Raw genomic sequence first — 55,205 nt, forward strand, 5'->3', positions numbered from 1 at the left:
ACGCAGGTTTCTTTTTGGTTGGCATACATGCACCTCTTACTCATGTTATGCCCGAACACAAAATTTCTGACACCCCCGGATATGTACACGAAACCCCCACCCCCAAAACAACGGATATGCCCACGATCACTCCTTATCCCCCCCATAATTCATAATCGACAACAACCGAATCGGCACCCGCACCAACTCCTCCGGCCCATGAGGAATTTCCCCCTCAAACGTCAAGCTGTCCCCAGCCTCCATCCGATACAGCTGATTGCCATGCCGATAAATCAACTCCCCCTCCAGCAAATGCAAAAACTCCGTCCCCGGATGAGCAAAGGTCGGAAACTCCTCACTGGCGTCATCCATGCTCACCATGTACGCCTCGAAACTCTTCTTCGGCCCGCGCGTATGGTTGAGCAGGTGATAGGTATGCCCCTTCTCGGTCCCCCGGCGCACCACTTCCATGCCCTGGTCAGCCTTGACCAGCAAGGCGCTGCCATCCTGCTGGTCGTATTCGCTGAACAACTTCGATAACGGCAGCCCGAGCACATCGCACAGGCGGCTCAAGGTATCGAGGCTGGTGGACACCTGGGCGTTCTCAATCTTGCTCAACATGCCCTGGCTGATATCGGCAATCTTCGCCACGTCGGACAGCTTCAGGTCCTGGGCCTGGCGCTGGCGTTTGATCTGCAGCCCCAGGTATTGCTCGAGCTTGAGGCGCGGGGCGGTTTCGGTGGACATGATCATCGGCTCCTGCACGGTTTCCGTTCAGTAATATTATTTTCGCACTGGGAAAGTGCAAGGTCTGGCGCTTGAAGGCCACCCCGCTGTACGTATTCCTGCGGGGAAAAGAATTTTCCCATATATACAGCACAAAAGCGCTTTCACCGGCACATCAATCCGCCGCTCGCGAATCTGGCAAGGGTATTGCATTCCTGTTGGGAAACTAACTTTCTTTTTAGGAATAAAAAGACAGCCTAGGCCCACCCACACGGTTTTGCCTTTCGCGAGGAGTGACACGCAATGTTGCCAGCAGAAACCCAGCGCATCATCGACAAGCACGGGATCAAGTACGTGCTTGCGCAGTTTGTGGATATTCACGGGGCGGCCAAGACCAAGTCGGTGCCGATCTGTGGGCTCAAGACCGTGGCCGAAGAGGGCGCGGGGTTCGCCGGGTTTGCCATCAGCGGCATGGGCATGGAGCCTCATGGCCCGGACTTCATGGCGCGCGGCGATCTCTCGACATTGACCCCGGTGCCCTGGCAGCCAGGTTATGGGCGCGTGGTGTGCGTCGGTCATGTCGACGGCCAGCCCCATCCCTACGACAGCCGCTACGTGTTGCAACAGCAGGTGCAGCGCCTGCAGGACAAGGGCTGGACGCTGAACACCGGCCTGGAACCCGAATTCAACCTGATGCGCCGCGACGAGCAGGGCAAGTTGCAACTGGTGGACCCCAGCGACAACCTCGACAAGCCTTGCTACGACTACAAGGGCCTGTCCCGTTCGCGGGTGTTCCTCGAGCGCCTGACCGAAGCCTTGCAGGCGGTGGATTTCGAGGTCTATCAAATCGACCACGAAGACGCCAACGGCCAGTTCGAGATCAACTACACCTACAGCGACGCCCTGACCTCGGCCGACCGTTTCACCTTCTTCCGCATGGCCGCCGGCGAGATCGCCAATGACCTGGGCATGATCTGTTCCTTCATGCCCAAGCCCGACCCGAAACGCGCCGGCAACGGCATGCATTTTCACCTGTCGATCAGCAGCGCCGAGAACAAAAACCTGTTCCATGACGCCAGCGATCCGAGCGGCATGGGCCTGTCGAAGCTCGCCTATCACTTCGCCGCCGGTTTGCTCGCCCATGGCCCGGCGCTGTGTGCGTTCGCCGCGCCCACGGTCAACTCGTACAAGCGCCTGGTGGTCGGCAACTCGTTGTCCGGCGCCACCTGGGCCCCGGCCTTTATTGCGTTTGGCGCCAACAACCGCTCGGCCATGGTGCGCGTGCCGTATGGCCGCCTGGAGTTCCGCCTGCCGGATGCCGGTTGCAACCCTTACCTGGTCAGCGCCGCGATCATCGCCGCGGGCCTGGACGGTATCGATCGCCAGTTGGAAATCGACCACGTCTGCAACGAAAACCTCTACAGCCTGAGCCTTGAGCAGATCGCTGAACGCGGCATCAAGACCCTGCCGCAATCCCTCAAGGAAGCCTGTGACGCGCTGGAAGCCGACGCGCTGTTCGCCGAAGTGCTTGGCCCGCAGATCGTGGGCGAGTTCATCAAGCTCAAGCGCATGGAGTGGGTGGAGTACAGCCGCCATGTGAGCGACTGGGAAATCCAGCGCTATACCGAATTTTTCTGACACCGTGTGACGGAGACTTGTTATGTGTGGAATCGTAGGCCTGTACCTGAAGAATCCGCGGCTGGAACCCCAGCTCGGCCAGCTGTTTGAACCCATGCTGCAAGCCATGACCGACCGTGGCCCGGACAGCGCCGGTTTTGCCATCTACGGCGATGAAGTCGCCGATGGCTGGGTCAAGCTGACCCTGCAAGCCACCACCGAAGCCTTCGATTGGAAAGGCTTGATGGGCGAGCTGGAAGGGCGCCTCGGCTGTTCCCTGGACTGGTTCCAGAACGCCAGCGCCGCCGTGTTGAAGATCCACGCCGACGAAGCCCCGGTGCGCCAGGCCCTGGCCGAACTGGCGCCGAGCGTACGCATCATGAGCGCCGGGCAGAGCATCGAGATCCTCAAGGGCATGGGCCTGCCCGAGGAGATTTCCCAGCGCTTCGGCCTGGCGAGCATGCAGGGCAGCCACATCATCGGCCACACGCGCATGGCCACCGAAAGTGCGGTGACCATGGAAGGCAGCCACCCGTTTTCCACCGGCGCCGACCTGTGCCTGGTGCACAACGGCTCGCTGTCCAACCACTTCCGCCTGCGCCAGGAACTCAAGCGCGAAGGTATCCATTTTGAAACCGACAACGACACCGAAGTCGCCGCCGGCTACCTGACCTGGCGCCTGCAACAGGGCGATTCGCTCAAAGAGGCGCTGGACCATTCCCTGGAAGACCTCGACGGTTTCTTCACCTTCGCCATCGGCACGCGCAACGGTTTTGCGGTGATCCGCGACCCGATTGCGTGCAAGCCGGCGATCCTCGCCGAGACCGACGACTACGTCGCCATGGCCTCCGAGTACCAGGCGCTGTCGAGCCTGCCGGGCATCGAGAACGCGCGGATCTGGGAGCCGGCACCGGCCACGTTGTACATCTGGGAACGCCAGTCGGCTTAAGGAGCGCACACATGAAAACCATCGATCTTTCCACCGCCACCGTGCGTGACCTCAACCAGGCGCTGCACGCCCAGGCCATCGACAACGAATGGCGCGTGATCCATTCCAACGGCAAGCACAACCTCGCGGTGGGCGTGAACCAAGCCGTGTCCATCGATATCGAGGGCCACGCCGGCTACTACTGCGCGGGTATGAACCAGCAGGCTTCGATCACCGTGCACGGCAATGTCGGCGTGGGCTGCGCCGAGAACATGATGTCCGGCTCGGTACGGGTCAAGGGCAGCGCCTCTCAGGCGGCCGGGGCCACGGCCCATGGCGGTTTGCTGGTGATCGAGGGCGATGCGGGCGCGCGTTGCGGGATTTCCATGAAGGGTATCGACATCGTTGTCGGCGGCAGCATCGGCCACATGAGCTGCTTCATGGGCCAGGCCGGGCGTTTGGTGGTGTGTGGCGATGCCGGCGATGCGCTGGGCGATTCGCTGTACGAAACTCACATCTACGTCAAAGGCACGGTGGAGTCCCTGGGCTCGGACTGCGTCGAAAAAGAGATGCGCAGCGAGCACCTCAAAGAGCTGCAAGAGCTGCTCGACCGTGCGGGTTTCGCCCACCAGGCGGCGGACTTCAAGCGCTACGGCTCGGCCCGTCAACTCTACAACTTCAAAGTCGATAACGCCTCCGCGTACTGATCAGGAGCTCCACCATGACTGAACAAACCCCTCCGGTCCTGCGCGAGTCGGCCACCTTCGACCGCCTGACCATCCAGGAAATCCAGCGCGCCGCCGAAACCGGCATCTACGACATTCGCGGCGGCGGCACCAAGCGCAAGCTGCCGCACTTCGATGACTTGCTGCTGCTTGGCGCCAGCGTGTCGCGCTACCCGCTGGAAGGCTATCGCGAGAAGTGTGGCACCGACGTGATCCTCGGCAACCGCTTCGCCAAGAAGCCGATCCATCTGAAGATCCCGGTGACCATCGCCGGCATGAGTTTCGGCGCGCTGTCGGCCAATGCCAAGGAAGCCCTGGGCCGTGGCGCGACCATCGCGGGCACCAGCACCACCACCGGTGACGGTGGCATGACCCCGGAAGAGCGTGGCCAGTCGCAGCATTTGGTCTATCAATATTTGCCGTCGCGCTACGGCATGAACCCGGATGATTTGCGCAAGGCCGACGCCATCGAGATCGTCCTCGGCCAGGGCGCCAAGCCCGGCGGTGGCGGCATGTTACTGGGCATGAAGGTCACCGAACGCGTGGCCGGCATGCGCACCTTGCCCATCGGTGTGGATCAGCGCAGCGCCTGCCGCCACCCGGACTGGACCGGGCCGGATGACCTGGCGATCAAGATTGCCGAGCTGCGCGAAATCACCGATTGGGAAAAACCGATCTACGTGAAGATCGGCGCGAGCCGGCCGTATTACGACGTGAAGCTGGCGGTCAAGGCCGGTGCCGATGTGATCGTGCTCGACGGCATGCAAGGCGGCACCGCCGCGACCCAGGAAGTGTTTATCGAGCATGTGGGCATCCCGATTTTGTCGGCCATCCCGCAAGCGGTACAGGCTTTGCAAGAGATGGGCATGCATCGCAAGGTCCAGTTGATCGTGTCGGGCGGGATTCGCAACGGTGCCGACGTGGCCAAGGCCATGGCGATGGGCGCGGATGCGGTCGCCATTGGTACGGCGGCGCTGATTGCCCTGGGCGATAACCACCCGAGGCTGGACGCGGAACTGAAAAAAATCGGCTCGGCCGCCGGCTTCTACGACGACTGGCAGAACGGCCGCGACCCGGCCGGTATCACCACTCAGGACCCGGAGCTGTCCAAGCGCCTCGACCCGGTGGAAGGTGGGCGGCGGTTGGCCAACTACCTGCGGGTGATGGTGCTGGAGGCGCAGACCATGGCGCGTGCGTGCGGCAAGTCGCACCTGCACAACCTCGACCCCGAGGACCTGGTGGCGCTGACCGTGGAATCGGCCGCCATGGCCCGCGTGCCGCTGGCCGGGACCAGCTGGGTGCCGGGCTCGAGTTACTGAATTACCCCCCCCTGTGGGAGCGAGCTTGCTCGCGAAGATCGTCAACGATAACGCTGGCACCCTGGATGAACGCGTTGCCTGGACGTTTTTCGCGAGCAAGCTCGCTCCTACACACTTCTGTTGCAGGAGCTTTGAACATGGTCAATCGTCTTCTCGGCAAATCCCTCTTCGGTTTATTCGCGGCCGGTGCCTTTGCACCCTTGGCGTACGCTGCTGATGCACCCACCTTGAACACCGGCAGTACCGCCTGGATGGTCACCGCCGCCGTGCTGGTGCTGTTCATGTGCTTGCCGGGGCTCGCGTTGTTCTATGGCGGCCTGGTCCGCGCGAAAAACATGCTCTCGCTGTTCACCCAATGCTTTGGCATCGCCGGGTTGGTGGGCGTGCTGTGGGTGATCTACGGCTACAGCATGGTGGTCGACACCACCGGCATGGTCGAAGGGCAGGTGACCTTCAACAGTTTTGTCGGCGGCCTGAGCCGTGCCTTCCTGGCCGGCATGACCCCGGAGAGCCTGGTGGGGGATATTCCGGAAGGTGTGTTCGTGACCTTCCAGATGACCTTCGCGATCATCACCCCGGCCCTGATCGCGGGGGCCTTTGCCGAACGCATGAAATTCTCGGCGGCCCTGCTGTTCATGGCCATCTGGTTCACCCTGGTCTATGCCCCGGTGGCGCATATGGTCTGGGGCGGTTCGGGGGCCTTGATGCATAACTGGGGCGTGCTCGATTTTGCCGGCGGCACCGCCGTGCACATCAATGCCGGTGTGGCGGCACTCGCCGCGTGCCTGATCCTCGGCAAGCGCAAGGGCTACCAGAACACGCCGATGCCTGCGCATAACCTGAGCCTGACCATGGCCGGCGCGGCGATGCTCTGGGTCGGCTGGTTCGGCTTCAATATCGGTTCCGGCGGTGGCCTCAGCGGCACCTCGGGCATCGTCATGCTCAATACCCAACTGGGCGCGTGCGCCGGGATTCTCGGCTGGATGTTCACCGAGTGGTTCAAGGTCGGCAAACCCAGTGCCCTCGGCCTGGCCAGCGGCGCGTTGGCCGGCCTGGTGGGGATTACCCCGGCGTGCGCTTATGTGGGGGTGGGGGGGGCGTTGGCCATCGGTCTGCTGTGCGGGGTGTTCTGCTACTTGAGCGTGACGGTGTTGAAGCGCCGTTTCGGCTACGACGACAGCCTTGATGTGTTCGGCCTGCATGGCATCGGCGGCATGATCGGCGCGGTGTTGACTGGCGTGTTCTGTGTACCGTCCATGGGGGGCCTGGTGGAAGGTGTGACCATGGGAGGGCAGGTGGTTGCCCAGCTCAAGGGGGTGTTGTTGACCACGGTGTATTGCTTTGTGGTCAGTTGGATCATCCTCAAAGTGGTCAATGCCCTGGTCGGCTTGCGGGCCCATGAGTCGGTGGAAGAGATGGGCCTGGACCTGGCCGAGCACAACGAGCGCGCCTACAACCACTGAGAACCCTGTAGGAGCGAGCTTGCTCGCGAAGATCGTTAACGATAACGCGGGCATCCTGGATGACCGCGTTGCCTGGACGTTTTTCGCGAGCAAGCTCGCTCCTACAGGTGCAGCGCCGGCGCTCGGGGCAGGGCTTTGCGCTGCAACTGGCTCGCCACCAGGGTGTTCTTCAGCCTGCGTGCCCATGAGTCGGTGGAAGAAATGGACCTGGCCGCCTAAAACCACTGAGAACCCTGTAGGAGCGAGCTTGCTCGCGAAGATCGTTAACGATAACGCGGGCACCCTGGATGACCGCGTTGCCTGGACGTTTTTCGCGAGCAAGCTCGCTCCTACAGGTACAGCGCCAGCGCTCGGGGCAGGGCTTTGCGCTGCAACTGGCTCGCCACCAGGGTGTTTTTCAGCAGGTAGGCAATCGTCATCGGTCCCACACCGCCCGGTACTGGGGTGATCGCGCTGGCCACGGTGCGGGCGCTGGCATAGTCCACATCCCCCACCAGCCTCGTGCCGGTCTCGGTGGTGATGCGGTTGATCCCGACATCAATGACCACTGCGCCAGGCTTGAGCCAGCTGGCATCGATCAATTGTGGCCGGCCGACGGCGGCGACGACGATGTCGGCCAAACGGCACAACGCTGGGGCATCGACGCTGCGTGAGTGCACCACGCTGACCGAGCAGTGGGCCTGCAATAGCAGGGTCGCCATGGGTTTGCCGACGATGTTCGAGCGGCCGATGACCACCGCGTGCAAGCCGCTCAAGTCGCCGCAGGTTTCGTGCAGCAGGCGCATGCAGCCGCTGGGTGTGCAGGGTGTGAGTACCTCGATGCCTTGCACCAGGCCGCCGACGTTTTCGCGGTGGAAGCCATCCACGTCCTTGATCGGGTCAATCGCGTGGATCACCGCTGCCTCGTCGATATGCGCCGGCAGTGGCAATTGCACCAGGATGCCGTTGACCGACGCATCGGTATTCAACTGGGCAAGCAGGTCCAGCACCTGCGCCTGGCTGGCATCTTCCGGCAGCCGGTATTCCAGGGAGCGAATCCCGGCTTCCTTGGCCCGCAGCAGTTTATTGCGCACGTAGACGTGGCTGGCCGGGTCATCGCCCACCAGCAATACCGCCAGGGCCGGGTAGATCTGCTGCGAGGCAAGCAGCAGGACCTCTTCGCGAACCTCGTCGAGCACCTGGGCGGCGATGGCTTTGCCGTCGATATCGCGGGCAAGCGTGGGGAGAGAGCTGGTCAAAAGCGTCACCATTGTCTGGGGAAATAAGGAGCTGAGGGATAACAATCCCTCAGCCATAGGCAGGCCAGAAGGCTCAGGCTACCAGTTGATGGCAGGCATACACCACCAGCACACCGGCCACCAGCGTGGCATAGGGCAGCCAGCCGGCGCGGCGTTGGCCGTCATCGGCCTGGATATACAGGTCGGTGAGCATGGCGGCGGGGAAGTGGCCCTTGTCCTGCACATAGTGGCGGTAGCAGAACACCGGCAGGATCAGCAGCGCCAACAGCAAGCCGGTGACCAGCGTGCCCGCGCCCCAGATATCCGCGCCCAGGCCCATGCAGGCCAGGTTGACGAAACTCAGCACGCCGCCGGCCGCCAGCAGCACGGTGGGGGCTTTGTACGGGCGTACCCAGTCGGGGCGGTCCAGGCGGTGGATCCAGCCGGCATTGAGGTTGAGGAAGTTGAAGATGATGTAGCTGACGTTGGATGCCGCCAGCACGAACACGTAGTCCGACATCAGCAACAGCAGCAGGTTGAATGACAGGTCGGTCCACATTGCCGCCGTCGGCGCGCCATGCTCGTTGGTGCGCCCCAGGTACTTGGGCAACCAGCCATCCACCGAGGCCTGATACAGGGTGCGCGACGAACCGGACATCGAGGTCATGATCGCCAGCAACGTCGCCAGCACCAGCATGATCAACACGATATTGGCGACCACCTTGCCGCCACCGATGCTGTCGGCCATCACCTGGCCAACCCCCATGCCGCTGTAGATCGCGGGCGAGAGCAGGCCGCTGTACACCGCCGGCGTCACGACTGCGCCACTGGCGTCGAGCACCGCCGGGGTCACGAGTTGGCCCAGCCCCAGGCTGCCCTGGAACGCCAGCGGTACCAGGGTGAACACCAGGATGCACAGCAGGCCGGCGTAGAAGATCGCCTTGAACGTGTCGCGCTTGGGGTCCTTGAATTCGCGGGTGTAGCACACCGCCGTTTCAAAACCGTAGGTGGACCACGCCGCCATGAACAGCCCACCGGCCATCAGCGACCAGCCGGAAATATCCCAGGGCCCATCGATGACTTGCCCGGCCGCGTCATGGGCCAGGGGGTACAGCGGCAGGAAGTTGGCCTGGGCCGCATCCCCGGTGAACAAGGGCACCACGCCCACCAGCAGCAGCGGAATCAACGAGGTGACGCCGAGCACCAGGGTCAGGCGCGCCGAACGCAGGATGCCGCCGTGCTGCACGGCAAACACCGTGAGCAAAATCAACAAACCAATGGCGAACGTCGCGTTGATGCGCAGCGACAGACCGCTCTTGACCCAGCCCAGGTCCAGCAGGGTCAGTTGCCAGGTGTTGATCAACGCATCGGCGGGAAACAGCGCCGTGAGGATATACCCCGCCGCCAGCCCCGAGCCGATGGACAGCACCGGTGACCAGGCCAGCCAGTTGCACCACACCGACACCGGCGCGATCAGCTTGCTGTAGCGCACCCAGGCCACCGCGCCGTACACCGAGGCGCCGCCGGATTTGTGCGGGAACAACCCGGCGATCTCGGCGTAGGTGAAGGCCTGGATAAACCCGAACAGGATCGACACGATCCACACGATCCACGCCGGCTTGCCCACCGTGGCGGCAATCGCACCGATGGAGAACAGCACCAGCGCGGGCACGCCACTGGCGACCCAGAAGGCCCCGCGCCAATCGATCTTGCGGTGCAGGCTGCCCACCGAGCCGGCAGCCTGCGGTACAGCCTCGAACGTCGTCGCTTCCATCTTCGTATTCCCATGTCTGAATAGCGGTTAGGTTGGGGCAGTCAAAATGGGGTGGCACACACGTTTCGGGACGATCAGCTACGCACCCGGCTTTTGTCCGGGTCGTAGAAAATCGCTGCGCTGACCGTGGCGCTGATGCGCTTCTGCAGGCCATCGACTTTGCCAATCTCCAGTTCAGTGCCGGGCTCGGCGCAGCTCACGTCGACCCGGCACAGCGCGATATTGCTGGCCAGCAGCGGTGAGCGGCAGGCACTGGTGATTACCCCGACCTGGGCCCGGCCCTGGTACACCGGGTCGCCATGCCGGGCCGTCTCGTTGCCGCTCAGGTGCAGGCCGACCAGCTTGTGGCTGGGGTGGGCGCTGCGCCGCAACAGGGCATCGCGGCCGATGAAGTCATCGGTCTTGCTCTTGAGCGGTACGCTGAAACCGATGCCCGCCTCGAACGGGTCGGTCTGGTCGCTGAACTCGTAGCCGGCAAAGATCAGCCCGGCTTCGATGCGCAGCAGGTCCAGGGCCTCCAGGCCCAGCGGGACCAGGCCCAAGGGTTGGCCGAGTTGCCAGATGCGGTCCCACACCCGTTCGGCGTCTTCGGGCTGGCACCACACCTCAAAGCCCAGCTCGCCGGTGTAGCCGGTGCGCGAAATCATCAACGGGCAGCCGTCGAAACCGTCCAGCCGGCCGACCAGGAAGCGGAACCAGCCGAGGGTTTCCAGGCTCGGCTGGGTGGGCGGGGTCCAGACCATCTGCTTGAGCAGTTCGCGACTCAGGGGCCCTTGCACCGCCAGGTTGTGGATCTGCTCGCTGGCGGACTTGACCCACACCTTCATGCCCAGTTTCTGTGCCTGCTCGCGCAACCAGACGCCGGCGTAGTCTTCGCCGCAGATCCAACGGAAGTTGTCCGGGCCCAGGCGCAGCAGGGTGCCGTCGTCGAGCATGCCGCCGTGGGCGTGGCACATCGCCGAATACACCACTTGGCCCACCGCCAGGCGCCGCACATCGCGGGTCAGGCAGTACTGCAACAGGGCTTCGGCGTCGGGGCCGATGATTTCGAATTTGCGCAGGGCGGTCAGGTCCATCACCGCCACCCGTTCGCGGCACCCGAGGTATTCCTCGGTGGCGCCGTAACCGTCGTAGCGCAGCGGCAGCCACCAGTTGCGGTAGTCGGTGAAGCTGCCGGTGAGGGCGCTGGTGCGTGAGTGAAACGCGGACTCACGGGTGAGAATCGGGTCGGCATCCGCCGTGGTTCGAGTGCTCATGGCGATGGAAAAACGCTCCTTCTCGCTGTAGATGCGGACATGGATATCGGTCGGGTTCCAGCCATTGGCCGGGTCGATGTCATCCGGGCACGAGGTACTGCCACACAGCAGGTCGGTCATGGCCCGCAGCAGCACGTAGTCACCGGGCCGCGACCAGGGCTCATCCAGGGTCATCTGCTGGTGCGCATCAATCCCCGTATTGAAGAAAAAGTTGATCGCCGGCCAACCGTTGCGGGCCTGCACGCCATAGGGCGCAAGGACCTGGCTGAGGTTGTCGCTGCAGTTGTCGTGCCCGAAATACCCATGGGTTTCGTAGTAGCGCGCCGCGCAGGCCAGGGCGAATGAATCGTGGCGCCCGACGGTGTCTTGCACCACCTCCAGCATCGGTTGCATGTGGCGGTCGAAAAACTTCGAGAACAGCCCCGGTGCCGGGTAGGCGCTGCCGTTCAGGGTGCGCGTGACGGTCTGGTCCAGATCCAGCTCCACGCCGCGATCCAGGGCACGCCGGTCGAGGGCGACGAAGTCCGAACACTGGCGGCCGGCCACATCCAGCACCTGCACGTACTGGCCCTTGGCAACGGTGTAGCTGCGGGCCGTGCCCGCGCGCAGGGTGAATTCGTCCAGCACGTCGCCCAACGGCTCGGGCAGGTGCGGTACCAGCAGCGGCGACGGGTTGGCCCGCGTCACCCGCAGGCGCAGCTCGCTGGGCCGGTATTGCCGGTCGACGGCGGTGGCCTCGGCGGGCGCGGCGACGATCACCAGCAGCGCGTCCTGGGCGACAAACTGCCGGCTGTGGCCGGGCGGACTGTCGGTGTCCCACAGCGAGGCGGCCAGCGGCAATGCCTGGGCGTCGATGCCGCGCCGCTGGAGCGCCAGGCCGATACGCCCTGGCACACTGCACGCCGTTGACCCGCTCAGGCCCCAGCTCGCCAGGGCGCTGCGACCGCCGGCGTCGAGGGCCAGCAGTGCGCAGGGTTGCCGGCCTTCGACGTCGATCACGTGCAGACCGTCGCCAGGCTGCAAGTCCACCAGGGTCACACCGCCGGCGGCCACGCGGTAGCGCTCCAGGTTCGGCGCGCGGGCAAACAGCCCGGGCTCTCGGGGATGGGAAATACGCGGTGCATTCATCATCAGCCGACCGACTTGATGGGCGTCGCGGGCGCGCCCAGGTACGCTGCCATCGAATCATCCAGGGCCTGCAACCACGGCGTGTGGTGGGGCGGCGACTGGGTGCCGGTCATCAGCGAGCGGTAGGACTTGTCGCGATAACCCATGATGTTTTCCGCCTTGTCGTGCTTCCAGTGCAGAAAGGTTTCGTTGACTCCGGCGATGTCGAAATCCGGGTAGTCGGTGGCGTCCACCAGGTGCTGGATATAGGCGCCCTGGTATTCGAACATCTGCTGGTTGGTTTCCAGGGTCTGTTCCCGCGCGTGCCATTGCTGGCTGTCGGCGACCATCTCGGCCTGGCTGGGCAGTGGGATGCGCCCGAGGATCACATCGCGGGCATACCAGGCCTGGGCATCGAACATGTTGAAGGAGTACCACTGGTCCTGCATGCCGAGGTAGATCAGACGGGGGTTGGGTTCCCAGAACACGCCCTTGTAGAGGTTCATCGGCCACAGGCGGTTGTCGGTCTTGAGGCTCAGTTCATCCGGCAGGAATGGGAAGTGGTGCTTGTAGCCGGTGCACAGGATCACCGCATCGATGTGCTTGCTGCTGCCGTCGGCAAAGTACGCGCGGTTGTTTTCCAGGCGCTGGAGCAGTGGTTTTTCTTCCCAGTTGTCCGGCCAGGCATAGCCCATGGGGGCGGTGCGGTAGCAACTGGTGATGCTGCGCGCGCCGTATTTGTAGCATTGCGAGCCGATATCCTCGGCCGAATAGCTGCTGCCGACAATCAGCAGGTCCTTGTCCTTGAACTCCAGGGCCTCGCGAAAATCATGGGCATGCAGGATGCGCCCGGCGAATTGCTCAAAGCCTTCGAAGTACGGCACCTTGGGCGTGGAGAAGTGGCCGCAGGCGTTGATCACGTAGTCGAATGCTTCGCAGGTCAAGGTGTCGGTGTTGTAGTCGTGGGCATACAGGCTGAAGCGCTGGGTCTGTTCGTCGAAGGTGACTTGGCGCACCACGTGGTTGAAGCGGATGTAGTCGCGTACCCCGGCTTTCTCCACCCGGCCCTTGATGTAGTCCCACAGCACCTCGCGCGGCGGGTAGGACGCGATGGGCCGGCCGAAATGTTCTTCAAAGGTGTAGTCGGCAAATTCCAGGCATTCCTTGGGGCCGTTGGACCACAGGTAGCGGTACATGCTGCCGTGCACCGGCTCGCCGTTCTCGTCGAGGCCGGTGCGCCAGGTGTAGTTCCACATGCCGCCCCAGTCCTGCTGTTTCTCGAAGCACACCAATTCGGGGATGGCGGCACCTTTGTCGCGGGCCGACTGGAACGCGCGAAGTTGCGCCAGGCCACACGGGCCGGCGCCGATGATTGCAACACGTAGGGTCATGAGCGTGCCTCCTGAAGGTTTCAGCGAAAGATCACTGTCTTGTCCTGGTTGATGAACACCCGGTGTTCCAGGTGGTATTTCAGGGCCTTGGAAAGGGCCACGGTTTCGGTGTCGCGGCCGATGGCGACCAGCGAGTCGGGCAAGTGGGTATGGTCGACGCGCTGGATTTCCTGCTCGATGATCGGGCCCTCATCCAGGTCGCTGGTGACGTAGTGGGCGGTGGCGCCGATCAGCTTGACGCCACGGTCATAGGCCTGGTGGTAGGGCTTGGCGCCCTTGAACCCTGGGAGGAACGAGTGATGGATATTGATCGCCCGCCCCGACAGGTGCTGGCACAGGCCGTCAGACAGGATCTGCATGTAGCGCGCGAGCACCACCAGGTCGGTCTGGGTGTCTTCGATGATGCGCATCAGCTCGGCTTCCTGGCTGGCCTTGGTGTCCTGGGTGATCGGCAGGTAGATGAAGCGGATGCCTTCGCGCTCGGCCATCGCCCGCAGGTCCAGGTGGTTGGAGACCACGGCGGTGATGTGCATGTCCATCTCGCCCTTGCGGTGGCGGTAGAGCAGGTCGGTGAGGCAGTGGTCGAATTTGCTGACCATCAGCAGTACGCGGGTCGGTTGGCGTGAGCTGAACAACTGCCAGTGCATATCGAACCCGCCGGCCAGGTCGCCCAGGCCTTCGCGCAGGGCGCCGATATCGCTGCTGACGCCGGTGTTGAAGCGGAACACCGCGCGCATGAAGAACTGCCCGGTGAACTCGTCGTCGAACTGCGCCAGCTCGCTGATGTAGCACTGCTGCCGGGCCAGGCAGGCGCTGATCGCAGCGACGATCCCGGACGCCGCCGGGCAGGTGATCTTGAGGATGTAATGTTCGCGGGAGGCGTCCATCGAAGGCTCCTGAATACAGTGAAGGAAGGCTCAGCCCTTGGCCGTGCGCTTGGTTTTTTGCGGGTCATCGAAGGGCAGGGCGTGGGTGCTGGCGCTGGCCTCAAGGCTGCCGCGCACCTGCACGGCAATACCGGGTTCGGAACAGGCGACGCTCATGCGCGCGATGGCCATCGAGCGTTTGCTCAGGCGCGAATACATGCCGCAGGTGATCACGCCGACTTGCCGGTTGCCCTGCCACAAGGTGTCGCCTGCCTCGGCGGCACGCACGCCCTCAAGCAGCACGCCGGTGATCTTGAAACGCTCCTGGCCGCGCAGGCGCTGGTGTTCTTCGGCGCCCCGGAACGCGCTTTTGCCCGGCGAAACGGTGAAGTCCAGGCCCATTTCCCAGAGGGTGTCGCCGGCCTTCTGGTCGGCGAAGGGGTACATCTGCGAGTTGTCGTAGGGGAAGAACATCAGCGAGCTTTCCACCCGCAGCCAGTCCAGGGCGGTGAAGGCGCAGGGGATGATCCCCAGGTCGGCGCCCTGTTCGAGGATGCTGTCCCACAGGAACGGCGCGTCGGCGGCCTTGCAGAAAATCTCGTAGCCGCGCTCGCCGGTGTAGCCGGTGCGGGAGATCATCACCGGGCGCTCGAACAGGCGGGTTTGCAGGTGGTGGAAGTACGCCAGTTGGCGGATGCCGGGCACGTGTTCGGCGAGGAAGTCCACCGCCAGCGGGCCTTGCAGCGACAGGTCGTGCAGGTCGTCATCGAACAGCACCGCCACTTGCCGGCCCAGGGCCGAGCGCACCAGCATTTCATGCCCGCTGCCGGCGCCATGCACCACCATGAACGCATTGGGCCCGGTGCGGTAGACGATGCAGTCATCGACGAATTTGCCGTCCTCGTCGAGCATCGAGGCGTACACCGATTTGCCGGGGTAGAGCTTGGCGATGTCGCGGGTGGTCGCCCACTGCAACAGGCTCTCGGCGTGGGGCCCCACGTAATGGACTTTTTTCAGCCCCGACACGTCCATCAGGCCGGCGCGGGTGCGGATCGCTTCGTGGTGGTCGGCCAGTGCACTGCTGTAGGTCCAGGCGGTGCCCATGCCGTTCCAGTCTTCAAGGTTCGAGCCAAGGGCGCGGTGCCGTTCGGCCAATGCAGAGATACGCCAGGAGTGGGTCATGTGATGCTCCTTGTCGGGAAAATGAGGTCACGCGAGTGGATCAAACTGGCTCAGCCACTCGACCAGCGTGCGGCGGTAGCGGGTCATGCCCTTGTAGTCGGCGATGGGGTCGGGCAGGTCGCGCAGTACGCGGTGCAGGCGACAGCCCCAGCCGGGTTGCGTGACCAGCTCGTCCAGGCTGATCAGGTAGGTACGGATGCTGAACATCACCGCGTGGCTGCGCGGCAGGCGCGCCATCACTTGCAGCTCGACCCGCAGGTGCACCTGCTGCCCGACGTTCTGCGCGGTGATCTGGCCGCGATCGGCGCCCCATTGATGGAACGTCTCGGGGGATGAATCCAGGCGCGGGTTGATGGTCAGGGTCCAGTTCAAGCGCCGCACGGGCTGGCCGACCTGCAGGTTGAGCAGGTACTTCAGCGCGCGGTCGAACACGCCCATCTGATGGGCCATGGGCACCGGTGCGTGCCATTGCTTGAAACTCATGCCGGCATCGAACGCCAGCGACCAGTCGGCCGGGCTGGTGACCAGGCCGGCGTCCATGTACAGGTCGCCGTCGCGCTGGTCGAGCAGGGCGAAATCCCCCTGCACCTGACGGCCGATGTACTCCAGCGGTGCGCAGGGCAGGCTGGTGGCGTCGCCGAAGATGAAGGGCTGGTCGATATCCAGCAGGTGGTTGCGCCAATGCCAGTGCTCGCCGTCTTGCCTCAGGCTGAACCACTGCGGGTAGTCGGCGGCCAGGTGCTGCATGAGCATCTGCAACGCATCCCAGGCCGCCACTTGCATGTGCGGCATCACCAGGTAGCGGCGCGGGTCCTGGTCCAGCACCAGGGCGCGTTCGGCCATTTCCGAGCGGTAGTGCTCGTCGATGTCGAAGGCGTGCTCATAGATCGAGCCGGGGTCGCGGGAGGTGGCCGGTTCGATATTCACCGAGTACAGGTAGCTGTCCTCGATGAACGGAAAGGGGAAGCGCCGGATCGCCGCCGGGCTGTTGCGAAAGCTGAAATCGTCGCGATAGCTCAACACGGGGCTCGATTGCAGGGGCATGTCACTCACTCCTAGAGGTCCAGCGAAACGCAGGGGCCGTGGCCGCGCGAGACGCAGGGCATCAGAAATTCGGCCTGCTCGGCCGGGCTGAGGAAACTGTCACGGTGTTCGATGGCGCCGCCGTTGTGCCGGGTAATGCACTGGCCGCAGACCCCGCCACGGCATAGATTGGGCACCTGTAGTCCTGCGTGCTCCAGGGCTTCGAGCAGGCTTTGCTCGGCCTCGACCCGCAGGCGCCGGCCGCTGCGCAGCAGGTGCAGGTCGAACGGCTGGCCCGGCTGGGCACCCTTGAAGGCTTCGGAATGCACGCGCTTGGGCGACCAACCGAGGCGGGTGGCCTCAAGCTCGACCGCGTCGAGCAGAGACTGCGGGCCACAGCTGTAGACGTGGCTGCCCAGTGGCCGGTTGGCGAGGATCCGGTTCAGGTCCGGGCGCCGTTCGTAGCTGTGCAGGCGCGGGCCGAGGCGTTGTTGCAACTCGTCGAGATAGGCGTCGCTGAGGCCTGGGCGGAACAGGTAATGCAGTTCGAAGTCGGCCTGCTGCTGTTCCAGCGCGGCGATATAGGCCATGAACGGCGTGATACCGATACCGGCAGCGATGAGGATATGCCGGCGCGCGGTGCCGTGGGGCGCGAACAGATTGGCCGGCGGCGAGAGCTGCAAGGTGTCGCCGACCTGCACCTGCCGATGCAGGTACTGCGAGCCGCCACGCGAAGCGTCTTGCAGGCGCACGGCGATGCGGTAGTGGTGCAGGTGCGCCGGGTCGCTGGTCAGCGAATAGGCGTTGCGCACCGTGCCGTCGGCCAGCGGCAGATGCACTTGCACATGGCTGCCGGGCGAGAAGCCGGGCAGGGTACCGTCGCAGGCGGTCAGGGTGAGTTCGCGCACCACCGGCGTGAGCATTCTTGCGGCGCTGACCTGAACCTTGAGGGCCGCGCTCATGGCTGGAACCCTGCATAGGGCTGGTCGGGGTTGTGGCACACGCCGAGGTAAGCCCCCAGGCGCCGAGAGAAATGCGTACGCACTTCAAGCCCGACGTGGCAGCCGATGCAGTTCAATGAGGGCGCTGGCCCGGCAGCCTGGGTCAGGCCACAGTGGGCGCAATACACCTGGCGTAGGCCGGGCGTGGCGCAGGTCATGCTGATCTCGTCGTCTTCCAGGCCAGCGGCGCGGGCTTGCGCATGGATACGCCAGACAAAGGCTTCATCTCCCAGCAGGTAAAGCCGGCACCCCACGGTGGCGCTGCTCAATGCCTGTTGCAAGCGGCGCGCGAAGTCGGGTTGTTCGCCGTTCAGCAGTACCGGCTGGTCCAGCGTGGCGACCACCTCCGTGCAGGCGGTCGCCGATTGCATCACCACGATGGGGCGGCTGAGGGTGTGCGTCATGCGGGCTCCTCCAAGGTGCGTTTTGTTTCCTGTTGGGAGAGATACTTTCCTATGGGGAAAATCTTCTCAATCTGGAAAAAGGGCTATGCCTTTGGAGATAAGCCTTGCCCCAAGGGCGTTCGGGGCATGGAAGTTGCTGGGCTTGAGGTCACGCCGAGCAACGGGACGGGGAGTTATCGAAGAGTGCGAATACGACCGCAATGGTGGCCGCTCTGGTTGGGGCCTGTGCGCCGCGAACAGGCGCGCAGCGTGCGCCGGCTGTTGGCCGGGTTGCCCCTGCACGCTGACGGTGCCTTGTCGGATTTCCTGGACCGTTTCGACGCACTGCTACCCCGCGCCAGGCTCAACCTGATCCTCGGCGGCGAAGACCTCAGCCCGACACGCCGCGCTTTGATCGAAGGCTGCCAGGACGCCGCGACCTGCCCCTGGCGCAATGCAGCTGTGGCGCAAACGCCCCAGGCCTGCGGCCCGTGCCGGCAACGCGGTGTGCATCGCCTGGTGTGCGCCTTGCCCGAGGGCCAGAAGGGCGTGTTGCTGCTCGACACGCCCAGGCGAGCCGGTGCCAGCTGGCGCCAGTTGTTGGAAGAGGCAGCGCAGGCCGTCGGCGTAACCGTGCGCCTGCGCGGCCACGCCCGTGAGCAGCAGCGCAAACAGGCGACCTCCCGCCACGGTGCCCTGGCCCGTGAGCTGCACGATTCGGTGGCGCAGCAGTTGGGTTACCTGTCGTTCCAGGCCCATGGGTTGCAGTCGCAGTTGGGCGCGCCAGCCCTGCACGACCTGTGTGCCGGCCTGAGCCAGTTGCAACGCCAGGTGCGCGAGCTGATCACCAGTGCGCGCCTGACCATGGACGGGCGCTCGCTGCGCCAGGCCCTGGCCGATTCGGTGGCGGAGTTCTCGCGGCGTTGCATCATCGTGTTCGAACTGGACAACCGCCTGCCGGACGATGCCCTGGGCCCGGAAACCGAATTGCAGGTCTTGCAGATCATTCGCGAGGCCCTGGCCAATGCCGTGCGCCATTCCCACGCGCGGCACGTGCGCATTGAGCTGCGCCAGACCCAGGACGGCGACGCTTCAGTGTCGGTGGAAGACGATGGCATCGGCCTGAGCCCGGCATCCGACGAACATAATCATTTCGGCCTGGCGATTATCCGCGAGCGCGCCGCCAGCCTCGGCGCGCGCCTGAGCATTGAAACGATCCGCCCGCACGGGGTGCGCGTGCACCTTGGCCTGCGCCGCCACCACGACCTGCCACAGGGGAGCCTCGATGGATTGCACGACCTTATTACTGATCGATGATCACCCATTGTTTCGCAAGGGCCTGGCGCAGTTGTTCGACGCCAGCGACGACTTTGAAGTGGTGGGGCAGGCAGCCAGTGGCCGTGAAGGCATTAACCTGGCCGTGAGCCTGACGCCGCAACAGGTCCTGCTCGACCTGCACATGCCCGGCCTCAGCGGTTTGCAGGTGCTGGATGAACTGCGCCAGTTGCGCCTGGAGTGTCAGGTGGTGGTGCTCACCGCCTCGATGGACCGCGCCGAGCTGCTCACCGCCTTGCGCCTGGGCGCCAGCGGCTATGTGCTCAAGGAAACCGAGCCCGAGGCGTTGCTGGCGTATATGCGCAACTGTCACAAGGGCGCGATCGTGCTGGACTCGACCCTGATTGCCTTGCTCGCCGACCAGGCCGAGCCTGCGCCGGCGTGTGAGGCCGCGGGCAGCGAAAACCTCACCGAACGCGAAGGCCAGACCCTGGCGCTGATCGCCGCCGGCATGAGCAATAAACAGATCGGCCGGGAACTGGGGATCAGCGACGGCACGGTGAAAATCTACGTGCGCAGCCTGTTGCAGAAGCTTGGCCTGCATTCACGGCTGGAGCTGGCGGCCTGGGTGCACAGCGGCGCCTTGATGAAACACGAGGAGCGCCATTAAATGAGGGATAGCCCTGAAGCGTTTGCGCCCCTGCCGATTGATCTGATGGATTGCTTTCCCGCCGCCTTATTGCAACTGCGCGACAACGGCCAGATCGCCCACTTCAACCTGGCCTGGGCCGAGCTGATGGGGCCGCCGGGTGCCGAGCGCAACCTGATGGACTATGTGCACCAGGAAGACCGCCCACTATGGCGCCAGGCCCTGAATGAACTGCGCCGCCGCCCCGAGACCTCGTTCAACCAGCGTCTGCGCTTCGTGCACCCCAGCGGCGAGCTGCGCTGGTTCGAGATCAGCCTCAAGCGCGGCCCCCAGGGGTTCTATCTGGTGGCCAGCGACATCACCGCGCATAAACGCCGTGAAATTGCCTTGCAGGCCAGCCAGCGCAGCAGCATGAGCCTGCTCGACAGCATGCCGGGGCTGATCTACCGCGGGCGCAACAACCGCGACTGGACCATGGAATTCGTCAGCGCCGGCTGCCTGGAGTTGACCGGCTACCCCGCCGAGCGCCTGGTGGACAACCATGAGTTCACCTACAACAGCCTGATCCTGGCGCAGGATGCCGACTACGTATGGCGCGAGGTGCAATATGCGCTGTCGCGGCATGAGCCGTTCGAGCTCAATTACCAGATCCGCTGCGCCGACCGCTCGATCAAGCACGTGTGGGAGAAGGGCGTGGGGATTTATGCCGATACCCGCGAGGTGCTGGGGATCGAGGGGGCGATTTTCGAGCGCAAGCTTTAACGGGTAAACGCCGTTCAAATGTGGGAGGGGCGGTGCGACGATTCGACTTGCCCCCGATGGCGGAGTGTCAGTGGATGCATCTTTGGCTGACCCACAGCCATCGGGGGCAAGCCCCCTCCCACAAGGGTGACTCAGTGCGCGCCGGCGGCCTTGTTCAGGTCGCTTTCAGCCCATTCGGTATACACACACGCATCCGCCGTGGCCCAGCGCACGCGCACCGGGTCGCCGGCCTTGAGGGGCATGCCCGCGGCAGACAGTGCCTTGACCGTCATCGACGTGCCGCCGAGGGTTTTCACCGTGCAGGTCTGGCTTTCGCCGAGGAACAGCACTTCACCGACGATGGCCGACACTTCATTCCAACCGGCGGCCAAGGGCTGTGCGGTGGCCTGTTCGACGCTCAGCGCCAGGGCTTTTTCCGGGCGCACCATCAGCAGTACCTCCTGCTCGGTGTGCAGGCCGCTGGTCAGGCGGATCGACAGGGATTGGCCTTCGAACGACGCCGCTGCATTGCCCTGGGCCTTGAGCTTGAGGAAGTTGGAGTTGCCGAGGAACGACGCGACAAAGGCGTTCGGCGGGTTCTGATAGAGGTCGAAGCCGCTGCCCAGGCCGACGATCTTGCCGTGGCTGAAAATCGCGATGCGCTGGGACAGGCGCATGGCTTCTTCCTGGTCGTGGGTCACGTAGACGATGGTGATGCCCAGGCGCCGGTGCAGTTGGCGCAGTTCGTCCTGCAGGTCTTCACGCAGCTTCTTGTCGAGGGCGCCGAGGGGTTCGTCCATCAGCAGGATGCGCGGCTCGTACACCAGCGCGCGTGCGATGGCGACCCGTTGCTGCTGGCCGCCGGACAGTTGCGAAGGGCGGCGATGCGCAAATTGCTCAAGCTGCACCAGCTTGAGCATGGCGTCGACGCGCTTCTCGCGTTCGGCACTGGCCAGTTTGCGAATCGCCAGGGGGAAGGCGATGTTGTCGCGTACCGATAGGTGCGGGAACAGCGAGTAACGCTGGAACACCATGCCGATGTCGCGCTTGTGCGGCGGTACGTTGACCAGCGATTGGCCGCTCACCAGGATCTCGCCGCTGCTCGGTGTTTCAAAACCGGCGAGCATCGACAGCGTGGTGCTTTTGCCCGAGCCGCTGGAGCCGAGGAAGGTGAGGAATTCGCCGTCCTTGATATCCAGCGAAATGTTGTCGACGGCGGCAAATTCGCCGTAGTGCTTGTTCAGGTTGCGCAGGCTGACCAGGGGTTGGCCATGGCTTCGCGCGACATCGTTGATCACTGCACTCATGTTCTTCTCCTCGGCGCTCAGGCGCGGGTTTCGGTACGCCGGCGAACGGCGGCGGCAATCACCATGACCAGTACCGAGAGGCCGATCAGCAGCGTCGAAGCGACGGCGATCACAGGCGTAAGGTCCTGGCGCAGAGTGGTCCACATTTTCACGGGAAGGGTTTGCAGGGTCGGGCTGGCCATCATCACGCTGAGCACCACCTCGTCCCACGAGACCAGAAAGGCAAACAGCGCACCGGCCACCATTCCTGGGCGAATCGCCGGAAAGGTCACCTTGAACACCGCCTGCAAACGCGAGGCGCCGCAGATCACCGCCGCGTCTTCGATCGACTGGTCGAACAGCTTCAGCGAGTTGATGATCGAGATGATCGTGAACGGCAGCGCGACGATCACATGGCTGACCACAAAGGCGAACATCGTGCCGGTGTAGCCGAGCTTGAGGAACAGCGCGTACACCGCCACGGCGATGATCACCAGCGGCACGATCATCGGCAGCGTGAACAGGCCGTAGAGCAGCTCACGGCCGGGGAAACGCCCGCGCACCAGGGCAAACGCGGTGGGCAGGCCCAGGGCGACGGCGAACACGGTGGTCAGCACCGCCACCTTGAGGCTGGCCATCGCGGCATTCATCCAGTCGGCGTTGGAGAAGAACTGGCCATACCATTTCAGCGTCCAGCCCGGTGGCGGGAACACCAGCCATTGCGACGAACCGAACGAGAGCAGCACGATGAACACGATCGGCAGCAGCAGGAACAGGCCGATCAAGCCGGTGGTGGTGTAGAGGCCCAAGCGCATCCTGCGGCTCATGGCATTGGGAGTCAGGAGCATGACGGCTTACCTCGCGTTGCTGGCGCCAACCGGGGATTCCGGCTGAAGCTTCAGGTAGAAGTAGAACAGCACCAGGGTGATGAAGATCAGCAACGCGGCGCCGGCACTGGCCAGGCCCCAATTGAGGAACGATTGCACCTGCTGGATGATGAACTCGGGCAGCATCATGTTCTGCGCACCGCCGAGCAGCGCCGGGGTGACGTAGTAACCGAGGGACATCACGAACACCATCAGGCCGCCTGAAAACAACCCCGGCCGGCACAGCGGCAGAAACACCCGGAAGAAGTTGGTCCACGGGCTCGCGCCGCAGATCGAGCCGGCCTGCAGGATCATCGGGTCGATGGCCTGCATGGTCGCCTGCAACGGCAGCACGATGAATGGGATCATGATGTAGCTCATGCCGATCACCACGCCGGTGAGGTTGTGCACCATCTCCAGCGGCTGATCGATGATGCCCATCGCCATCAGCGCCTTGTTGATCACCCCGGAGGCTTGCAGCAAGACCAGCCAGGAATAGGTGCGGGCGAGCAGGCTGGTCCACATCGACAGCAGCACGATGTTCAGGATCCAGCGCCCCCAGCCGCGCGGCACCAGGGTAATCGCCCAGGCCAGCGGGAAGCCCAGCAGCAGGCTGAACAGGGTCACCAGGCCCGCCACCGAAAAGGTGTTGAGCAGCACCCGTGCATAGGCCGAGTTGGCAAACAGTTGTTCATAGTTGCCCAGGCCCGGCACCGGCTCCAGCACGCCACGCAGCAGCAGGCCGATCAGCGGCGCCAGGAAGAACAGGCCGAGGAACAGCAGGGCCGGGATCAGGTTGCTCGACCCCCGCCAGCGCTGCGCCAGGGCCGGCGCACCGGCCTTGGAGGAAACCGCGCCGGCAGCGCCGAGGGCGCTCCCGGTCGGTGTGGTTGCCGTCATTTTCATTTGACTAGCCATTCATTCCACCGTGTCGCAATGGCCGGACCGTTCTTGGCCCAGTAGGCGAAATCGAGGGTGATCTGATCCTTGACGTAGGCGGTCGGCAGGTTCGGCGCCAGCACCGAGTCGAGGCGCTGCACACTGTCGATGTTCACTGGAGCATAGGCGGTCAGGTTGGAAAAGTCGGCCTGGCCTTTGGCGCTGCTGGCACTGGCCAGGAACTTCATCGCGGCGGCTTTGTTCTTCGTGCCTTTAGGCACGACGAGGATGTCGGCCATCACCAGGTTCTGCTTCCAGCTCACGCCCACTGGCGCGCCGTCTTCCTGCAGGGCGTGGATGCGACCGTTCCAGAACTGGCCCATGCTGACTTCGCCGGAGGCCAGCAGTTGCTGAGACTGTGCACCGCCGCCCCACCAGACGATGTCTTTCTTGATGGTGTCGAGTTTCTTGAAGGCGCGGTCCAGGTCCAGCGGGTAGAGCTTGTCGGCCGGTACGCCGTCGGCGAGCAGGGCCAGTTCGAGCACGCCAGGGCTCGGCCATTTGTAGAGGGCGCGTTTGCCGGGGTAGGTCTTGGTGTCGAACAGCGCGGTCCAGTCCTGGGGCTTGCTGGCGCCGAGCTTGCCTTCGTTGTAGCCGAGCACGAAGGAGAAGAAGAACGAGCCCACGCCATGGTCGGAGACGAAGCGCGGGTCGATCTTGTCGCGCTGGATCACCGAGAAATCCAGGGGTTCGAGCAGGCCTTCGGCGGCGGCGCGCAAGGCGAAGTCGGCCTCGACATCCACCACGTCCCACTGCACGTTGCCGCTTTCGACCATGGCCTTGAGTTTGCCGTAGTCGGTGGGCCCATCCTGGACCACGGTAATGCCGCTGGCCTTGCTGAACGGGTCGGCCCAGGCCTGCTTCTGCGCATCCTGGGTGCTACCGCCCCAGCTCACGAAATTGATGCTTTCGGCCGCCAGGGCCGCGTGGGTGGCCGTCGCCAGTAAACCGGCAAACAGCACCGCGGTTGTACGTTTGTTCAACACCATGTTCACGCCCTCATTTGTTTTGTTATTGAGCGGGCTGGTAATGCCCGCCTATCGGGAGCAGTAGGTCAATCAGGGCCTCAGTCGGGGCCCCAAAAGGCGACCGTGCCAAGGGCTGTTATTGGTGCTATCCCTGGCGGGCGCACTTGGCGAAAGCGTTCGGTCTATGGAATATCATATTATGGTATTCCAAACTTTGTGCAAGCATTTTGCCTTACCGGTTATCCGTCATTCGGTGAAGGGAATGCTCTCGACCACCTCCAGGTCGTAGCCGGTCAGCCCGGCGTATTTGAGGGGCGGGCCGAGGTGACGCAGCTTGCCGACGCCGAGGTCCTGCAAGATCTGCGCCCCGGTACCCACTTCCGAATAGATGCGCGACTGCGAACGGTTGAACTGGCGTGGCGCCTGGGTCAGTTGCGGCACACGTTCCAACAGCGCCTGGGACGACTCATGGTTGGCCAGCACCACCACCACGCCGCAGCCTTCGGCGGCGACGCGTTGCAACGCGGCCCACAGGGTCCAGTTGGACGGGCCGCTGTAGTCGGCGCCGACCAGGTCGCGCAGCGGGTCGATCACATGCACGCGCACCAGCGCAGGGGTATCGCGGCGCAACTGGCCCATGACCATTGCCATGTGCACGCCGCCGTCGATGCGGTCTTCGAAGGTGATCAGGCGGAACGTGCCATGCACCGTGGGCAAATCCCGTTCGCCAATGCGCACCACGGTACGCTCGGTGCTGAGGCGGTAGTGGATCAGGTCGGCGATGGTGCCGATCTTGATCCCATGTTTGCGCGCGAAAATTTCCAGGTCGGGGCGGCGCGCCATGGTGCCGTCGTCGTTCATCACTTCAACGATCACCGAGGCCGGTGTGTGCCCGGCCAGGCGCGCCAGGTCGCAGCCGGCTTCGGTGTGGCCGGCGCGGGTCAATACGCCGCCGTCCTTGGCGCGCAACGGGAAGATATGCCCCGGTTGCACGATGTCGGCGGGCCCGGCATTGACGTCAACGGCCGCCGCCACGGTGCGCGCGCGGTCGGCGGCAGAGATGCCGGTGGTCACGCCGCTGGCGGCTTCGATGGACACGGTGAACGCCGTACTGAACACGCTGCCATTGCTCGGCACCATCTGCTCGAGGCCCAGGCGCTGGCAGTGTTCGTCGGTCAGGGTCAGGCAAATCAAGCCACGGGCTTCGCGAGCCATGAAACTGATAGTCTCGGCGGTGCAGCAGGCAGCGGGCAGCAACAGGTCGCCTTCGTTTTCCCGGTCTTCGTCGTCCACCAGGAGCACCATCTTGCCCTGGCGATAGTCTTCGATGATGTCTGCGATGCTGTTGAAGGGCATGTCAGTGTGCTCGTTTTGTTGGTTGTATGTATTATGGTATACCACAAAAAACTCAACGAGAGGATGTCACGATGAAGGCTTACTGGATTGCCCATGTGGATGTGTCCGACGCAGAGCAGTACACGCAGTACACCCAACGCGCACCGGCAGCGTTTGCCAAGTTTGGCGGGCGGTTCCTGGCCAGGGGCGGGCGCAGCGAGGCGATGGAAGGCGGGCCGGCACGGCAGCGCAATGTGGTGATCGAGTTCGATAGCTACGAGCAGGCGGTGGCGTGCTACGAGTCTGCTGAATATCAGGAGGCGAAGGGGTACCGTGAAGGGGCGGGGATGGCGCAGATCGTCATCGTGGAAGGGCTGGCGCCTTAGGTCATCAGGCCAAACATAGGACCAAATGTGGGAGGGGGCTTGCCCCCGATGGCGGTGGGTCAGCCAACCTCTCTGCCAACCGTGCCGCCGCCTTCGAAGCCTCGCTAAAGCTCGACATCTCCCACAGGGGATTGGTGGTATCCATGCGATCTACCGCCGGGCTGCTTTCTACCTGCCAACAGCGGGCCAGTGTGGGAGGGGGCTTGCCCCCGATGGCGGTGGGTCAGTCACCTTATTCAGCGGCTGACACACTGCTATCGGGGGCAAGTCGAATCGTCGCACCGCCCCTCCCACATTTGGTCCGGTGTTTGGCTGTGAGATCAGCGGATAAAGTGGATCTTGCCGCTGTCGTCATTGCCGATGTAGATGCCATACACCCCGGCCTGGCGTTCCTCGATATACCGTTCGAGGATCTGCCGGATCGCCGGGTAGTAGATGCTGTCCCAGGGAATGTCCTCGGGTGCGAAGAACCGGTAGTCGAGGGTTTCCGGGCCGAACTGGCCGGTGATCTCCAGCGCGATGGCGCGGAAGATGATGTACACCTCGCTGATCGTCGGCACGCTGAAGATCGAGTAGGGCGAGACGATTTCCGCGCGCACGCCGCTTTCTTCCCAGACTTCGCGCAACGCGGCTTGTTCAGTGGTCTCGCCGCCTTCCATGAAGCCGGCCGGTAGGGTCCAGGTGCCGGGACGGGGCGGGATTGCCCGTTGGCACAGCAGGTATTTGCCGTCCTGCTCGATGATGCAGCCGGCGATGATCTTGGGGTTGATGTAGTGGATATAGCCGCAACCCCGGCACATCAGGCGCTCATGCGTATCGCCCGGTGGCAACTGGCGACCGAGGTCACTGCCGCCGCATTTCGGGCAATAGCTTGGGCTGAACATGGTCAGTGGCCTATGCGCGGTTCTTTGAGCGCGATGGGCAGGGTGATCTCTGGAATCTTGCCGGTCTCTTCCTGCTTGCGCTTGAGGTAATCCAGGGCCACGGCAGCGGCTGCGCGCACGTGATCGACACAGGCCTGGTGCGCCGCGAGCGGATCGCCGCTCTTGATTGCCTGGACCATGCGTTCCATTTCCTGGTTACTGGCGCCGCGGCGGTTTTCCTGGGACACCGAGGTGGCGCGCAGGTAGCTGATACGCGCCTGCAACTGGCGCAGTTGCGTGGCCGCCACGTGGTTGCCGGAGCCTTCGAGCAAGACGTCGTAGAAGCCTTGCACCGAGTCGATCACCTGTTGCAGTTCGCCGTCCTTGAGGGCCTTGCGGTTCTCCTCCAGGGCTTTTTCCAGGGCCTTGATGTCCTTGGCCTTGGCGCGCAGGGTGAACAACTGCACGATCAAGCCTTCGAGCACGCAGCGCAGTTCATAGATGTCGACCGCGTCGGCCAGGGTGATGATCGCGACCTGCGGGCCTTTGGCATCGGCAAACTCCACCAGGCCCTCGGACTCCAGGTGACGCAGGGCTTCGCGCACCGACGTGCGGCTGACGCCCAGGCGATCACACAGGTCGCGTTCTACCAGGCGGTCGCCCGGCAGGAGCTGGAAGTTCATGATGGCGCTGCGCAGTTTCTCCAGCACGATTTCGCGCAGGGTGACCGGGTTGTGATTGACCTTGAAGCTGTCGTCGAGTGGCAGGCGTTTCATGGGGTCTGCTCTGAAGGTGGCTGTCCCTGCAAAACGAGCACCGGCAGCGGTGCTCGATCGATCAAAACAGCCAAGGGTTAACGGGTGGCCTCTGCATCGGCTTCGGCGAAAGCTTCCCGGGCCAGCCGGAAGCTGTCCACGGCGGCGGGAACCCCGCAATAAATGCCGACCTGAAGCAGAATTTCGCGTATTTGTTCACGACTCAGCCCGTTACGCAAGGCGCCACGTACATGCAGCTTGAGCTCGTGAGGTCGATTGAGGGCCGAAATCATTGCCAAGTTTATCATGCTGCGTTCTTTAAGCGACAAACCCTCACGGCCCCACACATGGCCCCAGCAGTACTCGGTGACCATCTCCTGCAAGGGCCGGGTGAAATCGTCGGCATTCTCGAGGGAGCGCTGCACATAGGCTTCGCCCAGCACCTGGGTGCGGATTTTCAGGCCCTGCTCATATTTGTCGTTGCTCATCGTACTGTGCTCCTCAGGCCAGGGTGGGCAGCGGGCCCAGCTTGCCTTTGTGGTAGATCATCGGCGTGACCGGTTGCTCGGGCAGGATCAGGTTCTTCACTGCGCCGACGATGATCGCGTGATCACCGCCATCGTATTCGCGCCACAACTCACACTCGATGATCGCCGTGGCCTTGGCCAGCAACGGGTTGCCCAGGTCGCTGAGGTGCCACTCGATGCCCTTGGCCTTTTCCTTGCCCTTGCTGGCGAAGGCATAGGCTTCGGCGGTTTGGTCGGCCGACAGCAAGTGAATCGCAAAGCGCTTGCTGTCGCGCAGCACCGGGTAGGTGTCCGAAGCGTAGTTGGGGCAGAACAGCACCAGGGCCGGGTCGATCGACAGCGCACTGAACGCGCTGGCGGTAATGCCCACGATGCCGCCGTCCGGGTCCAGGGTGGTGACCACCGTGACGCCGGAGGGGAACGAGCTCATGACGTCTTTGTAAATGCCGGGTTCGATCATGGTCGGGGTCTCTTAACGCATCACAAAAGGATCAGGCATGGGCGCCTGGGAGAGGTTGATCCACACCGTCTTCAGCTCGGTGTAGGCCAGCACCGAATCGATGCCGCTTTCGCGTCCGTAGCCGCTGTTCTTGAAGCCGCCGATGGGCGCCATGGCCGAGACGGCGCGGTAGGTGTTGACCCAGATGATCCCCGAGCGCACGTCCCGGGCCAGGCGGTGAGCGCGGCCCAGGTCGCGGGTCCAGATGCCGGCGGCGAGGCCGAACTGCGAGTCGTTGGCGATCGCCAGGGCTTCGGCTTCGTCCTTGAAGCGGATCACCGAGGCCACCGGGCCGAAGACTTCTTCCTGCATGATCTTCATCGAGTTGCGGTCGCACTCGAACAGGGTCGGCTCATAGAACCAGCCGGCCCCCAGGTTCTGCGGGCGCTTGCCGCCGGTGCGCAGGCGCGCGCCTTCGGCGATGGCGTCGGCCACCAGGCCCTCGACCACGGCCAGTTGCTGCGCAGTGGCCATGGGGCCCATCTCGCTGGCATCTTCCTGGGGGTTGCCGATGCGAATGCGCTGGGCGCGCTCCACCAGGCGCTCGACGAATTCGTCGTAGATCTCGTCCTGTACCAGCAGGCGCGAACCGGAGACGCAGCTCTGCCCGGAGGCGGCGTAGATCCCGGCAATCGCGCCGTTGATGGCGCTGTCGAGGTCGGCGTCGGCAAAGATGATATTCGGTGATTTACCGCCCAGCTCCAGCGATAACTTGGCGAAGTTCTCGGCACTGCTGCGCACCACATGGCGCGCCGTGGCTGCACCGCCGGTAAAGGCGATCTTGCGCACCAGCGGATGGCGGGTGAGGGCGGCCCCGGTGCTTGGGCCGTAGCCGGTCACCACGTTGACCACGCCCGGCGGAATCCCGGCTTCAAGGGCCAGGCGCGCGAGTTCGAGGATGGTCGCCGAGGCATGTTCCGACGGCTTGATCACGATGGTGTTGCCCGCCGCCAGGGCCGGCGCCAGCTTGATCGCCGTGAGGTACAGCGGGCTGTTCCAGGGAATGATCGCGGCGACCACGCCCATGGGTTCATGCACGGTGTAGGCAAACAGGTCGGGCTTGTCCAGGGGCAGGGTGCCGCCTTCGAGTTTGTCGGCCAGGCCTGCGGTGTAATGGAAGAACTCCGGCAGGTAACTGACCTGGCCACGGGTCTCGCGGATCAGCTTGCCGTTGTCGCGGCTTTCCAGCTGCGCCAGGCGTTCCTTGTTGTCGGCGATCAGGTCACCCAGGCGGCGCAGCAGTTTGCCCCGCGCGGTGGCGGTGAGGCCGCGCCAGGCCGGGCTGTCGAAGGCCTGTTGCGCAGCCTGCACCGCGCGTTCCACGTCGGCTTCATCGGCATCGGGCAACTGTGCCCAAGGTTCGGCCAGGGCCGGGTTGAGGCTGTCAAAGGTCTTGCCGGACAAGGCATCGACCCATTCTGCGCCGATGCACATCTGGAAGCGTTCAAGCGTCATGCCACGATCCCCTTTATCGGGTGTTGTTGGGAGTGCGCCGTCTGGAGGAAGTCCAGCAGCAGCTGGTTGACCAGGCGCGGCGATTCAACCGGCATCATATGCCGTTGCTCGGGCAATACCGCCACGGTTGCGCCGGGAATACGCTCCGCCAATTGGCGGGCCATCTGCGGTGTCGAGCCGGGGTCCAGCTCGCCGGTGGCCACCAGGGTCGGCACCTGGATGCTGCCCAGGTCGTCGGCGCGGTACATGTCCTGGGTCGCGAACAGCTCGTAGGTGGTCAGGTAGCCCTGGGGGTCGTTACCGGCCAGGGTCTGGCGCAACGCGGCGATCTGCGCCGGGTTGGCCGCCTGGTATTCACGGCTGAACCAGCGCGAGAGGGCCGCTTCGGCATTGGCATCCGGCCCATGCTCGGCGGCCTGGGCGGTGCGCGCAATCACCCCGGCGCGCTGTTCGGGGCTGCGGTTGAACACGCTGTTGAGCACTACCAGGCTGTTGAGGCGTTCCGGGTAGTGCAGGGCAAAGGCGCGCGCCACCAGGCCGCCCATTGAGAAACCGATCACCGTCGCCAGGGGCAATTGCAGGTGATCGAGCAGCTCCAGCAGTTGGTCGGCATAACCGAGCAGCGGTGTGCCGCTGTCCGGGCGCGGGCTGGCGCCATGGCCGAGCATGTCATAGGTGATCACGCGGTAATGGGTGGCCAGGCCAACCACCTGGCCGCCCCACATCTCTTTATTCAGGCCCACGCCGTGGATCAAAACCACAGGCTGGCCTTGGCCGGTCGCCAGGTAACTGGTGCCAGCCGGGGTACGTTCAGCGGTGAGCCGAATCATGGAGCGCTCCTGCATGCCTTTTTTGTTGGAGTGACGGTCTTGGCTTACTGGGTTTTTTCCGCCGCCAGCTCTTCGAGGTCGATGTAACGGTTGCCGATGCGCGGGTGCAGGCGGCCACCGTCTGCGCAGCCCAGCACCACCACGATTTCATCGGCGCGCGGCGCGTCTTCGATCTGCATTTCCAGGGTGATGTAGTGCGAGCGCAGGCCTTCGTCGTCCTTGTGCATCATCGGGATCTGGATCGACGTGCCCGGGCCACCGCGCTTGTTGGTGAAGCTCAGGTAGCTCTTGGCCTTGACCGCTTCACGATAGTGGTTGCCGAAGCGCAGGGTATGGATGATCGCCGACGCGTGTTCGATCTCGCCGTCAGCCCCGACCACGGCGGCCTTGCCGTAGGCTTCGATCTTCTGCGCGCCACCAATGATGCCCACCAGGCGCTCTACCATCAGTGCACCGAGGTCCGAGCAGTTGGCACGGATCTCCGGTTTCAGGTCTTCGACAAACCCGCGACCCAGCCAGGGGTTTTTCAACACGACCGCCAGGCCAACCATGGTGACGGGAGTGTCAGAGGCCTTGCCGCCTTCAATAAAGGTTTCTTCTACGTAGCTGACGATCTTGCGGATTTCGAAACTCATGAGCTGCTCCGTCGGGTGTGAGTGGGTCCGTGTATGATGGTATACCATAATACCTTAAGTGCAAGAGCCAGCGATGGGCCGTCGATAAATACCGCGACAAAAGGTCAGGTGGTGCACCTTTTCAGGGGGGGCGAGGCGTGTGCTCGGGACGCCTGGCTCAGCAGGGCGAGGGAGCGCCAATGAGCGCGGACCGCCCAGCGATGATCACTGGGCTTGCGGGTGGGCTGGAGGCGTGCGTCAGGGCTGCGCGCGCGAGGCCGGCATGGCCGTGGCGCGGATATAACGTGCCGGCGACGTGCCCAGGGTCTTGCGGAACATGCTGATGAATGAGCTGACCGACTCATAGCCAAGCGCTTCAGCGGTGCGCTGTACCGACTCGCCTTCGGCCAGGCTTTGCAGCGCTACGATAATTTGCCATTGCTTGCGCCACTGACCGAAGGTCAGCCCGGTTTCACGTTTGACCAGGCGGGCCAGGGAGCGCTCGCTCATGGCCACTTGGCGTGCCCACTGGGCCATGGTGCAGCGGTTGGACGGGTCCTGGGCCAACCCGCGCGCGATCACGCGCAACTGGGCCGTCGCGGGCAGCGGCAGGTACAACTGTTCCGTCGGGGCAAGTTCCAGCTGTTCGAGCAGCACACTGGCCAATCGCGCGTTGGCACACGCTGGCGGGTAGTCCTGGGCCTGGGCGCTGAGGTGCAGGATCAGCTCCAGGATCAGCGGTGACAGCACCAACGTACAGCACTGTTGCGGTAGCGCCGCCGCGCCGGGCTCCACAAAAACAAAGCCGACTTTACCGTTGGCCGTGACCCGGTTGCTGTGGGCCACGCCACCCGGAATCCACACGCCGAACCCTGACGGCACCATCCACACCCCATCCTCCACCGTGCACACGATGCCGCCGTGATAAGCCACTACCAGCTGGCCTTTGCGGTGGGTGTGTACGGGAAACTCGGTGTCGTTGCGCTGGGCGCCCAGCATCAATGCCACGGCAGGTTGGTCGAGGCGATCGAGTTCGAACTGTTCAATCGTGGCGTGATTTGTCTCGTGCATGCCCCATCACCGCAACTTGGCTGAATTTGATTATATTCTGGCAGCATACTCAATATCGGCAAGGGTGCGTATTACCTAACATCGTCAGCAAGGCCATCGCGTTGATGGTCGACGGCGAGACCCACCGATGCTCAGCGAAATCACGATTGCCAACCTCTATATTCCGCCTTTGCTGGTTTACCTGGGGGTTTCAGCCCTGGTCTACGGGCTGCTGGAACGCACCATCCGCCGCTGGCTGGAGTGGGCCTGGCACCCGAGCCTGGCGCGTTTTTTTGTCTCGCTCATCATCCTTTCGACGTTAGTCCTGATGGTCTAAGCGAGGCGCCATGTCTATCAATAACCTCTTCAAGACGCTCGCCACGCTGGTACTGGGGCTGGTTGCGCTGCTGTTCTGTACGCAGTTGTGGCGAGCCTACGTATTGGCGCCCTGGACGCGCGACGGACGTGTCAGTGCGCATGTCATCCGGATGGCCCCGGAGGTGTCCGGCCAGGTCGAACACGTCCTCGTGGGGGATAACCAGTGGGTCGCCAAGGGCGCGTTGCTGTATCGGATCGATCAGCGCGCCTATCTGCTGGCCCAGCAACAGCGCGCCGCAGAGCTGGCAGAGGCACGTAGCGTGTTCGCGCAACGTACGGCACAGCTCCAGCGCCGCAGCCAACTCGGCGATGCGATTGCACGGGAAGAAACCGATAACGCGGCGCGGGACTTGGCGGTGGCCAAGGCCCGCCTGGAGGCGGCCCAGAGCCAGTTGGCCCAAGCCCAGCTGGACCTCGAGCGTACGACCATTCGTTCGCCGGTCGATGGTTACGTGACTCAACTGCGCCTGCAGCCAGGTGACTACGCCGTCGCCGGCACGACCAATGTGTTTGTGGTCGATGCGCACAGCTTCTGGGTCACTGCTTACTTTGAAGAAACCAAGCTCCCCGGTGTGCGACTGGGGGCCGCCACGTCGATCAAACTCATGGGGTTTGCGCCTTTGCTTGAAGGCCATGTCGCCAGTATCGGACGGGGCATCGCCGATGGTAACGAGCTGCGCAGCGAGGGCGGTTTACCCCAGGTGGCCCCGACGTTCAGTTGGATACGACTCGCCCAGCGGGTGCCCGTAAGGATTGAATTGGACAGCGTGCCCCCAGGCGTGGAGTTGGCGGCGGGGATGACGGCCAGTGTCGAAGTGAGTAAGGCCGGCGCCGAGCGACATTGGCGGCTGTCACGCTGGCTTCAGGCATTTATGTGATGAAGGGCCGCCTGTTGAGCGTGTTGAGTGGGCTGCCGCTGCCATGTACGCCGCAGACGCTGGGCTACGTGTCGCGCAGTGTCGCGGCGGCCACCCTGGCCCTGTGGCTGGGCTTGCAACTGCACCTGGATGCGCCGTTCTCGGCGGCGTCGACGGTGTTGCTGCTGATTCACCCGATCCAGGGCGCCGTGGTCGGCAAGGGTTTCCATCGTGTGCTGGGCACGCTGGTGGGGATCGTCGCTGCCTTCGTGCTGACCGCCCTGTTCGCCCAGAAAATGCTGCTGTTTATCCTTGGGGTCGGCGTGTGGCTCGGTCTCTGCGTCGGTGCCATGACGGTGCTGCGGCACTATCACGCTACCGCGGCCGTGGTCGCCGGTTACACCGTATGCCTTGCCCTGGGCCCGGCGATTGTCGCCCCCGAGCAAAGCTTCGAGCATATCGTGACACGCGGGACGGCGGTGGTAGTCGGGGTCTTCAGCCTGAGCTTGGTGGCGACGCTGTTCAGCCGCAAGACCGTCGAGCAGAAGCTCAATCGGCTGCTCATCAGCGTGACGTCCCGCACGATACGCTGGCTGGCGATTCGGTTGAGTGGCGAGCAGGACGCGCACCCGAGCCTTGCCGCTGGGCCACTCTCGCTTGAGATCAGCCAGGTAGATGATCTGCTCGGCATCGGCCGGGGCGAGTCCGCGCTGATCCGCTCCCGGCTGCCGACGCTGCAGGCGGGGCTTGCGTACCTGCAGGGCGTGGTCCTGGCCGAGAGTACGTCCCATCGGTCTGCATTACACGCCATTGCCCGCATTGGCCGGGAGCTGCAACCGCTGGGCGAAGGGCTGGCCGACGCCACGCAGGATTTTTCCACGGCAGCCGAGCGCGTCAGGGCCATGCAACATTGGCTGGCGGGTGATCTTGAGCAGCACGCGAGCGATGCAGAGTACCTGGATGAATCCTTGGCAGACCTGTGCAGCGCCTTGTTGAGTTTTGCCAGCCTGCAACGCAATACCCAAGTGCCTGCCCGTGCAGTGGGCTTTCACCGACACTATGGGGACGCGCTGCGCAACGGCCTGCGAGCGTTGCTGGCGATTTTGGCGACGGCGGCCATCTGGTACCTCACCGGCTGGGACCAAGGGCCAACGCTGTTGGCGGTCGTGGGGCCATGTTGCACATTGCTGGCTACCAGCGCCGCACCCACCCAGGGCATGCGCGGTTTTATCAAGGGCACGCTCTACGGCATCCTGGCGGCTGCGGCCTGCAAGTTTCTGCTGCTGCCTCACATCAGTGGGTTTGCGCTGCTCAGCGTAGTGCTCACCGCGTTCTGGATATTCGGCATGCATGCCACGACCCGACCGCGCCACGCCCTGCAAGGCATTGCCTACCTGATCGCGTTCAATACCCTGGTCAGCACCGGGGAGACGGCGCACTACGACTTTGTCGAGTTCGCCAATCAAGCACTGGCCTGGATGGTGGCGCTTGCCGTTTGCCTGCTGGCTTTCCAACTGTTTCCGAAGAAATCCGCCAGCCCCATACGGGCACTCAGGCAGGCGCTGGAGAGGGACACACGACGCTTGCTGCGTCAGGGCAGCCGATTGGACAGGCTTGGATGGCAGGCGAAGCAACAACATCGAATGGTGTCGTTGCTGGCCTTATTGGGCGCAGATCAGCCACAGGCTGACCCAGCCGGCTATGTGTCGTTGCAGTTGAGCCGGAGCCTGGGGCGGCTGCAACGCAAGACCGGCCAACTGGCGCCGGGGTCGGCGATTGCCGAATGCGCGCAAAGGGGCGCTCGGCGACTGTCCAGGTATGCCTTGAACACCGCAGTGAGCGCGGCCCAGGCCCGGCGAACGGCGAAATCGATGCGCAGGCTGGGTGCCCCGCATCTCGCTGCGTGCTACGAGGAACTGGCTGGGTTGTTGGAACAATACGGGCGCTTGAAACGAGGGAGGCCCTGATCGATGTCGACCGCCGCGTCATAACGCGCTGATGACATGCCCTACCTGATGACAGTCAACTTGCGGCAAACGATAGCCGTTCTTTGAACCAGGTGACGGCCTGGTGCTTGAACGCCTCGGCCGGTGGCGTCAACGGGTAGCGCTGGTCGTAGGCTAATACGATGCGTTGGGCAGGCAGTTCTTCACGGACGGGGCGGCAGACCAGCGGTTGGCCGTCGTAGCTGTGGTCACCGAAGGGGCGGGTATAGGTCAGCGCCACGCCGAAACCATTTGCAACCAGGCTGCGCTGGAACTCGAAGCTGTGGGTACGCTGGACGCTGGCGGGGGTGAGCCCATAGAAGTTGAACAGGTCCAGCACGTGCTGCCAGCTGTGGATCTGATCGGTCACCACCAGGTTGCATTCGCTGAGCGCCTTGAGGCTCACATCGGCCTCGTTTGCCAGCGGGTGATCAGCGGCCAACAGGGCGTGGGCCTTCAATTGGCGCAGCTCGATGCAACCCATGTGTGCCGGCAGGCCCAAGTCGTAGGTCAATGCCAATTCCAGGCTGCCTTCGGCTAGGCGCTTGCCGAGGTACTCGAACCCGCCTTCGCGCATATCCACCGTGACCTGAGGATGTTCCAGTTGCAGGCGCCTGAGTATCTGCGGCAAGCAATAGGGCGCCAGGTCCTCATAGCACCCCAGCACCAACTCTCCGGAAAAGTCGCTGTCATCCGTCCCGATGGCGGAAAACGCCCTGGCCTCGGCCAGCACTCGCCTGGCCTGGGCCATGACCGTGCGCCCGAAAGGGGTCAGAGCGACGCCGAGCCCGCGTTGGCGAACGAACAGGGGCTGGTCGAACAACTGCTCCAGTTCGGTAATCGCCGTAGAAACCGAGGGCTGGGACACGTGCAACTCCTCGGCCGCCAGCGTGAGGTTGCCGTGTTTGGCCGCGGCGAGTGCATAACGTAATTGGCGCAGGCTGAACTTCATAAGATTTTCTTGGGTGATAAATCAATACATATTATTTTATCTTGGTTGGATGTCATGGAATATTTGCCCTGCGCCCCACCTTTATTTCTTGCTTGAGGGAGTTTCAGGTCATGACACACGGTTCATTCACCATCACTGAACAAGACATCGAGGCCTTTCAGCGCGATGGAGCGGTTTGCCTGCGGGGCATCTTCAGTGAGTGGGTCGAGACCATTGCCGCCGGCATCGAGCGCAACCTTGCCGAGCCGGGTACCTACGCCAGCCGCTACATCGACAAGGATGACAAACCGGGCGGTTTCTTCGATGACTATTGCAACTGGCAACGCATTCCCGAGTTTCGCGCGATGGTCGAAGAGTCGCCTGCGGCCTCTGTTGCTGCGGCTGTCATGCGCTCGCAGTCGGCACAGTTCTTCCATGACCATGTTCTCGTCAAGGAGCCGGGCGCGCAGAAGGCCACCCCCTGGCACCAGGATATTCCCTACTACTTTGTCGAAGGCAACCAGCACGTCAGCTTCTGGATACCCGTCGACCCGGTACGCGAGTCGACGCTGCGCCTGCTTGCTGGTTCACACCGTTGGGAGAAAGGCATAAAGCCGGTGCATTGGGCCGATCAAAGCGATTTCTACCGCGACGCCGATGGCTACCGCGACGCCCCCGATCCGGACTCGGAGCAAGGCATGCAAGTGCTCGAGTGGCAGATGCAGCCGGGTGACGCGGTACTGTTCGATTTCCGCACGGTCCATGGCGCCCGGGGCAATGCGTCGGCGCAGCGGCGACGCGTATTGTCGCTGCGTTGGCTTGGCGACGATATACGTTACATCGAGCGTCCAGGAAGGACCTCTCCACCGTATCCAGGGCATGCGATGCAGACCGGTCAGAGACTGCGCGAAGATTGGTTCCCGACGATACATCAAGGCGCTTGAGCTTCATCTTGATAACCACTGTTTGCCACAGTTGTGGCAACGACTTGCACTGCCATAACCCTGTTGACTGTGTTGGAGCGTGCGATTGTGAACATCCAAAAAAATAGCCTGGCCGCCACCCTGATTTCCCTTGGCCTGTTGGCCGCCAGTGGCGCGAGCCAGGCGGCCGGTTGGTGCGAGTCCGGCAAACCGGTGAAGTTCGCCGGGCTCAATTGGGAAAGCGGTATGTTGCTCACCGAGGTATTGGAGATTGTGCTCAAGGACGGCTATGGCTGTCAGATCGATACGTTGCCGGGTAACTCCATCACCATGGAGAGCGCCCTGGGCAGCAACGATATCCAGGTGCTGGCGGAAGAGTGGGTGGGACGCAGTGAAGTCTGGAACAAGGCCGAGCAGAGTCGGAAGGTCGTGGGCGTGGGCGCACCGATCATCGGTGCGACGGAAGGCTGGTACGTGCCGCGTTATGTGGTCGAGGGCGATGCCAGGCGTAATCTCAAGGCCAAGGCACCCGACTTGAAAAAGATCACGGATCTGCCCCAGTACGCCGCGCTGTTCAAGGACCCGGAAGAACCGAGCAAAGGGCGTTTTTACAATTGCCCGGCTGGTTGGACCTGCGAGCTGGAAAACAGCGAGATGCTCAAAAGCTACGGCCTGGAGGCCAACTACACCAACTTCCGCCCGGGGACCGGTCCTGCCCTGGATGCGGCCGTCCTGTCGAGCTACAAGCGCGGCGAGCCGATACTGTTCTACTACTGGTCACCGACCCCGTTAATGGGCCAGGTCGACCTGGTCAAGTTGGAAGAGAAACCGGGCGTCGACAAGAAGATCAGCATCAAGGTGGGGCTCTCCAGCGTGTTCCATGAGCAGGCACCCGAGTTGGTCGGTGTGCTGGAGAAGGTCAATCTGCCGATTGATCTGTTGAACCAGAACCTGGCCCGTATGAGCAAGGAACACATTGACTCGCCCAAACTGGCCCGGATGTTCTTCAAGGAACATCCAGAAATCTGGCACACCTGGGTCAGTGAGGCAGCGGCGAAAAAGATCGACGCCACGCTCTAGGACCGCCTGAATCAGGGCGGTGGTTGTATCAGGGGGCAACGATGCGCGTTGCCCTCTTTTTTTCGCCGGCAGCGTCTACAGAATATTCAACGGGTAACTCACAATCACCCGATGCTCATCGCTGTCACGCTGGGTGGAAACTTCGGTACGCAACGACGCATGGCGCAGGGCGATGCTCAAATCCTTGAACGGCCCCTGCTGCACCACATAGCTCACGGTCAAATTGCGCTCCCACTCGGTTTTATCGCCTGTCGGGGTGCGGATATTCGAGCCGCTTTCGTACATGCCCAGGAAACTCAGGCCAGGCACGCCCAGGTTTGCAAAGTCATAACCGTAACGCACTTGCCAGGTGGTTTCGCCGGCGCGCTGGAACTTGCCGATCATCGATTCGGTCATGAAGTAGGCCGTGGAGCCGTCGCCCTGGTTCAACCATACGGCGTCACTGTCGCCGCTGACTTGTTGCAGGCCGGCGGCGATCGTATGGCCGTTGACCAGGTAGGTGAATTGCGCGCTGCTCAGGCGGCTGTCGACTTTGCCCTTGGTGACGCCGTTACCGTAATAGCCGAAGGTGTAGAACGCCGGGTCATTGCCATTGGCGCCGTCAGAGCGGTTGTCGAAGTGGCGCAGGTCGGTGCGCAGGATGCCGGGGCCGACTTTCCAGTCGTATTTGAGGCCGAGGAAGTTCTGTTTGTAGAAGTCCTGCAGGTTGCCGTAGTAGTACTGCAATGTCAGGTCTTTGCTGGCTTTGTAGTCGACGCCGCCATAGTAGAACTTGTTCACGAACTCGCCAGTCTGCGCGTTGTTCGCGCCGGGGATCGACATGCCCATCTGGTTGCTCGAGCCGCGGCCCTTGACGTGTTCCAACTGGCCGAGGGTGAAGGTGAAGTTGTCGAGGTCCTTGGACTGGATCTGCCCACCGTTGAACGTCTGCTGCAACATGCGATCGGTCGACATCACCACCGGCAACATCGGCACCAGCGTGCCGTATTTCAACTCGGTGTTCGAGAATTTCGCCTTGGCCGTGAGGCCCAGGCTGCCGAACTCATCCACGGCGCGACCATCACTGTCGGTGGGGAAGATGTTGCCGTTGAACGCCGTGTGCTGAGGGTTGTAGTGCCGGCCCTTGCCTGAGTCCAATCGGACACCGAACATGCCAATCGCATCCACCCCAAAGCCGACCGTGCCCTGGGTATAGCCGGACTGAAAGTTGGCGATGAAGCCCTGGCCCCATTCCTGGGTGTAGTTGGGGTCGGCGGCGCCGCTACGGTTGTCGGCGTTACTGAAAAAGTTGCGCGCCAGCACATTGAGCTTGCTGTCTTCCACCAGACCTGCGGCGTAACCCTGTTGAGCGATGAGCAGGCCGCAAATGCCGGCCATTACTTTAGGTGCGCGATTGAAAAGCTCCATCGGAGTCATCCCCATGAGTTGTGAAGTGTTGTAAGAGGCAGTCAAAAGCGGCAGTTAAGGTTTTTATTGTTTTTCAGGAGCAACGGTGGCCGGTAAGGCGTTCAGCTTTACCGGCGGCAAGCGGTACAGGATGAGCAGCGCGAATACGCCGAGTGCGGCGCACAGCAGCAGCCCGACGCCCACCGATTGGGCCAGGGCATCGCGGGCCAGGTTCAGCCATTGCGGGTGTTCGAGCAGCACGGCGGCGGGGTGCAACAGCACTTGCGGGTCGGCGTATAACGCCAGGCCGTCCGCGTGGCCCTGGGCGACAAACACCCGTTGCAGGTTGGCGCTGTACAGCAGGTTGACCAGCGCGCCCATTGAAGCGGTGCCGAGCAGGCCGCCGACCAGGCGCAGGGATTGGGTCAACGCGGTGGCGATCCCGAGGAACTGCCGTTCAGCGAGTGTCTGGGTGAACACGGTCAGGTTGAGCAGGATAAACCCCAAGCCCAGGCCGGCGAGCAGGATCAAGCCGAGCAGGGTGTTGAACGAGGCAGCGCGCCCGGCGAGGGCCAGCCCGAGACATGCCAGCAGCAGCGCGACGAAACCACCCAGTGGCAACAGGTTGGGGTTGCGCAAGCGGGTGACGATGCGGCTGTTGACGATGGCGCCCAGGGTGATGCTCAACGCCAGCGGGGTAATCAGCAGCCCGGCGTCCTGGGGCGAGTAGCCATAACTGCCTTGCAGCAGCAGCGGCAGGTAGAACAACAACGAAAACATGATCGCCCCGGCCGCCATCGACAGCACGAACAGCAGGCGCATGCTCGGCAACCCGAGCAACGCCGCGGGCAGCAGCGCATGCCGGCAGCGGCGTTCCCAGCGCCACAGCGCCAGTGTCGCCAGCCCGCAACCCACGCCGAGGGCTGCACTGAGCATCAGGCTGGCATGCCCCAGCCATTCGACAAACAGTTGCAGGCTGCCCAGGGCCAGCGCGATCAGCAGGGCGCCGGGCCAGTCGAGGCTGATCTTCGTTTGTTGCAGCGGGCGGTAATACGGCAAGTAGCGCCAGGCGAAGAACAGCGCCAGGCAACCCAGCGGCAAATTGATGTAGAACACCGAGCGCCAACCGTAGGCTCCGGTCAGATACCCGCCCAGTCCCGGCCCGATGGCGTTGACCACGCTGAACAGCGCACTGAGCAGCATCTGCCAGCGCAGGCGTTGGCGTGTATCGGGGAACAGCTCGGGGATGCAGGCGAAGGCGGTGCCGATCAACATGCCGCCGCCGACACCCTGCAACGCTCGGCCAAGTACCAGCCACAGCATGTCCGTGGCCAGCGCGCAGGCCAGGGAGGCCAGGGTGAAGATCAGCGTTGCCGCCAGCACAAAGGGCTTGCGCCCGTAGTAATCACCCAACCGGCCGAAAATCGGGATGGTGACGATCGAGGCCAGCAAGTAGCCCGTAGCCACCCACGCATACAACTCGAACCCGTTCAACTCGGCGACGATGCTCGGCAACGCATTACCGATCACGGTCTGGTCGAGGGCCGAGAGCATCAGCACCAGCGAGATGCCAAGCATCGCCAGCAAGGCTTGGCGGAAGCCCAGGGCAGGGTGGGTGGCCACGGTCATCATCGAGTCCTCAGCGCAACGCGGCAACGGCGGCGGCGATGCGCGAGCAGCCTTCATCGAGGGTGGTGATATCTGTGGCGATCGACATGCGAAAGAACGGCGCCAGGCCATACGCCGTGCCCGCCACCACCGCCACGCCTTGGCTTTCGAGCAGGTACATGACCACGTCGTAATCGCTGTCCAGGCGCTTGCCTTCAGGCGTTGAGCGGCCCAGCAACCCGGAGCAGTTCACATACAGGTAGAACGCCCCGTCGGGCTTACGGCAACTGAGGCCGTCGATCGCATTGAGCAGCCCCAGGCAGCGGTCGCGGCGTTGTTGGTAGACCTCCACACTGGCCTGGACGAAGGACTGGTCGCCATTGAGTGCTTCAACGGCGGCGGCCTGGCTGATGGAGCAGGCGTTGCTGGTCGATTGCGATTGCAGGGTCGCCATGGCGCCGATCAAGTCGGCCGGGCCGGCGGCGTAGCCGATGCGCCAGCCGGTCATGGCGTAGGTTTTGGACACACCGTTGACCACCACGCTGCGCTCGCCCAGGGCCGGTTCGATGGCGAGGATGTGCGGGTTTTCCAGGCCCTCGTAACGGATGTGTTCGTAGATGTCGTCGGTCATCAGCAACACATGGGGAAAGTCGAGCAGCACATCGGCCAGGGCGCGCAGTTCGGCGGCGTTGTAGCTGGCGCCGGTCGGGTTGCTCGGCGAATTGAGCAGTAACCAGCGGGTGCGTTCGGTGATCGCGGCGCGCAACTGATCCGGGGTCAGTTTGAAGGCGTGTTCCTCCAGGCAGGCGAGGACCACGGGTTCGCCTTCGCAGGCCAGCACCATGTCGGGGTACGACACCCAGTACGGCGCCGGGATCAGCACTTCATCACCCGCGCCCAGCGTCGCGGCGAAGGCATTGAAGATCGCGCTTTTGGCGCCGCTGGTGACCAGTACCTGGTTCGCGGTGTAAGCCAGGCCGTTTTCCCGTGCCAGCTTGTCGACGATCGCCTGGCGCAATTGGGGCGTGCCGGCGTTTTGCGTGTAGCGCGTTTCGCCACGCTCGATGGCCGCATTGGCGGCGTGCCGGATATGCGCCGGGGTATCGAAGTCCGGCTCGCCCACCACCAGGTTGATGATCGACTGGCCTTGCCGGCGAAGCTCGTTCGCACGGTCGGAAGCGGCGCTGCTGGGGGACGGCTTGATACGGTGCACACGGGCGGCGATGCGGGAGGCGGTCACGTGTCGTTCCTCGGTAATGACATTGACGAGGCCCTACAGTACGAGTCGCTCGCGCAGCCGCCATAAGACGATATCGTTCTGGTCGGATAGGAATCGCTTATGGCTGGAACTGAACACGCCCCGCACCCTGTTGGTGCGTCCAGGCCCGCATGCGTGGAACCGGTGTCGGTCACGCTCGGCATGATCGAGCCATAGCAAAGGCTTATGGGTAGGCCCCTGCGCACCTGGCGCATCGGCAGGCGTAAGGCTGGCCTGGCTCTTGCTAACCCCAGGGGGTCGTCTCCCTTTTTCGAGCAAGAGCACCGCCACCGTGAACCTGCGCCGTCTGAAGTACTTCGTGAAACTCGTCGATATCGGCAGCATGACCCAGGCTGCCGATGTGCTGCATGTGGCACAACCGGCCCTGAGCCAGCAACTGGCGACCCTGGAGGCCGAATTGCAGCAACAGTTGTTGATCCGCACCAAGCGCGGTGTCACGCCGACGGAGGCGGGCAAGGTGTTGTACGGGCATGCGCAAATCATCTTGCGCCAGTGCGAGCAGGCCCAGAGCGACATCAATGCCACCGGGCACGCGTTGTCCGGCCAGGTATCCGTCGGCCTGGCACCGGGCACGGCGGCGTCAACGCTGTCGTTGCCGTTATTGCGCCGGGTGCGCGAGCGGCACCCGGGCATCCTGCTGTACCTCAATGAAAACTTCGGCACCACCTTGAGTGAATTGATCATGAACGGCCGCATGGACATGGCCGTGCTGTATGGCGGCCGTGAAGTGCACGGCCTGAGCTTTGTGTCGCTGCTGCACGAGCACCTCTACCTGGTGAGCGCCGACCCCGCCATCAGCGCGCTGGAGCAGATTGCGCTGGCTGACCTGGCCGACATGGACATGCTGCTGCCGCGTCCCTACAACGTCATGCGTCGCTTGGTGGACGAGGCGTTCCAGCGTATCGGCCTGAGCGCGCGGGTGGTGGCGGAGATCGAATCATCGATCACCCTGACCGCCGCCGTGGCCGAGCACTTCGGTTCCACCATCCTGCCCGAGTCATCGGCGCGGGTGATGGTGGCGGCGACCTCGGTGCATATGTGCCGCATTGTCGAGCCCGAGGTGGATGCGCCCCTGGCCTTGTGCCTGTCCGGTCACCTGCCGCTCTCCGTGCCGGCCCAGGCGGTCAAGGCGATCCTGCTGGAGCTGGTCGCGGAGATGCGCGGCAGCCTGCTCTGAGGGGTCATAAGCACGGCTTATCACCCCAAAGCCAAAGCGTCTTGGTCGTTGGCGAACCGGCTCGCTACATTGGCTTCATCCACTCAGACACGCAGGGCAGGCAGGGGGCCAAGCATGGATTCCGAACGCATCAAGGGGCTGATCGATTTGCTCGCCGAATCCGATCTGCTCGAACTGAGTTTTACCGAAGGCGATAGCACGATTCGCCTTTTCAAGCAGGCCGGGCAAGCCGTGGTGCGCGAGTTACCTGGCGAGTCTGCCGAGCCTGCGCCGAGGGTGGTCGTGGCACCCGCCCAGGCCGTCACCGGGGTGGAAGTCAAGGCCAGCCTGTATGGCGTGCTGCACTTGACGCCCGCAGCCGGTGAAGCACCGTTCGTGGCGGTGGGCGATGCGGTCGAAGCCGGGCAAACCCTGGCGGTCCTCGAAGCGATGAAAATGTTCCACCCAGTCAAGGCCAAGGCCGCAGGCCACGTCACCGCGATCCTTGCCCAGAGTGGCACCGAAGTCGAAGCCGGCCAGGCGCTGTTTCGTCTCGGTTGATCCCCAGCCGCTTTTTTTAAGGTGAATTCAATGTTCGACAAAGTGCTGATCGCCAACCGTGGCGAAATCGCCCTGCGCATTCAGCGTGCCTGCCACGGCCTGGGGCTCAAGACCGTGGTCGTGCACTCCGAGGCGGACCGGCATGCGCAGTATGTGCAACAGGCCGACCAGGCGTTGTGCATCGGGCCGGCCTCGCCCACTCACAGTTACCTGAACCAGTCGGCGCTCTTGTTTGCGGCCAAGGTCAGCGGTGCCCAGGCGATCCATCCGGGTTATGGCTTTTTGTCGGAGAACGCGGGGTTTGCCGAGCGCATCGAAGCGGCTGGCCTGACCTTTATCGGGCCGAGCGCCGCGTGCATCCGCACCATGGGCGACAAAGTCGCGGCCAAGCGGGCCATGCGTGAGGCCGGGGTACCGTGCGTACCGGGGCCGGATAGCGTGATGCCGAGCGACGACGCCAGCATCCAGGCAATTGCCCACGACATCGGCTACCCGGTGATCGTCAAGGCCGCCGGCGGTGGCGGTGGCCGTGGCATGCGCGTGGTGAACGAAGCCGGCGCGTTGCTCGACGCCATCGCCCTGACCCGTGAAGAAGCGCGCTTGGCCTTTGGCAATCCGGAACTCTACATCGAGAAATTCCTCGGCCATCCACGCCATGTGGAAATCCAGGTGCTGTGCGATGCCCACGGCCATGCGATCTGGCTCGGTTGCCGCGATTGCTCCCTGCAACGCCGCCACCAGAAGGTGTTGGAAGAAGCGCCGGCGCCGGGGATCGATCCGGCGCTGATCGCCCAGGTCGGCGAACGTTGCGCCGCTGCTTGCCGGCAGATGGGCTATCGCGGCGTCGGCACCTTCGAGTTTCTGTATGAGGACGGTGAGTTCTTCTTCATCGAGATGAACACCCGGCTGCAAGTCGAACACCCGGTCACGGAGATGACGACCGGCATCGATATTGTCCAGCAGCAAGTGCGCATGGCGCGCGGCGAAGTGCTGGAGCTGCGCCAGCAAGACGTGCAGCTCAACGGCCATTCACTGGAGTGCCGGATCAACGCCGAAGACCCGATCACCTTTATGCCGACACCGGGGTTGATCCATCGTTGGGACGTTCCAGGTGGTTTTGGCGTACGGGTCGACTCCCATGTCACCACGGGCTACCGGGTACCGCCGTATTACGACTCGATGGTGGCCAAGGTCATCACCCATGGCGCGACGCGCGATGAAGCCATGGCGCGCATGCGCCTGGCCTTGAGCGAACTGTGCGTGGAAGGCATCAGCACCAATATCCCGTTGCACCGCGAGATTCTTGACGACCCGGCCTTTTGTGCCGGGGGCGTGGACATTCATCACCTGGAGCGCTGGTTGCAGCAACGGAGCCCGACATGAGTACTGCTTCTGAACCCCGTATCAGCCTGCTCGGCTCCACGGCGCTGTTGTTCGAAGCGCCGGGCGAGCTCGACCTGGCACCGCAGCAACGCATCTGGAGCCTGGCCTTGCAGGCCGGTACATGGCCCGAGATCCAGGAGGCGGTGCCCGGCATGAACAACCTGATGCTTACGTTCCTCCAGCCGCCGCGCAACCTTGAGCGAGTGTGCGAACGTTTGCTGCACGCCTGGGACAACTGTCCGCCATTGCCCCTCGAAGGGCGCATCGTCGAGTTGCCGGTGGTGTACGGCGGCGAGTTCGGCCCGCACATGGCGGACGTGGTGGCGCACACCGGGCTGGACATCGAAACCATCGCCAACCTGCATTGCGAACCGCTGTACCCGGTGTACGCCTTGGGCAGCCACCCGGGTTATTGCTACCTGGGCGGCATGGATGCGCGCCTCGCTACACCACGGCGCCAGGTGCCGGTGATCAGCATCGCTGCTGGCTCCGTGTCGATTGGTGGGGTGCAGACCGGGGTATCCGCCTCGGCCGGCCCCAGCGGTTGGAACACCATCGGCCGCACCGAGATGGTCTTTTTCGACCCGACCCAAAACCCGCCGGCGATGCTGCGGCCGGGTGACATGTTGCGCTTGCGTATCGAGAGGATCATTCGATGATCGAGATTGTATCGACTACCGCCCTGGCCACCGTGCAGGACTTCGGGCGCTTCGGCAGCCTGGGTTACGGCGTGGGCACTTCCGGTGCCATGGACCCTTTGGCGCTGGCGCTGGGCAACCTGTTGCTGGGTAATCCCGAGGACGCCGCGGCCATCGAGATTCCGATGTTCGCGTTCGACGTGCGGTTTATCCAGGACTGTGCCTTCGCCGTGACCGGCGCCGCCTGCGAAGCCAGTCTCGACGGCCAGCCCTTGCCGCCGAACTGGGTGGCGCAGGCGCGGGAAGGCCAAGTGTTGAGCCTGGGTTACCCGAGTTCCGGCAGTCGCGCCTACCTGTGCCTGCCCGGAGGCGTCGACGTGCCCTCGGTGCTCGGCTCGCGCAGCACCCAATTGCGCGGCGAATTTGGTGGTTTGCACGGCCGGGCCTTGCAACAGGGCGACCGCCTGGCTGTGTTGCGCCCTGGGGTGAGCACGCAGCCAACGGATTTCGGTGTTGTTTCACCGAGCCAGGCGCTGCCCTTGCAGTGCGACGGCTTGCCGGCCATGCGCGTGCTGCCGGCGGCGGAGTATGCGGGCTTTACGGATGAGTCTCGCGCGGCGTTTTGGGCCGGCGAGTGGAAGGTCACCCCCCAGAGCAACCGCTACGGCTACCGCCTCGAGGGCGCACCGATCCTGCCCAAGGTGCCGATGGAAATCCGCTCCCACGGCATCGTCCCCGGCGTGATCCAGGTGCCCCATGGCGGCCAGCCGATTATCCAGATGCGTGATGCGCAACCCAGCGGCGGCTACCCCAAATTCGGCACGGTGATCGAGGCCGACCTGTGGCGACTCGGCCAGGCGCCCATCGGCAGCAACGTGCGGTTTATCGAGTGCAGCTACGCCGAGGCCATTGCGGCCCTGGCAGACAATCAGCGCTATCTCGTGGAGGTCCGCCGTCTGGTCGACCTGCACGGGCTGGCTTCGCGTTAAGGACATCGACCATGACCAATCAAGACATCCGCCAGTTGGCGGCGTGGCTCAAGGAGACCCATCTGGCGGGGGCGGAACTGCGCCGGCCGGGCATGCACCTGGTGCTCAAGCGCGGCGACGATGCCGCGGTCGCGGTTGTTGCCGCCCCGGAGCCGGTGAAGGCAGTGGATGAGCGGTTGCTCAAGACGCCGGGACTGGGCCGCCTGCTGCTGACCCATCCCGATCAACAAGACGTGCTGGTCGCCGTCGGCAGCCCCGTGGAACAAGGTCAACTGGTGGCCTTCCTGCAAGTGGGCGAGTTGCTGTTGCCGGTGCGTAGCCAACTGGCCGGTCGGCTGGCGGCAGTGTTGACCCCGTGTGGCAGCACCGTCGGTTATGGCGAGGCGTTCATGCGCCTGGCCACGGCATAAAGGAAGAGGGCTGGTGATGAAGATCGATTTGAATGCGGACCTGGGAGAGGGCTTCGGGCCTTGGCGCATGGGCGAGGATGAGGCATTGCTCAGCCTGATTTCCTCGGCCAACGTGGCCTGCGGTTTCCATGCCGGTGACCCGCTGATCATGGACACCACGGTGCGCCAGGCCAAGGCTGGCGGCATCGACCTCGGTGCGCATGTGGGTTTCCCCGACCTGATGGGCTTCGGTCGGCGGCAGATGAACATCGAGCTCAAGGAACTGACCACCTACGTGATCTACCAACTTGGTGCGCTGGCCGGTATGGCGGCGGTCAATGGCCACCGCATGACGCACATGAGCTTTCACGGCGCGCTCGGCAACCGGGTTGCGGCCGATGCGGCGCTGGCCGGGCCGTTGGTACGGGCCGTGGCGGCGTTCGACCCGACGCTGATCATCAGTTCATCCAGCAGCCGCGCCATCGAAGACGCCGCCGAACACTGCGGGCTGCGCGTGGCCACGACCTTCCTGGCCGACCGGGCCTATGACGATGACTGCCTGCTGGTGCCGCGCGCTGTGGCCGGGTCCGTGATCAAGGAGCCGGCGGCGGTCTTGCAACGGGTTCGCCAATTGCTGGAGGAGGGCACCGTGACCAGCCTCAATGGCAAGCGGATCGCGGTGCCGGCCCATTCGATCCTGCTGCACGGCGATACCCCCGGCGCAGTGGAACTGGCGCGCACCATACGGCGCGAAATCGAACAGGCGGGTGGTTGCATCACGCCGATTTCGCAGCTGCTGGCGACGTCATAAGCAGGGCTTATTGCCACACAGCCATTCCGTCTTGGTCGCCGACGCCCAGGCTGGATAGAGTCAAAGACATCGCGATCACGGGAGTGATCAGCACACGTACATGAGGACACCGACATGCCATTTTCAGACTACCAAACCGCGTTGGTCACCGGCGCTTCTTCCGGGATTGGCGCCGCTGTGGTCGAACGCCTGTGCCAGGAAGGCGTGCAGGTACATGCCCTGGCCCGCAGTGCCGACAAGCTCGAAGCTCTCGCCGCCAGGACCGGCTGCATCGCCCACGCCATCGACGTCACTGACCTGGCCGGGCTGACCCGTTTGTTCGCCACCCAACGCTTCGACATCCTGGTCAACAATGCCGGTGTCGATAAACCAGGCTCAATCCTCAAGGCCGACGCCGACGGCATCGACCTGCTGATCGACGTCAACCTGCGCGCGGTGCTGCACCTGGCGCGCCTGGCGTTGCCGGGGATGGTCGAGCGCGATTGCGGGCACATCATCAACATCAGCTCGATTGCCGCAGCCTACAACTTTGGCGGCAACTCGACATACCACGCGACCAAAGCGGCGGTGAGCATGCTCTCGCGCCAGTTGCGCATCGATGCGTTCGGCAAGCGCGTGCGGGTCACCGAGATCTGCCCCGGCCGCGTTGCCACCGACATCTTTGCCCATGTGCACGGCGATTCCGAAGAGACCTACAAACGCTTTGTCGAGGGCTTCGAATTGCCGCTGGCCAAGGATATTGCCGACGCCATTGCCTTTGCGATCGCTGCGCCGATCGCGGTGAACATCGGCCACATGGAAATCACCCCGACCTTGCAAGTGCCGGGCGGGCTCTCCACCGCACGGCCCCAAGACTACCTGGGCTGAAACCCGCCCGTTAAAAACAGAACGGACCTATCCGTCGTCGCGTCACTCCACCACGGCCACGCCGGGTGTTTTTCAGTTCTGCCCTAGCCCAATGCCGATAGGGATTGACCATGAAGCATGACTTCGATTTGGCCGCGATTCTGCAAGGCGAGTACGCCGAGCTGATCGTCAAGGGCATCGAAATGACCTTGCAGCTGGCGGTGTTCGCCTGGCTGCTGGCGATGGTCCTGGCGCTGTTGCTGGTGACCGTGCGCCTGACTGGCCACGCGCTGGCCGACCGCCTGGTGGCGGGTTACGTGTCGTATCACCGCAATGTGCCGACCCTGGTGCAACTGATGTTGTGGTACTTCGGCGTGCCGACCTTGCTCAATGAGTCCACGCAACTGTGGCTGGCCAACCACAACACCGAATACCTGTTCTCGGTGATCGCCCTGGGGCTGTGCCAGGCCGCGTATTTCTGTGAAGACATCCGCAGTGGCCTGCGTGCGATTCCCGCCGGGCAGACAGAAGCTTCCAGGGCCCTGGGCCTGGGCTACGTGCGCTCGATGCGCTACGTCATCCTGCCCCAAGGCGTGCGCAACTGCCTGCCGTCGTTGATCAACCACACGGTGCTGCTGTTCAAGAACACCAGCCTGGCCATGGCCATCGGCGTGATGGAACTGACCTACGCCACCCGCGAAGTGGAGAACTACACGTTCCGTACCTTCGAGTCGTACCTGGTGGCCACGCTGTTTTACCTGGTGTTTTCCCTGCTGCTGATGGGCGCCGGAGCATTGCTTGCCCGGCACTTCAGCAAAGCCCTGGCGAGGTAGACGGCGATGTTCGATATCTTCTCGATCGTGCAGCAAAACTGGACGCTGTTCCTCATCGGCCAGTACCCCCACGGCCCCTTGGGCGGGCTGGCGAGCACCCTGATCCTGGCGGCACTGGCGCTGTTGCTGGCGTTCCCGTTCGGCCTGTTGCTGGCGCTGGCGCGGGTCTCGCCATGGAAAGGCCTGCGCCTGGTCGCCACGGTGTGGGTCTACGTGTTGCGCGGCATTCCACTGCTGATGGTGATCTTCTGGACTTACTTCCTGGTGCCCTTGTTGATCGGGCATAACATCACCGGGTTCATGACCATGCTGTGCACCCTGGTGATCTACCAGAGCGCCTACCTGTGCGAAATCATTCGTGGCGGCATCCAGGCGCTGCCGGCCGGGCAGTACGAAGCCTCCCGCGCCCTGGGCCTGGGCTATGTGCGCACCACGGTGTGGGTGATCCTGCCGCAGGCGCTGTACAACGCGCTGCCCAGCCTGATCAGCCAGTTTATCTCGATCATCAAGGAAACCTCCCTGGGCTATGTGATCAACGTCCAGGAAGTGACCTTCGCCGCCAACCAGGTCAACAACCAACTGCTGACCAAGCCGTTCCAGGTGTTTTTCATCCTGGCGATCATCTACTACCTGCTCTGTTTCGGCCTGACCCACCTGGCCGGTTGGGTCGAGCGCCGCATCGCGCGCAAGCGCCTGGGCAATGGCGGGCAAACCGTGTCGAGCGGGCCGTTGCTGGCCACTGATAATTGAAGAGGGCTGCGTCCATGCATCCAATGATCATGTTTTCGAAAATCAATAAATGGTACGGCGAGTACCAGGCGCTCACCGACATCACCGCCGAGGTTCAGCCTGGGGAAGTGGTGGTGCTGTGTGGTCCCTCGGGTTCGGGCAAGTCGACCTTGATTCGCACGGTCAATCGCCTGGAAGACATCCAGAACGGCCAGATCCTGTTCGATGGCCAGGACGTGCATGGCACCGACGCGCAGATCAACCGCCTGCGCAGCCGGGTCGGCTTTGTGTTCCAGAGCTTCAACTTGTTCCCCCACCTCTCGGTGCTGGAAAACATCACCCTCGCACCGAACAAGCTGCGCAACCTCAAGGGCGCGGCGGCCAAGCAAAAAGCCATGGAGTTGCTCGACCGTGTTGGCCTGGCCCACAAGGCTGGGGCGTATCCGGCACAGCTCTCCGGCGGCCAGCAGCAACGCGTGGCGATTGCTCGCGCGCTGGCCATGGAACCACCGGTGATGCTGTTCGACGAGCCCACCAGCGCCCTCGACCCGGAAATGGTCGGTGAAGTGTTGAACGTGATGAAGGGCCTGGCCAAGGACGGCATGACCATGATGTGCGTGACCCACGAGATGAACTTCGCCCGTGAAGTCGCCGACACCATCTGGTTCATGGACGCCGGTCAGATTCTGGAAAAGAGCAAGCCCGAAGCGTTTTTCGTGCAGCCCTCGCACCCGCGAGCCCAACGTTTTATCGCCGACCTGCGGGCCCACTGAGCCGCGGCGGCTTTGCGTCCTCTGCCATTTCGATTGACCACGTTCAGGAGTTTTTCCATGGGTATGAAGCATCTGTTTATTGCACTGGCCTTGGCCCCTTTGGCCGTCGCGGTGGCGCAGGCCGACCAATTGAGCGACATCATGGCCAAGAAGTCGTTGAGCTGCGGTGTGTACGCCGACGTGCCACCGTTCTCCGCACCCGACCCGACAACCCGCGAACTGGTGGGCATGGACGTCGATCTGTGCAAGGCATTGGCCAAGACCATGGGCGTGGCGCTGGAGCTCAAGCCGCTGTCCGTGGAAGCGCGGATCCCGGAAGTGAAGATGGGGCGTGTCGACGTGATTTTCGCCAACCTGGCCTACACCAAGACCCGCGCCGAACAGATCCAGTTCAGCGACCCGTACTACATCGCCAAGGAAACCCTGGTGGTGCGCGCGGCCAACGCCGACCAGCCGAAAAGCTTCTTCAAGGACAAGCGCATCAGCTCCACCAAGGGGTCCACGTCCGAGCAGTCGATCCGCATCGCCGGCGCCACGCCGGTCACGTTCCAGGACACCGGTTCGGCCTACATGGCCCTGCAACAGAACAAGGTAGTGGGGCTGGTGACCAACACCATGACCGCGCTCAAACTGGTCAACCAGGCCAAGGCCAGTGGTGTCGAGTTGGCGTTGGCCAAGGAGCCGATGGCCCTCGAGCCGATTGGCGCCGGCATGCGCCGCGACGAACCGGCCTTCCTGGCCAAGGTCAACGCATCGCTGATGGCAATGGAGAAAGCTGGAGAGATCGACGCGATCTGGGATCGCTGGATCGGGCCGAACACGGAGTACAAGATGGTGCGTGAAGACAAGGTGCAAAGCCTGAGCGCACTGAAATTCGACCCGCTGCCGTAGGCGCAACTCCGGCGATCGAACGCCGCAGCAGTGGGCCCGCTGCTGCTGGAGGTTTCATCGCCTGCCCGTGCATTACCGCCGCTTCGCTGACGTCCGCCGGCTCCCACGGGGCGCCGGTAGTGTTTGATCAATCCCTGGGCCGGCGCGTCGATCAAGTGCGCATCGCGCGCCTGATTCGCATCCACTCTCGATAGGCGGCGGTACGCTGGGCATCAGCGATTTGCTTGGCTTGGACAAAGTACGCCCAGGTCGTCGAGTCGCCGCTGTAGGACTCGATAAGTGCGTAAGCCTTGGCCTCCAGGCGATCGGCTTCGAAGAACATTGCGGTGTTCTCGGCGATGGTGTCATCCCTGGTCTGTGTTGCCGTGTCGCTAAGCGCATGTCCATTCATTGTGTGACTCCTTGCGTTTATTGGATGCCTCCTGAGGCCCCTGAACTCAATGAGTTTGAGTGCTCAAGAAGATTCAAAAAAAATCCCTGACCATTCGATGAACGAGCGGGCACGCCCTAATGCCGTTCAGTTAAGGCTTTTTTGTAGGAGCGAGCTTGCTCGCGAAGAACTCACAGGCGCCGCGTTCACTCAGGAAACACGCGTTATCGTTGACGTTTTTCGCGAGCAAGCTCGCTCCTACAGAAGGCGATGTACGCTTAACTGAACGGCATTAGGGCACGCCCTGCGCGCAAGATTATTTAAACCTTCTCACTGAGCGACAGGTCGATAGCTGGAGATACTTCGCCAGGTGAGGGAACGTCAATGATAGGGGTTGTGATACCTGCCCATAACGAAGAACGGCATATCAGCGAGTGCCTTGCTTCTGTGCGACTTGCCAGTGAGCATCCGGCGTTGCGGGGCCAGCGGGTTGAGATACTGGTGGTGCTGGACGCCTGCTCGGACGGCACGGTCGAGCAGGTGGCGGCGCGCGGGGCGAGCATGCTCGAGGTGTGCTTTCAGAACGTCGGCAAGGCCAGGGCCGTGGGCGCTGAGCACTTGCTGGAGGCGGGTGTGCAATGGCTTGCCTTCACGGATGCGGACACACGGGTGCCCTGTGATTGGCTGGTGCGCCAGATCGAATGTGGCGCTGACGCGGTGTGTGGCACCGTCGAAGTGGACAGTTGGAGCGAGCATGATGAGAGCGTGCGCTCGCGCTACCTGGAGCTGTACCAATTCATCGAAAACCATCGCCACATCCACGGTGCAAACCTGGGCCTGAGTGCCGATGCCTACCGCAACGCCGGTGGCTTTCAACACCTGGTCACTCATGAAGACGTGCGGCTTGTGGCCGACCTTGAGCGGACCGGCGCGCGAATCGCCTGGACCGCCACCAACCCGGTGATCACCAGCGCGCGCCGCGACTACAAGTGCCGTGGCGGCTTTGGCGAATACCTGATGTCCATGCTTGCGCCCCACGGCCCGGAGTTGCCTGCCGGCGGCCCGCCGCTGGTTACTCTTTGACGTCCATGAATTCCTTGGCCCATGCCACATAGCTTTCCGGCAGGGTGTAGGTATGCGTCAGCTCCGTGGCGCTCAGGTTCGAGGTGCTGTGGGTCAGCTGACGCTGGGCCCGCAGGCTGTCGTAGGTCGCCTTGATCGACGCAAAGTAGGCGCCATGGCCGGCCACGATCACGCGCACACCCAAGCGGGCCAGGCGCTCGGCATCATTGAGCTTGGGGTTGCCATAGGTCACCAGCATCAACGGTACCGTGAGGTTTTCCGCGATTTTCTCCAGGTGCTCGAAGTCGCTGATACCCACCATGCAGATGCCGTCGGCACCGGCTTTTTCGTA

At 63.4% G+C, this 55,205-nt stretch carries 56 protein-coding genes (1 of these 56 running past the window's edge); 27 read left to right on the forward strand and 29 right to left on the reverse strand.

Going from position 1 to position 55,205, the window contains the following annotated elements; genetic code table 11:
• Positions 1-126: 126 nt before the first annotated feature.
• Positions 127-726 carry a helix-turn-helix domain-containing protein gene (locus AC1Q6I_RS22380; protein WP_041161149.1) on the reverse strand — a complete coding sequence of 200 codons (600 nt, stop codon included), beginning with the start codon at positions 724-726 and terminating at the stop codon, positions 127-129.
• 282 nt (positions 727-1,008) lie between these two features.
• Here AC1Q6I_RS22380 and glnT point away from each other — a divergent pair, with 282 nt between their 5' ends.
• The 5 genes from glnT (at position 1,009) to AC1Q6I_RS22405 (ending at position 6,757) form a co-directional block, all read left to right on the forward strand.
• Positions 1,009-2,343, forward strand: a complete 1,335-nt coding sequence (glnT, locus tag AC1Q6I_RS22385; protein WP_024074677.1) for a type III glutamate--ammonia ligase — start codon at positions 1,009-1,011, stop codon at positions 2,341-2,343.
• Between the two features lie 22 nt (positions 2,344-2,365).
• Positions 2,366-3,271, forward strand: coding sequence for a class II glutamine amidotransferase (locus AC1Q6I_RS22390; protein WP_069075686.1), 906 nt, complete (start codon positions 2,366-2,368; stop codon positions 3,269-3,271).
• A gap of 11 nt (positions 3,272-3,282) precedes the next feature.
• Positions 3,283-3,957, forward strand: coding sequence for a GltB/FmdC/FwdC-like GXGXG domain-containing protein (locus AC1Q6I_RS22395; protein WP_024074679.1), 675 nt, complete (start codon positions 3,283-3,285; stop codon positions 3,955-3,957).
• A gap of 14 nt (positions 3,958-3,971) precedes the next feature.
• Positions 3,972-5,294, forward strand: coding sequence for an FMN-binding glutamate synthase family protein (locus AC1Q6I_RS22400; RefSeq protein ID WP_024074680.1), 1,323 nt, complete (start codon positions 3,972-3,974; stop codon positions 5,292-5,294).
• A gap of 137 nt (positions 5,295-5,431) precedes the next feature.
• Positions 5,432-6,757 (forward strand): ammonium transporter, encoded by a 1,326-nt coding sequence (locus AC1Q6I_RS22405; protein WP_041160897.1) that lies wholly within the window; start codon positions 5,432-5,434, stop codon positions 6,755-6,757.
• A gap of 329 nt (positions 6,758-7,086) precedes the next feature.
• Here the strand turns inward: AC1Q6I_RS22405 and folD are convergent, their stop codons facing one another.
• The 9 genes from folD to AC1Q6I_RS22450 form a co-directional block, all read right to left on the reverse strand.
• Entirely contained in the window at positions 7,087-8,007 is a 921-nt protein-coding gene (gene folD / locus AC1Q6I_RS22410) for a bifunctional methylenetetrahydrofolate dehydrogenase/methenyltetrahydrofolate cyclohydrolase FolD (RefSeq protein WP_069075687.1), read from the reverse strand.
• A gap of 61 nt (positions 8,008-8,068) precedes the next feature.
• Complete coding sequence (locus AC1Q6I_RS22415) at positions 8,069-9,748, reverse strand: APC family permease (RefSeq protein ID WP_024074683.1); 1,680 nt, start codon at positions 9,746-9,748, stop codon at positions 8,069-8,071.
• A 74-nt stretch (positions 9,749-9,822) separates the two neighbouring features.
• Positions 9,823-12,132: a trimethylamine N-oxide demethylase gene (locus AC1Q6I_RS22420; protein WP_102624628.1), complete on the reverse strand. Its 2,310-nt coding sequence runs from the start codon at positions 12,130-12,132 to the stop codon at positions 9,823-9,825.
• 2 nt (positions 12,133-12,134) lie between these two features.
• Positions 12,135-13,502 (reverse strand): trimethylamine monooxygenase, encoded by a 1,368-nt coding sequence (locus tag AC1Q6I_RS22425; protein WP_069075688.1) that lies wholly within the window; start codon positions 13,500-13,502, stop codon positions 12,135-12,137.
• 20 nt (positions 13,503-13,522) lie between these two features.
• A complete protein-coding gene (purU, locus tag AC1Q6I_RS22430) occupies positions 13,523-14,389 on the reverse strand; it encodes a formyltetrahydrofolate deformylase (protein WP_102624611.1) in 867 nt (288 codons plus the stop codon).
• Positions 14,390-14,419: 30 nt separating this feature from the next.
• Positions 14,420-15,550, reverse strand: coding sequence for an aminomethyl transferase family protein (locus tag AC1Q6I_RS22435; protein WP_102624612.1), 1,131 nt, complete (start codon positions 15,548-15,550; stop codon positions 14,420-14,422).
• A gap of 27 nt (positions 15,551-15,577) precedes the next feature.
• On the reverse strand, positions 15,578-16,594 hold the full coding sequence (locus AC1Q6I_RS22440; RefSeq protein ID WP_102624613.1) for a heme-dependent oxidative N-demethylase family protein: 1,017 nt from the start codon (positions 16,592-16,594) through the stop codon (positions 15,578-15,580).
• Positions 16,595-16,605: 11 nt separating this feature from the next.
• Positions 16,606-17,535 (reverse strand): PDR/VanB family oxidoreductase, encoded by a 930-nt coding sequence (locus AC1Q6I_RS22445; protein ID WP_102624614.1) that lies wholly within the window; start codon positions 17,533-17,535, stop codon positions 16,606-16,608.
• Positions 17,532-17,978 (reverse strand): dimethylamine monooxygenase subunit DmmA family protein, encoded by a 447-nt coding sequence (locus tag AC1Q6I_RS22450; protein WP_024074690.1) that lies wholly within the window; start codon positions 17,976-17,978, stop codon positions 17,532-17,534. The genes AC1Q6I_RS22445 and AC1Q6I_RS22450 overlap by 4 nt, the downstream gene beginning before the upstream one ends.
• 225 nt (positions 17,979-18,203) lie before the next feature.
• Here AC1Q6I_RS22450 and AC1Q6I_RS22455 point away from each other — a divergent pair, with 225 nt between their 5' ends.
• The 3 genes from AC1Q6I_RS22455 to AC1Q6I_RS22465 are packed head-to-tail and all read left to right on the forward strand — an operon-like array spanning position 18,204 to position 20,643.
• The gene (locus AC1Q6I_RS22455) at positions 18,204-19,274 is read left to right on the forward strand and encodes an ATP-binding protein (RefSeq protein ID WP_236646004.1); all 1,071 of its coding nucleotides are present in this window, start codon (positions 18,204-18,206) and stop codon (positions 19,272-19,274) included.
• Positions 19,243-19,902 carry a response regulator gene (locus tag AC1Q6I_RS22460; RefSeq protein ID WP_024074692.1) on the forward strand — a complete coding sequence of 220 codons (660 nt, stop codon included), beginning with the start codon at positions 19,243-19,245 and terminating at the stop codon, positions 19,900-19,902. Before AC1Q6I_RS22455 ends, AC1Q6I_RS22460 begins: the two co-directional genes overlap by 32 nt.
• On the forward strand, positions 19,903-20,643 hold the full coding sequence (locus AC1Q6I_RS22465; protein WP_024074693.1) for a PAS domain-containing protein: 741 nt from the start codon (positions 19,903-19,905) through the stop codon (positions 20,641-20,643).
• Between the two features lie 131 nt (positions 20,644-20,774).
• Here the strand turns inward: AC1Q6I_RS22465 and AC1Q6I_RS22470 are convergent, their stop codons facing one another.
• From AC1Q6I_RS22470 to ribBA, 5 genes are all read right to left on the reverse strand, one after another.
• Positions 20,775-21,929 (reverse strand): ABC transporter ATP-binding protein, encoded by a 1,155-nt coding sequence (locus tag AC1Q6I_RS22470; RefSeq protein ID WP_024074694.1) that lies wholly within the window; start codon positions 21,927-21,929, stop codon positions 20,775-20,777.
• A gap of 17 nt (positions 21,930-21,946) precedes the next feature.
• The gene (locus AC1Q6I_RS22475) at positions 21,947-22,756 is read right to left on the reverse strand and encodes an ABC transporter permease (RefSeq protein WP_010567348.1); all 810 of its coding nucleotides are present in this window, start codon (positions 22,754-22,756) and stop codon (positions 21,947-21,949) included.
• 6 nt (positions 22,757-22,762) lie between these two features.
• On the reverse strand, positions 22,763-23,680 hold the full coding sequence (locus AC1Q6I_RS22480) for an ABC transporter permease (protein WP_173903823.1): 918 nt from the start codon (positions 23,678-23,680) through the stop codon (positions 22,763-22,765).
• A complete protein-coding gene (locus AC1Q6I_RS22485; RefSeq protein WP_024074696.1) occupies positions 23,677-24,702 on the reverse strand; it encodes an ABC transporter substrate-binding protein in 1,026 nt (341 codons plus the stop codon). The genes AC1Q6I_RS22480 and AC1Q6I_RS22485 overlap by 4 nt, the downstream gene beginning before the upstream one ends.
• A gap of 225 nt (positions 24,703-24,927) precedes the next feature.
• The gene (gene ribBA / locus AC1Q6I_RS22490; protein WP_069075692.1) at positions 24,928-26,037 is read right to left on the reverse strand and encodes a bifunctional 3,4-dihydroxy-2-butanone-4-phosphate synthase/GTP cyclohydrolase II; all 1,110 of its coding nucleotides are present in this window, start codon (positions 26,035-26,037) and stop codon (positions 24,928-24,930) included.
• Between the two features lie 71 nt (positions 26,038-26,108).
• On the opposite strand from ribBA, the gene AC1Q6I_RS22495 reads away from it, so the two are divergent.
• Entirely contained in the window at positions 26,109-26,402 is a 294-nt protein-coding gene (locus tag AC1Q6I_RS22495; protein ID WP_102624616.1) for a DUF1330 domain-containing protein, read from the forward strand.
• 320 nt (positions 26,403-26,722) lie between these two features.
• Here AC1Q6I_RS22495 and AC1Q6I_RS22500 read toward each other — a convergent pair whose 3' ends face one another.
• The 8 genes from AC1Q6I_RS22500 to AC1Q6I_RS22535 all read right to left on the reverse strand — a co-directional run bounded on the left by AC1Q6I_RS22500 (position 26,723) and on the right by AC1Q6I_RS22535 (position 33,016).
• Entirely contained in the window at positions 26,723-27,286 is a 564-nt protein-coding gene (locus AC1Q6I_RS22500; RefSeq protein WP_024074699.1) for an NUDIX hydrolase, read from the reverse strand.
• A gap of 2 nt (positions 27,287-27,288) precedes the next feature.
• A complete protein-coding gene (locus AC1Q6I_RS22505) occupies positions 27,289-28,041 on the reverse strand; it encodes a GntR family transcriptional regulator (RefSeq protein WP_024074700.1) in 753 nt (250 codons plus the stop codon).
• Between the two features lie 77 nt (positions 28,042-28,118).
• Positions 28,119-28,508, reverse strand: coding sequence for a carboxymuconolactone decarboxylase family protein (locus tag AC1Q6I_RS22510; protein WP_024074701.1), 390 nt, complete (start codon positions 28,506-28,508; stop codon positions 28,119-28,121).
• Positions 28,509-28,521: 13 nt separating this feature from the next.
• Entirely contained in the window at positions 28,522-29,007 is a 486-nt protein-coding gene (locus tag AC1Q6I_RS22515) for a flavin reductase family protein (protein WP_069075694.1), read from the reverse strand.
• A gap of 12 nt (positions 29,008-29,019) precedes the next feature.
• Positions 29,020-30,501, reverse strand: a complete 1,482-nt coding sequence (locus tag AC1Q6I_RS22520; protein WP_024074703.1) for an aldehyde dehydrogenase — start codon at positions 30,499-30,501, stop codon at positions 29,020-29,022.
• Positions 30,498-31,331: an alpha/beta fold hydrolase gene (locus AC1Q6I_RS22525; RefSeq protein ID WP_024074704.1), complete on the reverse strand. Its 834-nt coding sequence runs from the start codon at positions 31,329-31,331 to the stop codon at positions 30,498-30,500. The genes AC1Q6I_RS22520 and AC1Q6I_RS22525 overlap by 4 nt, the downstream gene beginning before the upstream one ends.
• 44 nt (positions 31,332-31,375) lie before the next feature.
• A complete protein-coding gene (locus AC1Q6I_RS22530; protein WP_024074705.1) occupies positions 31,376-31,966 on the reverse strand; it encodes an amino acid synthesis family protein in 591 nt (196 codons plus the stop codon).
• 237 nt (positions 31,967-32,203) lie between these two features.
• Positions 32,204-33,016, reverse strand: coding sequence for an AraC family transcriptional regulator (locus AC1Q6I_RS22535; RefSeq protein WP_069075695.1), 813 nt, complete (start codon positions 33,014-33,016; stop codon positions 32,204-32,206).
• Positions 33,017-33,143: 127 nt separating this feature from the next.
• On the opposite strand from AC1Q6I_RS22535, the gene AC1Q6I_RS22540 reads away from it, so the two are divergent.
• From AC1Q6I_RS22540 to AC1Q6I_RS22550, 3 genes are read left to right on the forward strand one after another with little or no spacing between them, the layout of a single operon-like run.
• Complete coding sequence (locus AC1Q6I_RS22540; RefSeq protein WP_041160899.1) at positions 33,144-33,332, forward strand: DUF1656 domain-containing protein; 189 nt, start codon at positions 33,144-33,146, stop codon at positions 33,330-33,332.
• Positions 33,333-33,342: 10 nt separating this feature from the next.
• Positions 33,343-34,251: an efflux RND transporter periplasmic adaptor subunit gene (locus AC1Q6I_RS22545; RefSeq protein WP_102624617.1), complete on the forward strand. Its 909-nt coding sequence runs from the start codon at positions 33,343-33,345 to the stop codon at positions 34,249-34,251.
• Complete coding sequence (locus AC1Q6I_RS22550; RefSeq protein WP_102624618.1) at positions 34,251-36,197, forward strand: FUSC family protein; 1,947 nt, start codon at positions 34,251-34,253, stop codon at positions 36,195-36,197. Before AC1Q6I_RS22545 ends, AC1Q6I_RS22550 begins: the two co-directional genes overlap by 1 nt.
• A gap of 55 nt (positions 36,198-36,252) precedes the next feature.
• Here AC1Q6I_RS22550 and AC1Q6I_RS22555 read toward each other — a convergent pair whose 3' ends face one another.
• Entirely contained in the window at positions 36,253-37,167 is a 915-nt protein-coding gene (locus tag AC1Q6I_RS22555; RefSeq protein WP_069075698.1) for a LysR family transcriptional regulator, read from the reverse strand.
• Positions 37,168-37,277: 110 nt separating this feature from the next.
• On the opposite strand from AC1Q6I_RS22555, the gene AC1Q6I_RS22560 reads away from it, so the two are divergent.
• Positions 37,278-38,090: a phytanoyl-CoA dioxygenase family protein gene (locus tag AC1Q6I_RS22560; protein WP_069075699.1), complete on the forward strand. Its 813-nt coding sequence runs from the start codon at positions 37,278-37,280 to the stop codon at positions 38,088-38,090.
• Between the two features lie 87 nt (positions 38,091-38,177).
• Complete coding sequence (locus tag AC1Q6I_RS22565) at positions 38,178-39,149, forward strand: ABC transporter substrate-binding protein (protein WP_370531099.1); 972 nt, start codon at positions 38,178-38,180, stop codon at positions 39,147-39,149.
• A 75-nt stretch (positions 39,150-39,224) separates the two neighbouring features.
• Here AC1Q6I_RS22565 and AC1Q6I_RS22570 read toward each other — a convergent pair whose 3' ends face one another.
• From AC1Q6I_RS22570 to AC1Q6I_RS22580, 3 genes are all read right to left on the reverse strand, one after another.
• Positions 39,225-40,556, reverse strand: a complete 1,332-nt coding sequence (locus AC1Q6I_RS22570; RefSeq protein ID WP_069075700.1) for an OprD family porin — start codon at positions 40,554-40,556, stop codon at positions 39,225-39,227.
• Between the two features lie 63 nt (positions 40,557-40,619).
• Positions 40,620-42,164 carry an MFS transporter gene (locus AC1Q6I_RS22575; protein ID WP_102624619.1) on the reverse strand — a complete coding sequence of 515 codons (1,545 nt, stop codon included), beginning with the start codon at positions 42,162-42,164 and terminating at the stop codon, positions 40,620-40,622.
• Positions 42,165-42,174: 10 nt separating this feature from the next.
• Entirely contained in the window at positions 42,175-43,383 is a 1,209-nt protein-coding gene (locus tag AC1Q6I_RS22580; protein WP_069075702.1) for an aspartate transaminase, read from the reverse strand.
• 310 nt (positions 43,384-43,693) lie between these two features.
• On the opposite strand from AC1Q6I_RS22580, the gene nac reads away from it, so the two are divergent.
• The 12 genes from nac to AC1Q6I_RS22640 all read left to right on the forward strand — a co-directional run bounded on the left by nac (position 43,694) and on the right by AC1Q6I_RS22640 (position 53,421).
• Entirely contained in the window at positions 43,694-44,599 is a 906-nt protein-coding gene (gene nac, locus AC1Q6I_RS22585) for a nitrogen assimilation transcriptional regulator NAC (protein ID WP_069075703.1), read from the forward strand.
• Positions 44,600-44,713: 114 nt separating this feature from the next.
• Positions 44,714-45,139: an acetyl-CoA carboxylase biotin carboxyl carrier protein gene (locus tag AC1Q6I_RS22590; RefSeq protein ID WP_102624620.1), complete on the forward strand. Its 426-nt coding sequence runs from the start codon at positions 44,714-44,716 to the stop codon at positions 45,137-45,139.
• Between the two features lie 30 nt (positions 45,140-45,169).
• Positions 45,170-46,522, forward strand: a complete 1,353-nt coding sequence (gene accC, locus AC1Q6I_RS22595; RefSeq protein WP_102624621.1) for an acetyl-CoA carboxylase biotin carboxylase subunit — start codon at positions 45,170-45,172, stop codon at positions 46,520-46,522.
• Entirely contained in the window at positions 46,519-47,181 is a 663-nt protein-coding gene (pxpB, locus tag AC1Q6I_RS22600; protein WP_069075706.1) for a 5-oxoprolinase subunit PxpB, read from the forward strand. The genes accC and pxpB overlap by 4 nt, the downstream gene beginning before the upstream one ends.
• Positions 47,178-48,149 carry a 5-oxoprolinase subunit C family protein gene (locus tag AC1Q6I_RS22605; RefSeq protein ID WP_102624622.1) on the forward strand — a complete coding sequence of 324 codons (972 nt, stop codon included), beginning with the start codon at positions 47,178-47,180 and terminating at the stop codon, positions 48,147-48,149. Before pxpB ends, AC1Q6I_RS22605 begins: the two co-directional genes overlap by 4 nt.
• Positions 48,150-48,160: 11 nt before the next feature.
• Entirely contained in the window at positions 48,161-48,559 is a 399-nt protein-coding gene (locus AC1Q6I_RS22610; RefSeq protein ID WP_069075708.1) for a biotin/lipoyl-containing protein, read from the forward strand.
• Positions 48,560-48,575: 16 nt separating this feature from the next.
• Positions 48,576-49,349: a LamB/YcsF family protein gene (locus AC1Q6I_RS22615; RefSeq protein ID WP_102624623.1), complete on the forward strand. Its 774-nt coding sequence runs from the start codon at positions 48,576-48,578 to the stop codon at positions 49,347-49,349.
• 114 nt (positions 49,350-49,463) lie between these two features.
• Positions 49,464-50,216, forward strand: coding sequence for an SDR family oxidoreductase (locus AC1Q6I_RS22620; RefSeq protein ID WP_102624624.1), 753 nt, complete (start codon positions 49,464-49,466; stop codon positions 50,214-50,216).
• Positions 50,217-50,326: 110 nt separating this feature from the next.
• Positions 50,327-51,028, forward strand: a complete 702-nt coding sequence (locus tag AC1Q6I_RS22625; protein ID WP_069075711.1) for an amino acid ABC transporter permease — start codon at positions 50,327-50,329, stop codon at positions 51,026-51,028.
• A gap of 6 nt (positions 51,029-51,034) precedes the next feature.
• Positions 51,035-51,778: an amino acid ABC transporter permease gene (locus AC1Q6I_RS22630; RefSeq protein ID WP_069075712.1), complete on the forward strand. Its 744-nt coding sequence runs from the start codon at positions 51,035-51,037 to the stop codon at positions 51,776-51,778.
• 23 nt (positions 51,779-51,801) lie between these two features.
• Positions 51,802-52,530, forward strand: a complete 729-nt coding sequence (locus tag AC1Q6I_RS22635) for an amino acid ABC transporter ATP-binding protein (protein WP_172831380.1) — start codon at positions 51,802-51,804, stop codon at positions 52,528-52,530.
• Between the two features lie 57 nt (positions 52,531-52,587).
• Positions 52,588-53,421, forward strand: coding sequence for an ABC transporter substrate-binding protein (locus tag AC1Q6I_RS22640; RefSeq protein ID WP_102624625.1), 834 nt, complete (start codon positions 52,588-52,590; stop codon positions 53,419-53,421).
• A gap of 151 nt (positions 53,422-53,572) precedes the next feature.
• On the opposite strand, the gene AC1Q6I_RS22645 is transcribed toward AC1Q6I_RS22640, so the two are convergent.
• Positions 53,573-53,812: a hypothetical protein gene (locus AC1Q6I_RS22645; RefSeq protein ID WP_102624626.1), complete on the reverse strand. Its 240-nt coding sequence runs from the start codon at positions 53,810-53,812 to the stop codon at positions 53,573-53,575.
• Between the two features lie 363 nt (positions 53,813-54,175).
• On the opposite strand from AC1Q6I_RS22645, the gene AC1Q6I_RS22650 reads away from it, so the two are divergent.
• On the forward strand, positions 54,176-54,874 hold the full coding sequence (locus AC1Q6I_RS22650; protein WP_024074709.1) for a glycosyltransferase family 2 protein: 699 nt from the start codon (positions 54,176-54,178) through the stop codon (positions 54,872-54,874).
• On the opposite strand, the gene AC1Q6I_RS22655 is transcribed toward AC1Q6I_RS22650, so the two are convergent.
• Positions 54,864-55,205, reverse strand: the 3' portion of a protein-coding gene (locus AC1Q6I_RS22655) for an isocitrate lyase/PEP mutase family protein (protein WP_024074710.1). It continues 528 nt past the right edge of the window; the window shows 342 of its 870 coding nt (coding positions 529-870); its start codon lies off the right edge, out of view; it ends in the stop codon at positions 54,864-54,866. The two genes, AC1Q6I_RS22650 and AC1Q6I_RS22655, sit on opposite strands and share 11 nt — an antisense overlap.

The organism is Pseudomonas sp. MPR-R2A5 (assembly GCF_058793055.1).

What these genes read in the sequence shown, in the direction of transcription:
- AC1Q6I_RS22380 (WP_041161149.1), bottom strand. Translation starts at nt 726, where the DNA reads ATGTCCACCGAAACCGCCCCGCGCCTCAAGCTCGAGCAATACCTGGGG.
- glnT (WP_024074677.1), top strand. Translation starts at nt 1,009, where the DNA reads ATGTTGCCAGCAGAAACCCAGCGCATCATCGACAAGCACGGGATCAAG.
- AC1Q6I_RS22390 (WP_069075686.1), top strand. Translation starts at nt 2,366, where the DNA reads ATGTGTGGAATCGTAGGCCTGTACCTGAAGAATCCGCGGCTGGAACCC.
- AC1Q6I_RS22395 (WP_024074679.1), top strand. Translation starts at nt 3,283, where the DNA reads ATGAAAACCATCGATCTTTCCACCGCCACCGTGCGTGACCTCAACCAG.
- AC1Q6I_RS22400 (WP_024074680.1), top strand. Translation starts at nt 3,972, where the DNA reads ATGACTGAACAAACCCCTCCGGTCCTGCGCGAGTCGGCCACCTTCGAC.
- AC1Q6I_RS22405 (WP_041160897.1), top strand. Translation starts at nt 5,432, where the DNA reads ATGGTCAATCGTCTTCTCGGCAAATCCCTCTTCGGTTTATTCGCGGCC.
- folD (WP_069075687.1), bottom strand. Translation starts at nt 8,007, where the DNA reads ATGGTGACGCTTTTGACCAGCTCTCTCCCCACGCTTGCCCGCGATATC.
- AC1Q6I_RS22415 (WP_024074683.1), bottom strand. Translation starts at nt 9,748, where the DNA reads ATGGAAGCGACGACGTTCGAGGCTGTACCGCAGGCTGCCGGCTCGGTG.
- AC1Q6I_RS22420 (WP_102624628.1), bottom strand. Translation starts at nt 12,132, where the DNA reads ATGAATGCACCGCGTATTTCCCATCCCCGAGAGCCCGGGCTGTTTGCC.
- AC1Q6I_RS22425 (WP_069075688.1), bottom strand. Translation starts at nt 13,502, where the DNA reads ATGACCCTACGTGTTGCAATCATCGGCGCCGGCCCGTGTGGCCTGGCG.
- purU (WP_102624611.1), bottom strand. Translation starts at nt 14,389, where the DNA reads ATGGACGCCTCCCGCGAACATTACATCCTCAAGATCACCTGCCCGGCG.
- AC1Q6I_RS22435 (WP_102624612.1), bottom strand. Translation starts at nt 15,550, where the DNA reads ATGACCCACTCCTGGCGTATCTCTGCATTGGCCGAACGGCACCGCGCC.
- AC1Q6I_RS22440 (WP_102624613.1), bottom strand. Translation starts at nt 16,594, where the DNA reads ATGCCCCTGCAATCGAGCCCCGTGTTGAGCTATCGCGACGATTTCAGC.
- AC1Q6I_RS22445 (WP_102624614.1), bottom strand. Translation starts at nt 17,535, where the DNA reads ATGAGCGCGGCCCTCAAGGTTCAGGTCAGCGCCGCAAGAATGCTCACG.
- AC1Q6I_RS22450 (WP_024074690.1), bottom strand. Translation starts at nt 17,978, where the DNA reads ATGACGCACACCCTCAGCCGCCCCATCGTGGTGATGCAATCGGCGACC.
- AC1Q6I_RS22460 (WP_024074692.1), top strand. Translation starts at nt 19,243, where the DNA reads ATGGATTGCACGACCTTATTACTGATCGATGATCACCCATTGTTTCGC.
- AC1Q6I_RS22465 (WP_024074693.1), top strand. Translation starts at nt 19,903, where the DNA reads ATGAGGGATAGCCCTGAAGCGTTTGCGCCCCTGCCGATTGATCTGATG.
- AC1Q6I_RS22470 (WP_024074694.1), bottom strand. Translation starts at nt 21,929, where the DNA reads ATGAGTGCAGTGATCAACGATGTCGCGCGAAGCCATGGCCAACCCCTG.
- AC1Q6I_RS22475 (WP_010567348.1), bottom strand. Translation starts at nt 22,756, where the DNA reads ATGCTCCTGACTCCCAATGCCATGAGCCGCAGGATGCGCTTGGGCCTC.
- AC1Q6I_RS22480 (WP_173903823.1), bottom strand. Translation starts at nt 23,680, where the DNA reads ATGAAAATGACGGCAACCACACCGACCGGGAGCGCCCTCGGCGCTGCC.
- AC1Q6I_RS22485 (WP_024074696.1), bottom strand. Translation starts at nt 24,702, where the DNA reads ATGGTGTTGAACAAACGTACAACCGCGGTGCTGTTTGCCGGTTTACTG.
- ribBA (WP_069075692.1), bottom strand. Translation starts at nt 26,037, where the DNA reads ATGCCCTTCAACAGCATCGCAGACATCATCGAAGACTATCGCCAGGGC.
- AC1Q6I_RS22495 (WP_102624616.1), top strand. Translation starts at nt 26,109, where the DNA reads ATGAAGGCTTACTGGATTGCCCATGTGGATGTGTCCGACGCAGAGCAG.
- AC1Q6I_RS22500 (WP_024074699.1), bottom strand. Translation starts at nt 27,286, where the DNA reads ATGTTCAGCCCAAGCTATTGCCCGAAATGCGGCGGCAGTGACCTCGGT.
- AC1Q6I_RS22505 (WP_024074700.1), bottom strand. Translation starts at nt 28,041, where the DNA reads ATGAAACGCCTGCCACTCGACGACAGCTTCAAGGTCAATCACAACCCG.
- AC1Q6I_RS22510 (WP_024074701.1), bottom strand. Translation starts at nt 28,508, where the DNA reads ATGAGCAACGACAAATATGAGCAGGGCCTGAAAATCCGCACCCAGGTG.
- AC1Q6I_RS22515 (WP_069075694.1), bottom strand. Translation starts at nt 29,007, where the DNA reads ATGATCGAACCCGGCATTTACAAAGACGTCATGAGCTCGTTCCCCTCC.
- AC1Q6I_RS22520 (WP_024074703.1), bottom strand. Translation starts at nt 30,501, where the DNA reads ATGACGCTTGAACGCTTCCAGATGTGCATCGGCGCAGAATGGGTCGAT.
- AC1Q6I_RS22525 (WP_024074704.1), bottom strand. Translation starts at nt 31,331, where the DNA reads ATGATTCGGCTCACCGCTGAACGTACCCCGGCTGGCACCAGTTACCTG.
- AC1Q6I_RS22530 (WP_024074705.1), bottom strand. Translation starts at nt 31,966, where the DNA reads ATGAGTTTCGAAATCCGCAAGATCGTCAGCTACGTAGAAGAAACCTTT.
- AC1Q6I_RS22535 (WP_069075695.1), bottom strand. Translation starts at nt 33,016, where the DNA reads ATGCACGAGACAAATCACGCCACGATTGAACAGTTCGAACTCGATCGC.
- AC1Q6I_RS22540 (WP_041160899.1), top strand. Translation starts at nt 33,144, where the DNA reads ATGCTCAGCGAAATCACGATTGCCAACCTCTATATTCCGCCTTTGCTG.
- AC1Q6I_RS22545 (WP_102624617.1), top strand. Translation starts at nt 33,343, where the DNA reads ATGTCTATCAATAACCTCTTCAAGACGCTCGCCACGCTGGTACTGGGG.
- AC1Q6I_RS22550 (WP_102624618.1), top strand. Translation starts at nt 34,251, where the DNA reads ATGAAGGGCCGCCTGTTGAGCGTGTTGAGTGGGCTGCCGCTGCCATGT.
- AC1Q6I_RS22555 (WP_069075698.1), bottom strand. Translation starts at nt 37,167, where the DNA reads ATGAAGTTCAGCCTGCGCCAATTACGTTATGCACTCGCCGCGGCCAAA.
- AC1Q6I_RS22560 (WP_069075699.1), top strand. Translation starts at nt 37,278, where the DNA reads ATGACACACGGTTCATTCACCATCACTGAACAAGACATCGAGGCCTTT.
- AC1Q6I_RS22570 (WP_069075700.1), bottom strand. Translation starts at nt 40,556, where the DNA reads ATGGAGCTTTTCAATCGCGCACCTAAAGTAATGGCCGGCATTTGCGGC.
- AC1Q6I_RS22575 (WP_102624619.1), bottom strand. Translation starts at nt 42,164, where the DNA reads ATGACCGTGGCCACCCACCCTGCCCTGGGCTTCCGCCAAGCCTTGCTG.
- AC1Q6I_RS22590 (WP_102624620.1), top strand. Translation starts at nt 44,714, where the DNA reads ATGGATTCCGAACGCATCAAGGGGCTGATCGATTTGCTCGCCGAATCC.
- accC (WP_102624621.1), top strand. Translation starts at nt 45,170, where the DNA reads ATGTTCGACAAAGTGCTGATCGCCAACCGTGGCGAAATCGCCCTGCGC.
- pxpB (WP_069075706.1), top strand. Translation starts at nt 46,519, where the DNA reads ATGAGTACTGCTTCTGAACCCCGTATCAGCCTGCTCGGCTCCACGGCG.
- AC1Q6I_RS22605 (WP_102624622.1), top strand. Translation starts at nt 47,178, where the DNA reads ATGATCGAGATTGTATCGACTACCGCCCTGGCCACCGTGCAGGACTTC.
- AC1Q6I_RS22610 (WP_069075708.1), top strand. Translation starts at nt 48,161, where the DNA reads ATGACCAATCAAGACATCCGCCAGTTGGCGGCGTGGCTCAAGGAGACC.
- AC1Q6I_RS22615 (WP_102624623.1), top strand. Translation starts at nt 48,576, where the DNA reads ATGAAGATCGATTTGAATGCGGACCTGGGAGAGGGCTTCGGGCCTTGG.
- AC1Q6I_RS22620 (WP_102624624.1), top strand. Translation starts at nt 49,464, where the DNA reads ATGCCATTTTCAGACTACCAAACCGCGTTGGTCACCGGCGCTTCTTCC.
- AC1Q6I_RS22625 (WP_069075711.1), top strand. Translation starts at nt 50,327, where the DNA reads ATGAAGCATGACTTCGATTTGGCCGCGATTCTGCAAGGCGAGTACGCC.
- AC1Q6I_RS22630 (WP_069075712.1), top strand. Translation starts at nt 51,035, where the DNA reads ATGTTCGATATCTTCTCGATCGTGCAGCAAAACTGGACGCTGTTCCTC.
- AC1Q6I_RS22635 (WP_172831380.1), top strand. Translation starts at nt 51,802, where the DNA reads ATGATCATGTTTTCGAAAATCAATAAATGGTACGGCGAGTACCAGGCG.
- AC1Q6I_RS22640 (WP_102624625.1), top strand. Translation starts at nt 52,588, where the DNA reads ATGGGTATGAAGCATCTGTTTATTGCACTGGCCTTGGCCCCTTTGGCC.
- AC1Q6I_RS22645 (WP_102624626.1), bottom strand. Translation starts at nt 53,812, where the DNA reads ATGAATGGACATGCGCTTAGCGACACGGCAACACAGACCAGGGATGAC.
- AC1Q6I_RS22650 (WP_024074709.1), top strand. Translation starts at nt 54,176, where the DNA reads ATGATAGGGGTTGTGATACCTGCCCATAACGAAGAACGGCATATCAGC.